Raw genomic sequence first — 57,174 nt, 5'->3', positions numbered from 1 at the left:
ATCGCCTTGTGGGTCTGCGCGACGATATTGCCGTCTACGATCTCGCCATTTTCCATGGCAACCTGCCCGGACACATGTAGCCAGCCGTCTGCCTCCACAGCGCGCGCGAACGGCAGCAATTTTCCGCCTGCCCCGATCTCTTCGGCGCCATAACGTTTGATAGACATCAGGAACCTTGTGCAAATTATTTTCGCGTTACGTTGACAAATCACCACAGAAAGTCAATTTTGGCCAGAGAAAAACGCCATCCATGAAAAGAATTTCAATAAGGGGCGAAACACATGCGGAATCCCTTCCAGAATCCTTTCCCCGTCAGCGACGCCGCCCGGCATCAGATCTGGGAGATGCTGGTGACACGCGACATCGACGCTTTCCTGGCCGCCGACTGGTCGCTGGTGGCCGCCGATTTTGTCGAAGAGGGTTTCATCGGCATCGATGGAAAACGGGCGGCAAGCCCTGACGATTGGCGGCTGGCGTTTCCGTCGCTTGCTGCCTATCGCGACGAGTGGCTGCGCCAGGCCCGGGATTTTGCCGAGCAGTCCTTCGCAGAAGACGCGCGCGCGGCGATTTTCACGACCACGACGCTTGAGGATATCGAGACCAACGGCGACCGGGCGCTCGCCCGCAAGAAGTTCGATGGCGAGATCAGGAAGACCGACGGCAGCGTCGATGTCCTGAAGTGGCAAACGGTCTATTATTGCCGGCTGCATGAAGGCCGGTGGAAGATCTCTGGCTTCACCGGTTATCTGCCGAATCCGATGGGTCATTGAGAAGGCGACGGCATTGCGCATTTTTACCGCGGCTTTGGCCACCGAAACGAACACCTTCTCTCCGATCTGCATCGACAGGCGCGCCTTCGAAGCGTCGCTTTATGCGCCTCCCGGCAAGCATCCGGAAACGCCGACGCTCTGCACCGCGCCGATCACCGTCGGCCGCCGCGTGGCGGCGGAGAAGGGCTGGCAGCTGATCGAGGGGACGGCCGCCTGGGCGGACCCCGCCGGCCTCGTCAACCGGCAAACCTACGAGGAGTTGCGCGATGAGATCCTCGGGCAACTGCGGTCGGCCCTCCCTGTCGATGCCGTCGTCCTCGGGCTGCACGGAGCGATGGTCGCCGACGGTTACGAGGACACCGAAGGCGATCTCCTGACGCGCGTGCGCGAGATCGTCGGGCCGGACGTGCTTGTCTGCGTCGAGCTCGACCCGCACAGCCATCTCACCGCAAAGCGCGTCGCGGCCGCCGATTTTTTTGTCTTCTTCAAGGAATTTCCGCATACGGATTTCGTCGATCGCGCCGAGGACCTCTGGCGCATTGCCGTCGACACGCTCGAAGGGCGCGTCCGTCCGGTCATGTCAGTGTTCGATTGCCGGATGATCGACGTCTTCCCGACGTCGCGCGAACCGATGCGCAGCTTCGTCGACAAGCTGATGCGGATCGAGCGCGAGGATCCGGACGTCCTGTCGCTGTCGGTCGTGCACGGCTTCATGGCCGGCGACGTCCCGGAAATGGGCACCAAGATGGTTGTCGTCACCGACTGCCGCCCGAAGAAGGGCCAGGCGCTCGCCCGCGAACTCGGCCTCGAACTCTTCGAAAGGCGCGGCACCTTCCGCATGCCGGAAATCGACGAAAAGCAGGCGGTCGCCGCGGCGATCGCCGCGCCCGCCGGGCCGGTGGTGATCGCCGACATGTGGGACAATCCCGGCGGCGGCACGGCGGGCGATGCGACCGTCGTGCTCGAGGAACTGCTCGCGAACAGCGTGACGCATGCAGCGATCGGCACCATCTGGGATCCGATGGCCGTGCAGATCTGCATGGCGGCGGGCGAAGGCGCCGAAATCCCCTTGCGCTTCGGCGCGAAATCGGCCCCCGGCACGGGCCATCCGATCGATGGCGTCGTCAGGGTGGTGCGGCTGGTGCGCAATGCCGAAATGCGCTTCGGCGAGAGCATCGCGCCCTTCGGCGATGCGGCGCATATCCAGTATCGCGGCATCGACATCATCTTGAATTCGACACGCGCCCAAAGCTTCGACCCGAGCCTGTTCTTGGTCATGGGTATCGATCCGAGCGCGAAGAAGATCCTGATCGTCAAATCGACCAACCACTTTTACGCCTCGTTCTCGAAGATCGCCTCGCAAATCCTCTACTGCTCGGCCGGAACGCCCTACCCCAATGATCCGGCAAAGACGCCCTATCGGCGCGCGCGGCGTGACATCTGGCCGATCACAAGCGATCCCCACGCCCCGCAACGCGGGGCGGCTTGATGGCGAAACCGCATCCGGGCGTCGTCTCTGCACGCCGCTCGACATGATGGCGCAAGGGCTCGACCAGACCGCCAGGGCGTCGGTAAGCTATTTAAACGCTGCAGGAGATTGCCCGCCTTTCGGAAGCGGTAGCGGACATCACGCGGCGAGCATGAGGCCGCCCTGCGCCCTCGGCAGTCTGCCAATCAAGTCGTAAAAACAGAACTATCGGAGTATCGCATGGATCTGGGTATCAAAGGCAAGAGGGCGCTGGTCTGCGCCGGTTCCAAGGGGCTGGGTCGCGGCGTCGCCGAAAAGCTCGCCGAGGCGGGCGTCATCCTGACGCTCAACGCGCGCGAGCCGAAACAGCTTCGCGAAACGGCTAGCGCCATCAGTAAGGATTATGGCGTGGAGGTCGGGATCGTCGCCGCCGACGTCACGACGGAGGACGGCCGCGAAGCGCTCCTGCGGGCGGAGCCGCGTCCGGATATCCTGATCACCAATGCCGGGGGACCGCCGCCGGGCGACTGGTCGAGCGTGACCGAAGACAATTGGCTGGAGGCGATCAGGTCGAATATGCTGGCGCCGATCCTGCTCATGAAGGCCGTCATTCCCGGCATGATCGAGCGGAAATGGGGCCGCATCGTCAACATCACCTCGGCCTCGGTCAAATCGCCGATCCCGGAACTCTGTCTCTCCAATGGGGCGCGAACCGGGCTCACCGGCTTCGTTGCCGGAACGGCCCGTCAGGTCGCCCGCCACGGCGTTATCATCAACAACCTGCTGCCCGGATCGCATGCCACGGAGCGATTGGAAACGCTGCTCGCAAAATCCGCCAAGGCACGCGGGATTTCGCTCGATAAGGCTCGCGCCGAGGAATATGCGCAGAACCCGACCGGGCGCGTCGGCACGCCGAGCGAGTTCGGCGCCGCCGCGGCATTCCTGTGCAGCCAGTATGCCGGCTACATCGTCGGCCAGAACCTTCTGCTCGACGGCGGCGCGCTGAATTCGACGCTGTGAATGCGCAGGCTCTCATGGCTCAATCGACGATCCGCCGGACCATGATGATGTCGTCGACTTCCCGCCCGTTGCGGATACAGCCGCCGGGAATACGGCCGACCCCCTCGAACCGCTCGCGGCGGTAGAAGGTAATTGCCGCCGCGTTTTCGGCGCTGACCGACAGCTCCAATTGCCGGATGCCTTGATGCCGCGCGTGGTCGGTCACCGCCGCCAGCAGCAGCCCTGCGGCACCGCTGCCGCGCAAGCTCCGATGCACGTAGACCATGACCACGGTGGCGCGATGCGCCATCCTGCTGGCGCTCTGCCGCAGCAGGCCCATGATGCCCACCGGCTCGTCGCTGCGGAAGGCGACGAAGACGGGATTGTCGGTCAGCCGCCGGCGCCATTCGCCCTCCGGAAGCTTTTCCCAATCCGCCACGCTGCTGGCAAAGGAATCGGGCTCGGTGCGCAACGCCTCGAGCCGGATGCGCCGGAAGGTCTCGACATCGTCCGGACCGAGCAGTCGTATCGATACGGTCACGCTCAGGCCGCCGGATCAAAGAGGGCCAGATCGATGTCGGTCATCTCGACCCGACGCTCGAAGGCCACGCCGTTTTCGTCGAAAAGGTGGCCGTCAGCGGCGCGGATGCCGGTCGTCACCTGTTCTTCCGCGCGGATGACGGCGGTACCCGGCAGCATGGCGCAATAGTTCTCTCCCTCACCGCCGAGCGAAGCGTAGGCAACCGTGTGTGCTCCGAGGCGCTCGATGACCGATGGGTTGATCACCAGCGTCAGGTCGGCGGAGCCCGTCTGGATGTGCTCCGGTCGCACGCCAAGCGTCAGCGAACGGCCAACCATACCGCTGCGGGGCGTAACCGGTAGGACAGCGGTCTGTCCTCTGTAGTCGATTTCGACGCCGTCCTCGCGCAGGCCGGTGCATGTGACCGGCAGAAAATTCATCTTCGGATGGCCGATGAAGCCGGCGACGAAGATGTTGGCCGGTTTGTGATAGAGTTCGAGCGGCGCGCCCGTCTGGGCGATCTCACCGGCATTCAGCACGACGATCCGGTCCGCCATCGTCATCGCCTCGACCTGGTCGTGGGTGACGTAGATCATCGTTGCCCTCAGTTGCCGGTGAAGTTTCGCAAGCTCGATGCGCATGTCTGCGCGCAGCGCCGCGTCGAGGTTCGAGAGCGGTTCGTCGAAGAGGAAGATTTTTGGCTCGCGCACGATCGCCCGGCCGATCGCCACGCGCTGGCGCTGCCCGCCCGAAAGCATGCCCGGTTTCTGCTGCAGCCGCTGGTCGAGATGGAGGATGCGCGCCGCATGCTCGACCTTCGCCTTGAGCTTCTCCTCCGCCATCTTTTCCACGCGCAGCGGAAAGGCGATGTTCTCGAACACGGTCATGTGCGGATAGAGCGCGTAGGACTGGAAGACCATGGCAATGCCGCGCTTGACCGGCGGCAGGTCGTTGACCCGCTTGCCGTCGATGACGATGTCGCCGGCCGTCGTCTCGTCAAGACCGGCGATCATTCTAAGCAGCGTGGACTTGCCGCAGCCGGAGGGGCCGACGAAGACCACGAATTCGCCGTTCTTCACCTCGAGTTCGATGCTCTTCAGCACCTCATAGGTGCCGTAGAATTTTTGAACCTTGTTGAGTTTGAGTTGTCCCAAGTCACTCTCTCCGGCCGCCGGCGAAGGCGGCTTATCCGCGAATTGGAGGGACCGCGGGAGCTGAGCCCCGCGGTCCTCTCGGGCTTACTTGTACTGTTCGAGATCGGCAGCGGCCTTTTTCAAGGCATCGGCCGGTTCTGCCTTGCCGGTGACGACCGACTGGACCATTTCGATCATGGTGTTCTGGAAGCCTTTGTAGTCCTTGAAGAGCGGCTCCGGTCCACCATAGGCGATCCCGTCGATCAAAGGCTTCCAGGATGCATCGGCCTTGACGAATTCATCCACCTTCGGCGACGGGCGCAGCGGCGTCAGCCCCGCGCCGCCCTGCAGTTCGTACTCTCCCTGCGGACCCGGAGAGGTGATGAACTTGGCGAATTCGATCGCCTTTTCCTCGACGCCGGTATCCTTGAAGATCGCCAGGCTGTCGGTGATCAAGAGCGTGCCTTCGCCCTTGGCCGAGGGGCCGAGCGGCAGCGGCGCAATGCCCCAGTTGATCTTCGTCCCCTTCAGCAGGGCGGCGGCGCCCGAGCCCGACTGGATCATGCCGACTTTCCCATCAAGGAAGATGGTCCGGATTTCGTTCTGCTCGTAAGCCGTGCCCCCTTCGACGGAATAGGGTGTGATGTCTTTGTAAGCCTGCAGGGCCGCCAGCACTTCGGGGCTGTCGATGACGATCTTGTCGCCGTCGATCACCTTGCCGTTGTTGGTGTAAACCCAATGCATGAACTGGTGCATAGTGTTGTCGAAGGTTTTGGCCGGCAGACCATAGCCGGCAATGCCGGTTTTTTCCTTGATCTGCTTTGCGAAGGCGATTTCGTCAGCCCAGGTCTTCGGCGGGGTTTCCGGGTCGAGGCCGGCCTGCTTGAACAGGTCCTTGTTCCAGTAAAGAGCCTTTGTCGAAAAGGCGATCGGAACGCCCCACTGGGTTCCCTCGAAGGTCACCGTGTCGACGATGTTCGGATAGTAGCTCTTCTTCTCTTCCTCGGTCATCGGAACCGGAACAATCAGTTCGTTCTCGGCGAATTCCTTGAGCGTGCGGGATCCGACATAGGCCATGCCGACCGGCGTGCCGGCCGCCGCAAGTGTCGTCGCCTTGTCCTGGCACTGCGCCCAGCCGACGACTTCCGGCGTCACCTTCCAGCCGGGGTTCTTGCCTTCCCATTCCTTGATGTATTTCTCGTGGATCGGGTCGATCTTGTCGCCGCAATAGATCCAGCTGATCTCCTGGTCGGCGGCCTGTGCGGCAACGCTGCCGAGCGCGGTCGATCCGAGCAGGGCAAGCGCAAGAAACGCGGTTTTGTAAGCGATGGTCACTGTAAGACTCCCGTTCTCTGGTGGTTGCTTATTGTTTCACCGCGCCGGCGGTCAGGCCGCTGACGAGATAGCGTTGAAGGAAGAAAATGACGATCACCGCCGGTGCAATGCCGACGAAGCTGGCGGCCATCAACTCGTTCCAGACGACCTCCTGGCGGCCGAAATAAGCGAAGAGCCCGACCGGCAGCGGCATGTATTCGGTCTTGGAGTTGAAGGTCAGCGCGAAGATGAACTGCTGGGCATAGGAGCCGATGAACGTGGTGATCGCGACCACGGTGATGCCGGGCATGGCAATCGGCAGGATCACGCGGCGAAGCGTATAGAAATGGCTCGCGCCATCGACGAAGGCCGCTTCGTCCAATTCGCGCGGGATGCGCAGCATATAGGTGCGCAAGAGCCAAATCGCCGAGGGAATGAGGAAGGCGACCCCGGGCACGATCATCGCGAAATAGGTGTTGAGCACGCCCATGCTGCGCATCAGCCGAAAGAGCGGGATCAGCAGCACGGCGCCCGAAAACATGTTGACCGCCAGGAAGGCGCCGAGCAAGGCGCCGTTGCCCCGGAACCTGAAGCGCGCGAAGGCGTAGGCAGCCGGCACGACAAGCGCCAGCACGACAGCCGTGACGATGAAGGAAACAAGGAACGAATTGAAGATGTAGCGGGCAAATCCCGGCACGCTCACCCACATGGTCCGATAGGCTTCGAAGGAGCCGTTCTCCGGCCAGAAGCGATAGGGCGAGGAAAATAGCAGGCTGAGCGGCTTCAACGACACTAGGAAGCCTTCGACGAAGGGCGCGAGAATGAAGCTCAGGAAGACGAAGATCCCCGCATAGATACCGGCGAGCTCGTACCAGCGATAGCGGTTGATCATGGCCGGCTGGCTCATCGGCTTTCTCCGGAGGCAAGGCGGTGGGTGACGCGGAAATAGGTGATGCAGAAGATCGACAGGAAGATGCAGATCAGCACCGCGCGCGCCGCCCCCTCCCCGTATTTCTTTGAGCCGATCGCCGTCCGATAGGTGTCGATGATCATCGTCGTCGTGTCGCCATTCGGCCCGCCCTGGGTGAGGATCCAGATGATGTCAAACGAGTTGAAGGTGGCGATCAGCGACAGCATCGACATGGTGATCATCGACGGCACGAGCAGCGGCAGGGTGATGCGGCGGAAACGGTAAAAGCGCCCTGCCCCGTCCGTCCAGGCGGCCTCGTAGAGGTCCTGCGGGATCGCCTGCATCGAAGCGAGCATATAGAGGGTCACCAGCGGCACGCCGATCCAGACATCGGTGATGATCGTTGCCCAGAAGGCCGTCGAGCCGTGCGCCAGGAAGGCGACCGGGCCGCTGACCAGCCCCAGGTTCTGCAGCAGGCCGGAGATCATCCCGAACTGGCCGTTATACATCCAGCCCCACATGAAGATGCCGATCGCCATCGGTACGATCCAGGGCGGCATGGTCAGCACCCGGAACAGCGCCCTCCCCGGCACGGCGGCATTCAGCATGACCGCGCCGAAGGTGCCGATGATCATTTTGATCGCCACCGAAAAGGCGGTCCATACGAAGGTGCGGATGATCACTTCCGCGAAGGTAGCGTTGAAAATCTTGTCGTAATTGGCCGTGCCGACCCATTTGGTGGTCTTCTTGAGCGAGGCATCCGTAAACGACAGAATGAATGTATCGACCAGCGGATAGGCGACGATCACCGTCACGTAGAGAACGGCCGGAAGAAGCAGGAACCAGGCGAAGATGACGGTGCTGCGGCGAACACTCATGCCCCTCCCCCCGCTAGGCCGCACGGGCGTGCAGGGCTTCGTCGAAGCGGTCCCAGAGCGGCCGGAGATCGATGACCTGCCGCTTCATGCGCGCCTCGTCCATGGAGAGCGCCAGAATGCCCGCCTCCAGCGCATCGAGGGGCGAGACCGGCAGCGGGCCGCCGTGCTTGACGTGGGCGACGATCTCGGCCGCCATCTGCTCATCCGCACCATAGTGCTGCGAGAGCGCCGTCTCCGTGGCATATTTCTTCTCGACGACCTTCCTGCCGGAGAGCGCCTCGTGGACGTCGAGATAGCCGCGGATGAAGTCGCCCTCCGCCATGCCGCGCGATCCCATCACGCAGAAGCGGCGAAACTGGTCCGGCACGTTGAGGTTGGTGTGGAAGTTCATCGCCACGCCGTTGGCGTATTCGATGATCGCCACCTGATAGTCGATGATGTCGCCGTCGCTGTCGAAGACCTTGTCGGAGCCGAGCCAGCCGCTCGGCTTGCGGTGGAATAGCTGCAGATCGTTGACGCCGTCGCGCGCGGGATCATTGGCAGGGGTGAAGCTCTTGCGGCCGCCGAAACTCGCCACCCGTTCCGGCCGGGCGCCGACGACGCCGTTATAGAGGTCAAGGTCGTGGCAGCATTTCTCGAGCATGAAGCTGCCGGCATAGCGTCCGTAACGCCGCCAGTCGCGCATGAAGAATGCGCCGTGATAGGGTTCGATATGCTCGGCCGCCTCGATAGACACGATCTCGCCGAGGGTTCCGGCTGCCTGCGCGGCACGAAGATCCCGGTACATCGGCGCATAGCGCAGCACGAGGCCCACCATCAGCCGGTCGTGGCCATGTCTTGCGAGAAGCGCGGCAAGGTCGACGCTCTGTTCGATCGTGCTGACGATCGGCTTTTCGCAAAAGACCTTGAGGCCGGCTTCAAGGCCGATGCGGATATGCTCGAGATGCATGTGGTTCGGCGAGCCGATCATCAAGAGGTCGAGTTTCTCGCCCCCAATCAGTTCCTCGGGCGTCGCATAGGCCGTTCCCGCCGAAATGCCCTTTTCCGCAAGCGTGGCAATACCGGCGGGGGCCGGGTCGACATAGCCGGCGATCTCGAAGCTGTCGTCGATCGCCTTGAAGACATAGCCCAGATATCCGAGACGGAATCCGAGTCCGATTATCCCGACTTTCATGCTGATGCCGTTCCCGTTTCGTAATTTATTTTCGTAGACTGGGATAGAATTTTCAGCACGTCAACAAAAATTCGAACATTCCGAGAAAATGTGAAATTCATTTTCATCAACGCCACTAGGCGGTTCCCGGGCGGAGGAGCTCTCCGGATCGACAATCCGGAGCTATGCGTGGGTGCGTCCCGCGAGCGTGCGCTCCAGGGCCTGAAGCATGTCGTGAATGAGCACGGCGAGCGCCGCAACGATGAGGCCGCCTTGCAGGACAAAGGCGAGATTGTTCGACTGCAGGCCGGCAATGATGACTTCGCCGAGGGTCTTGGCGGCAACGGTCGAGCCGATCGTTGCGGTCGCGAGGCTGATCACAACCGAAAGCCGGATGCCGGTGAGGATCACCGGCAGCGCCAGGGGAAGCTCGATCTGGAGAAGCCTTTGGCGTTCGGTCATGCCTGCACCGCGCGCCGCCTCGATCACCGCGAGCGGCAGCGTCGTCAGCCCCGTCAGGGCATTCTCGAAGATCGGCAGCAAGCCATAGAGAAAAAGCGCGATCAGCGTCGGCTTCTCGCCGAAGCCGAAGATCGGCACCGAGAGCGCCAGCACCGCCACCGGCGGGAAGGTCTGGCCAATATTCACGAGGCTGCGCGACAGCGGCAGGAATTCGGCACCCACCTCCCGCGTCACGAGGATCGCCAGCGACACGGCAACCACCGTCGCGGCCAAAGTCGCGACGAGCACGGTTCGAAGATGGAGGAGCGTCAGCCAGAAGAGGCTGCCCCGATTGTAGACCGCCGGTGCATTCTCCTGCACTAGCGGCTCGAACAGCGGCTCGAACAAGCCGGGCTGCAGCAGGAAGGCCAGCAGGACGAGGAATACCGCCAGCCGCAGGAGCGTCGGGAGCGATGGCATTACCGTGGCCTCGCGGCACGTTTGACGAGGCCGTCGAGGCTAATCTTGCCGAGGATGGAGCCGTTCGCCGCCGCAACCGGCAAAGCGGAACGCCCGGACCACAAGAGTTCGGAAAGCGCCTCGCGTTGGCTCAAGCCCTCCGGGATCGGCGTGCCCTCCGCAGCGCCGGGTTCGACGGCGTCGCCTGCCGTCTCGATGGCCAACAGGCGGAATGGCCTTTCCGTGGCGCCGATCAGTTCCTCGACGAAGGGGGTTGCGGGGCGCACCAGCATCTCGGCCGGCGCTCCATGCTGCACCACTTCGCCCTTGTCCATGACGGCGATCCGGTCGGCGAGATGGAAAGCCTCCTCCATGTCGTGGGTGACGAGGATGATCGTCGTGCCGAAATGCTTCTGGATGGCGAGCAGGTCGTCCTGCGCTTTGGCACGGATGATCGGGTCGAGCGCACCGAAGGGCTCATCCATCAGGAGCAGGTTCGGCTCCGCCGCAAGCGCCCGCGCGACTCCGACGCGCTGCTGCTGGCCGCCGGAGAGCTCGTGCGGATAGCGCGGTCCGAAAAACTCCGGATCGAGCTGGAAGAGCGTCAGCAGCTCTTCGACCTTGGCCCTGATGCGCGCCCTTTCCCAGCCGAGCAGCGTCGGCACGGTGGCGATGTTCTCGGCGACCGTGCGGTGCGGGAAGAGGCCGTGGCCCTGGATCGCATAGCCGATCCGGCGGCGCAGTTCGAATTCCGGCACCAGGCGATTGTCCTCGCCGTCGATCCGGATCATGCCGGAGGTCGGCTCGACCAGGCGGTTGACCATTCTGATCAGCGTGGTCTTGCCCGAGCCCGATGTCCCGACGATGACGGTGATCGTATGCGGCATGACGGTGAGCGAAACATCGCTCACCACCTCGGTTTCATCGTATCGCTTTGTTACGCGGTCAAATTCGATCATGCGGCCTTGCCCCGGCTGTGTTTCGGACCCGTCACTTCGATCAGCGCGTCGAGGACGATCGCTGCCATAAAAGCGAGCAAGACGGTCGGCACGGCACCAAGCAGCACTAGATCCATGGCCGTCTGGCCGATGCCCTGGAAGACGAAGACGCCGAAGCCGCCGCCGCCGATCAGCGCGGCGATGGTGGCAAGCCCGATATTCTGGACGAGCACAATACGGATGCCGGCAAGAATGACCGGAAACGCCAAGGGAAACTCGACGCGGACGAGCCGCTGCCCTTCAGTCATGCCGAGCCCGCGTGCGGCGTCGTTGGCGGCGCGCGGCACGCCGGCGAGGCCGACGACCGTATTGGCGACGACAGGCAGCAGCGAATAGAGAAAGAGCGCGACGAAGGCCGGAGCGACGCCGATGCCACGGACGCCGATCGCTTGAGCGCCTGGAACATGCGTCGCAACCCAGCCGAGCGGGGCGATCAGGATGCCGAAAAGAGCGATCGACGGAATAGTCTGGATGGCATTCAGGACATTCAAGACGGCCGCCCGCAGCCGATCGACGCGGTGACAGAGAATGCCGAGCGGCAGTCCGAAGGCGGTTGCCACGGCGAGCGATCCGAGCGCCAGCGTCAGGTGACGGCCCGCCTCTGCCCAGAACGTCTCGGCCCGGCTCGCATATTCCTTGAGAATCGACAGGCCGTCCCATTGGCCGGTGGCGAGCATTGCGCCGATGAGCGCCAAGGCCCCCGCGAGGAATAGAAGCCGGAGGCCGGGTCCGGGGTTCAACCTCGTCAACGCATCGGCGACCAGAAGCGCAAAGGCAAGGACGAGTACCCAGAAGCCCGAGGCCGGCGAGACGCGGGCATAGGCATTGTCCGCCGGCGCCAGGCTGCCGGCGGCACGGCCGACGAGAAAGCAGAGCGCGACGAGCGCCACAAAGGCGGCCGCCATGCGCACGAGGACGGAGGTTCTCAGAACCGCAACGATGGCACCAAACATCACAACGGCAAGAAGCCCGTAGCCGAGGGATGGCGGCAAAGCTTCCAGGATCGCCTTTCCCTCCCCCTGGACGATGCGATTTGCCCGGAATGTCGCGAAGGGCGCAAGGAACGCACCGTAAAGCGCCAGAGCCGCAATGATCACGCCGAGCTTATCGAAAGGGAGGGGTCTGCGCTCTGTTTCCCGGATGACACCGATCGCCATGAAATGATCCGCTCGACGCACTTTTCGCGAGGCCTTGTCCGATCCAGCGTCGGACAAGGCCTTTCTCGTCAGCCTACTTCAGGAAGCCGTTCTTCTTCAGAAAATCCTCCGCAACCGCCTTCGCCGGTTCGCCGCCCACCTGCACGCGGCCGTTCAGTTCCTGCAGCGTGACGAGGTCGAGCTTTTCGAAGACGGGCTTCAGGAGAGTCTCGATATTCGGATTCTCCTTCAGAACGGCTTCCCGGATGATCGGCGTCGGCTGATAGACCGGCTGCACGTTCTTGTCGTCCTCAAGGACGACGAGGCCGGAGGGCGCAATGCCGCCATCGGTGCCATAGACCATCGCCGCATTGGCACCGTTCGTCTGGTTTGCCGCCGCGGCGATGGTCGCAGCCGTATCGCCGCCCGACAGCGTGATGAGCTGCTCCGGCTTCAGCGTGAAGGCGTAGGCGGTCTGAAAAGCCGGCAGGGCAGCCGCGGAGTTCACGAACTCGGAGGAGGCCGCCAGGATGACCTCCCCGCCGTCGCTGACATATTTGCCGAAGTCGGAAAGCGTCTTGAGGCTGTTCTTCTCGATCACCTCCTTGCGCAGAGCGATCGCCCAAGTGTTGTTGGCCGGCGACGGCGTCAGCCAGACGATCTTGTTGGCATCGTAGTCAAGCTTCTTTGCCAGTTCGTAGCCTTTGGCCGCATCCTTCCAGGCGGGATCGTCTGCCTTCTCGAAGAAGAAGGCGGCGTTGCCGGTGTATTCGGGATAGATGTCGATTTCGCCGGCCGTAATCGCCTTGCGGACGACAGGCGTAGCGCCGAGTTGGACCCGGTCGGTGGTCTTGATGTCGTTGGCATTCAACACGGCGAGAATGATGTTTCCGAGAACGCCGCCCTCCGTGTCTATCTTGGAGGAAACCACGACGTCGGCGTTTGCCGCGGCGGTACTCAGAGCAAGGGCTAGAGCGGTGCCGATAACTGTGTTCATCAGGGTCAGGCGCATGATTGTCTCCCTCATTGATCGCAGCCGCCACGGCTCTCCGCTGCGTCCGGTTAGAGCATCCATATATGTCAGGGTTCCACAAAGAACAGGGCAACGGGCCTATAGTTACTTGCGGTTGAGCTTCGAGGCGACTGAGGTCCGAGCACGTACTATCAGGTTGCAATCGGTGGCGAAGTCGGTCACTCTCTCACAGGGCCTCCCTTAACAGCAGTTCTCCGTAGCCGGCGAGGGCTGATCGCCACTTTCGTCATTTCAGAATGCCAGCATGAGCCGAGGTGGCCTGAGCCAACGCATATCCGCACCAGCTGCCCGCAGATCCTTAAAAACGCAGTCGGAGATGTGATGACCGTCTATGTCCTAGCGCTTCTCATCGGCTTCGTTGCCGGTTTAAGGGCGATGACCGCGCCGGCGGCCGTCAGCATCGCCGCCGCGATTGGCTGGTTGCCGATTGCCAACAGCTGGGCGGCCTTCATGGGCTACCGCTTCACGCCTTATATTTTCGGCCTGCTGGCGCTCGTCGAATATGTCACCGACCAGCTGCCGAGCACGCCGAGCCGCACCGTGCCGCAGCAATTCGGCGCCCGCATCGTCAGCGGCGGCTTTTGCGGGGCAGTCATCGGCACGGCCGGCGGCGGTTTGGTCGGAGGCGCCATTGCCGGCGTTATCGGCGCAATCATCGGCACTCTTGGCGGCTATCAAGCGCGCAAGCGGCTCGTCGCGATGATCGGCGGCAAGGATCTGCCGATTGCCCTTCTCGAAGACCTCGTCGCTATTCTGCTGGCCTTATGGGTGGTTTCGTCATGAGCAGGCATTTCGATGCGATCATCATCGGCGCCGGCCAGGCCGGGCCGTCGCTCGCCGGCCGATTGACGGAAGCCGGCAAAACCGTGGCGCTCATTGAGCGCAAGCTCTTCGGCGGCACCTGTGTCAACACCGGCTGCATGCCAACCAAGGCGATGGTCGCGAGCGCCTATGCGATCCACACGGCGCGCCGCGGTGCCGAATACGGCATGACGACCGGCCCTGTCTCGGTCGATTTCACCCGGGTCATGGCGCGCAAGGAAAAAGTCCGTCTGGATTCCCGATCGGGTATCGAATCCTGGCTCAAGGGCATGAAGAACTGCGCTGTGCTGGAAGGCCATGCGCGCTTCGAAAGCCCAACCGAGATCCGCATCGGCGAGGAGCGGTTTTCCGGCGAGCAGATATTCCTCAATGTCGGCGGACGTGCCGCTATCCCGGATTTCTCGGGCGTCGACGAGGTCCCCTATCTCACCAACAGCTCGATTATGGAGCTGACCCACCTGCCCCGGCATCTGATCATCATCGGCGGCAGCTATATCGGTCTCGAATTCGCGCAGATCTTCCGTCGCTTCGGCTCCGAAGTCACCGTTATCGAAAAAGGCGCTCGCCTGATCGCGCGCGAAGACGAGGATGTCTCGGATGCGATCCGCGACATCCTCGAACAGGAGGGAATCCACATCCGTCTCAACGCCGAATGCATCCGCTTCGCCAGGCACGCCGACGGCGTTGCCGCCGGGGTCGACTGCACATCGGGCCCCCCGGAAGTCATCGGCTCCGACGTGCTGCTTGCCACCGGCCGCCGACCCAATACGGACGATCTCGACCTCGACAAGGCGGGGGTCAAGACCGACGCACGCGGATACATCGAGGTCGACGACATGCTGCGCACCAACGTGCCGCATATTTTCGCGATGGGCGACTGCAACGGCCGCGGCGCCTTCACCCATACGTCCTACAACGATTTCGAGATCGTCGCTGCGAACCTCATCGACAAGGACCCGCGCCGGGTCAGCGATCGCATCCAGACCTACGCGCTCTACATCGATCCGCCGCTCGGCCGCGCCGGCATGACCGAGACCGAGGCGCGCCGGAGCGGCCGCAAGCTGCTGATCGGCACTCGGCCGATGACCCGCGTCGGCCGTGCCGTCGAGAAGGGCGAGACGCTGGGATTCATGAAAGTCATTGTCGACGCCGACACGCAGGAGATCCTCGGCGCCTCGATCCTCGGCACGGGCGGCGACGAGGCCATCCAGAGCATCCTCGACGTGATGTATGCGAAGCGGCCCTATACGACGATCAGCCGCGCCATGCATATTCACCCCACGGTATCGGAACTGATTCCCACGGTGTTTGGCGACCTCTCGCCTGCCAAATAATACACGGACTTCACAGCACTTCAGTCAGCTCAAGGGTCTGGTAGCCGGCCAGAAGGGTGATCAGAATTCCGACGAGCCGCAGGAGTGTCTTCTCCTTCAGCGCCTTGACCATCCAACCGGCCAGCGGTGCCGCCAAGACGCCTCCGGCGATCAACCCGCCAATCGATGCCAGATAGTCGCGGAAATCGCCTGCTTCCTCCCAGTGGCCGGTGACAATCATGGCGAGAAAGCTCAGCGACACCGAAAGCGCAATCAGGAATTCGCTCGCATTGACGGTGCCGATGACGAAGCGCGGTTGTCCGCCGGCGCCGAGCAGCCCGGTGGTGGCAACGGGACCCCAGCCGCCGCCACCTGCCGCATCGAGGAATCCGGCAGTCGCGCCGAGCGGCGCGACAATTCGCATTTTCACCGGGTTCGTCGGAATACGATGAAACGACCGATATAACAGCCAGCTTCCTATAATGGCGAGATAGGCTGTGACGAATGGCTTAACCTGGTCGCCATCGAACGAGGTGAGGACGAAGGCGCCGATAATCCCGCCCCCGACACCGAAGGGCACGAGCCGCCGGAACAGTTTCCAGTCGATATTGCGGTGATAAAGATGGGCCGAACCGGAGGCGGCAGTGGTGAAGAGTTCCGCAGCATGGGCCGATGCCGAGGCTTGCGCCGGCGGCACGCCGAAGGCGAGGAGCACCGTCGAGGAGATCACGCCATAGGCCATTCCAAGAGCACCATCGACCGCCTGAGCCAGAAACCCGACCGCCGCGAACAGTAGGAAGTCTTCCATAGGAGGCTCCGCAACAGGATTCGTTTAACATAGCGAAGCCTCGCGTGTGCACCGACACGGAGGCTTATCGCTCGACCGAACTGCGTTCATGGTGCCCTTGGGCCCGCAAATAAACGGACCATCGCCCTGCTTGTTCCGCGGGCGCGGCTCAATCCGGACGTGTTCTTCAATGCTGCTGGCAGGGATCGCGGCGTGCCGAGCGCGCCGCACCAGTGGCGGGGTGGCGGTGCAGAGGAAGTCGACTGTTGCAAATGCCAGCCAATTCGCCTGACCGACAATAGCCCAAGCACCGGCTGTCAGAGCCGCCATTTGCGGGCGCTCGTTCGCGCCCGCGGCGTACTCGCCATCGCTATTTTACCGGGATCATCAGGTGGGCATAGGGAGTGCCCGCCCACATGACATAAGGCTTGGACGTATCCGGCTTGGCGTCCGTCGAATAGCCTTGCATCATGTCCGTCGCGTTGACGATCATGACATGCGGGCCGGTCTGCACCCAGTTGTTGCCTTCTTCGGGTTTCGTCGCATAAGGATCGGTATTGCTCGCATCGGTGCCGCCGGCCAGCATGTACATGAAGCCCACCTTGCCCTTGGGCGGCTCCTTCTTGCCGATCCATGCCATCGCCCATTCCATCGCATTGGCATCGCCGCACATCGGGTCGGGGCCAGGCGTGACCGGGTTGTCCGGCATGCACCAGAAGCCGTTGGTGCCCTCCCTCAGGGTGCGCATGGTGCCCTTCTCATCCATGGCGTGGACGGCAGCGCCGCTTGCGACGGCCGCGGGTGCTGCGGATTCAGCGCTCTTGATCAGCGCAGCGTCGTCGGCGGCTGCGCCCTGCCCTGCGACCAAACTGCTCGCCGCCACAATGGCAGCAGCCGTCAGAAGCCGTTTCATGGCCGTTCTCCCGGATCGCGTTCATGGTTGTCATGCTATCGGCGTGCGGCTGTGTTCAGCCGCATTAGCCAACGCTAAAATGATAGCAGATCGCGCCCATACGGACAATTCAGAGGGCTGGCCTACCCGCGACGATCGTGACCCGAGCGGCACGCCTTCATCCACCTTTTCCGCGGCTGAACCACCGCAGCGACATGCAGGAAAGCCCGGCGTCGATCTTTCCGATTTCGGTCGTCTTCAAGGCAACGACCTTGTAGCCGGCTTTGTCGAGCATCTCGATCGTGCGCGGGAAATCGGCGCCGACCATCACCACCTCGTTGACGCGAAGTGCATTGGCGGCCGCCTCCTCGCCTTCGGGAATGAGCATCTGCCGGAAATTCTGAAAGACGCCCGAGCGCGCCAGGCGATTGGTGGAGAGCACCGTTTCTTCGTCGAGCAGAGAGCAATCGGTCTTGAAGTGGAGGACTCCCTCCGGTGTTTCGACGATCTTGCTTTTGCGGCCAAGCTCGTCCAAGCACGCCTGCAACGCCTCGGCCCCAGCCCGGTCCGTGCGGGCGGAAAGACCGATCATCACGCTTTCCTGCGTCGTAAGCACGTCGCCGCCATCCGCGTAGCCCGTCGGCAGATCGAGGACCGTATCGAACAGGTCGCGGAGCGTCGGCGCGATCTCTTCGGTTTCCCGGACACGCGTGGCGGCACCCGGGCGCAGAACGACCGCGCCCTCCGTGAAGACCAGCGCCGGGTCTTCGACGAAGATCGAATCCGGGAAGGCCTCGAGCGCCGGCAGGACCGTCGCCTCGACACCGGCCGCGCGCATCGCCGCCAAGTAGGCGTCGTGTTCGGCCTTGACGCCCGCATAGCTCGGGCTGCCGCGATACTGCGCACGCAAGCCGTCGACAACGGAGCGCGCCGGCTCCCGGGCAATGATCGAATTGAAATGATAGACCGAACGCGATGTCATCGAGAAGCTGTTCCCTCTATGTTATCCGGAAACGCGGCTAGCGAATTCCGGATTGCCGCGCAGCGTATTGCTGACCGTGCAGATTTCCTCTTCCGCCGCTTCGGCGATTGCATGCCGCACCGCATCGTCGAAATCGCCTCTGATAACGAATTCGGTACTGAAGCGCGCCACGCGCGACGGTTCGTCCTGCGCCTTCTCGCCGGTCACCTTGGCCGATATTTCCACCACTCTGTCGAGCACGCCGAAACGGCTTGCGGCAATCCGCGCGCTGAGCACCAGGCAGCTGGCAAGCGAGGCGTAGAGAAGGTCGAGAGGGCCGAAGCCGGCCTGCGATGGGCTGGTGACGATGTCGAGCGTACCGCCGGTGACGGAGGTCACATGCGGGAAACCCGTTCGCCCAACGGTCGCGGTAGCGCCGGTCTGCCTCGTCTTCACTCTGAGTTCGGCCATTGGGCTTCCTCATCCATCTGCTGCGAAGACAATATCCCAGCTATTTCGGGATTCGGCCATGGAGAGACAGGAGTGATTTCCGGATCATGCCCTTGGCTGCGCGGCTGGCGCCGGGGCACACCACCTTCACCGCCCGACGGCTTCTCCCGTATTCTTCAGGAAGAAATGAACCTTCGCCATGTCGATGGGCACTTCGATCAAGTCGTCCGGTGCGATGCGCGCCGCGGCGTGCACTTGGGCGGTGAACGAGGCTGACCCTACCCTTCCAATCACCAGCGTGTGGGGACCGAGCGGCTCGATATCGCGCACATGCAGCTTGATCTTCGGGAGATCCGCGGCGGTTGCAATCGTGTGCTCGGGCCGGATGCCGAGCACGACCGCCTCGTCGATATGGGAACCAAGCTTCGCCGCCAGATTTTCCGGAAGTGGAAAGGCGACTTCGCCGGGCGCCCGGAACGAGAGCCCCGCTTCGCCGCGTTCGACAATGCCGTCGATGAAATTCATGCTCGGCGCACCGATGAAGGCGGCAACAAAGAGATTGGCCGGCGCTTCATAAAGCGTGATCGGGTCGGCAGCCTGTTCGATGCGCCCCTGGTTCATCACCACGACGCGGTCTGCCATGGTCATTGCCTCGACCTGGTCGTGTGTCACATAGACGGCTGTCGTTTGCAGCCGCCGGTGGAGAAGCTTGATCTCGGTGCGCATTTCGATCCGGAGTTTCGCGTCGAGGTTCGACAGCGGCTCGTCGAAGAGGAAAACGTCCGGCTGGCGCACGATAGCCCGGCCGATTGCGACGCGCTGCCTTTGGCCGCCGGAGAGCGCGCTTGGCTTGCGGTTGAGATAGGCGCCGAGGTTCAGAATACGGGCGGCCTCCGCCACGGATTTTTCGATGTCGCTCTTCGACGTGCCGCGAACCTTCATGCCGTAGCCGATGTTCTCGGCGACCGTCATGTGCGGATAGAGGGCGTAGTTCTGGAACACCATCGAGCAGTTGCGCAAACCGGGCCTGATGTCTGTGACATCGCGTTTACCGATCCGGATCGTGCCGGAAGACGCGGTCTCCAACCCCGCGATCATTCGAAGCGTCGTCGTCTTGCCGCAGCCGGAAGGGCCGACGAGAACGACGAACTCACGGTCGGCGATCGAAAGATCGAGCGGCGGGATGACCGTAACGCTGCCGAAGGATTTGGTGACTTGTTCCAGGCGGACCTGCGACATTCGAATGCCTTTCTCGAGACCCCATGCCCAAAGCCGGGGAACGCACTGCGAAAGAGGGGCGCCGACTGCCCGACGCCCCCGTATCAAGGCCCGCTCCGGACAACACCGGAGCGGGCATTGATCCTTATTTTTGCGGCAGGCCCATCGACGAGCGATAGGCAGCAAGCTGCTTGTCGCGGCCGAACTCGTCCGTCAGCTTGTTCCATTGCTCGGCCACCGTATCGAGTGCCTGCTGCGGCGTTACTTCGCCGGCAAGGGCCTTTGAGAGTTCGATCTCGAGCACCTCCGTATAGGAGAAGTAACCGGGGAGACGCATGTCGAGCGCGATATTCTTAGCGGTGACCGCTTCCTTCTGGGCGCCGAGATATTCCTTCGCCTCACGATCCGAGAAAATCTTTGACCAGAGTTCGAGATTGGTGGTGTGCGAGAGGCGATACGGGTTGACCCCCGTGCCGCCGGTAATCGCAGCCTGCGCCGAGACTTCGGGGCTCGTCAGATACTGGATATAGTTCCAGGCGGCCTCCTGCTTCGTGGACGAGCTCGGGACGGCTGCCTGCCAGCCGCCGAAGGCCATGAAGGAGGTCTGCACGACTTGATCGAACTTGTCCCACTTCTTCGTCTTATAATTATAGATCTCGTCCACGCCGGGTAGCGGCGCCGAGCCCACCTTGCCGGCCACCTTCGACTGCTTCGGGTCGGCGGCGATAACACCCGTGTCACCCCAGCCGATCGATTCAGCGACCTGTCCGCCGGCAAAGGCAGCGTTCACTTCACCGAAGGAGAAGTTGAGCGCGTTCGGCGGCGCAAGCTTGGAGGCGCGGATATACTCCTCGAGGCCGCGGACCCAGCCGGGATTGTTGACCTGCGCGTCCATTGTGTCCGGATCGAAGAACATGCCGCCCGGATTGTCGGGATGGCTCGTATAGCCAGCCACATGGCTGAAGAGGAACCAGAACTGCTGGCCGCCGCGGCGGAAGGCTTCCGCGGTGCCCCAGAGATTGTTCGCCGGCTGATTGAAGAACTCGGCAATGTCGAGATACTCCTTCCAGGTCTTGGCCGGCGCCAGGTCGTAGCCGTATTTCTCCTTGAACGCCTTCTGGTTGTCGGGATTTTCGAAGAGATCGATGCGATAGGTATAGGTGTGGGCGTCGCCGTCCATGGTCTGCGACAGGACCTTGCCGTTCCAGACCATCAACTGTTCGCGATAGACCGGCGCGATATCTTCCCAGGCGGCACCCTGCCGCATGTCGGCCGGCATTTCGGCGAGGAAGTCGGTGAAATCCGGCGCCCATGCCGGCGCAAAGGCGATGACGTCGAAGGCATCCTCGCCGGAGGTCAGCGAGGTCACGATCTTCGGATAAAGTTCGGACCAGGGAAACTCGACGACCTTCACCTTGCCACAGGTTTTCTCTTCCCAGCCCTTGGCGGCAATCTGAAGGGCCGAAGCGATGTAGGGACCGGTCTGGGTCGTGGCGGTCAGTTCCACCCCGCTGAAGTCCGGGTCGCAGGCGAAAGCCGTTCCGTTGGCCGCCGCGGCAAGTAGGCCGGCGGCGGAAGATGCGAGCAGAAGTTTCCTCATTTTTTCCTCCCTCTGAGTGAAGCTTGCGAAGCTAGAGAACGCGTGCGGTCACTTGATCGCTCCCACAAGCAGGCCCGACCGCATGAGCCTGCTCAAGATCCCTGCCATAATCATCATCGGGATGATCGCCACGAGTGCTGCAGCGGAGATAGACCACCATTCGTCGCCCCGCTGGCTGTTTTGTCCAGCGACCAGGATCGGCAGCGTCTGCCATTTCGAACTCGTCAGGAAGAGCGCGAAGAGGAACTCGTTCCAGACGAAGGCAAGCGTGATCATGAAGGTCGCGATGAGACCCGGTTTCGACATCGGCAAGACAATGCCGAAGAAAATGCGCCACGACGGCACGTTGTCGACCATGGCCGCCTCTTCCACCTCGACCGGAAGGGCTTCGAAGAAATCCCGCATCAGCCAGATGACGATCGGCAGCGAGAAAGCGATATAGGCGAAGGTCAGCCCGACATAGCTGTCGACGAGCTTGAAGCCGAGCTTTCCGACTTCCGTATACATGAGATAGAGCGCAAAGGCGGCGACGATCGGCGGAAACATGCGCTGGCTGACGAACCAGAAAACGATGTCATTGTTGCCAAGCTCCGGCCCCGGCAGGCGAAAGCGGCTGGAGATCACCGCGAGCGCGAGCGCGGCGAAGAAGGAATAGATGAGCGAAATCCCTTGGCCATAGCCGAGCACGTTCCGCCCGAGCAGGAAGCCACCGAAGGCGACCACCACGAAGATCAGGGCGGACAGCAGCCGAAATCGAAAGGTGAAGCGAACGAGAGCGTAAGCCGCCATGGCGCCGATGAAGGTTGCAAGCACCGCAGCCGAGAGGCTGACGATCAGCGAGGCGATGAAGGTGTTGTAAAAGGCGCCGCGCTCGCCGGAGAGCAGTTCGTTCCAGGCCGTCAGCACCGGCTCGAAATCGACGAACGGCAGATAGGTCGGCCCGCCAACGACGGCAATCGGAGTCTTGAACGACGTGATCGCCACCCAATAGAGCGGGAACAAGGTGAAAGCGAGCCAAAGCAGGCAGCCGCCGAGCGCCACCCAACGCCGCTTTCCCTGAAGCGTGCGTACGCTCATTTGTGCTTCTCCAGATAGGGCTTCAGCACAGCCAGATAGACGAGGCCGATCACAGTGATGAAGATCAGAAAGAGGAATGACAGAGCCGACGTGTAGCCGAGATTGAACTTCTTGAATCCCTCCTGATAGGCGAAGAGCGTCAGTGTCTCGGTAGAAACGCCCGGTCCGCCGCCGGTCATCACGAACACCGTGTCCATGATCTTGTAGCTCTCGATGAGACGAATGAAGACGACGGCTGTCGAGATCGGCAGCAGCATCGGAAAGGTGATGTCGCGGAACTGCTGCCAGGGCGTAGCGTTCTCGAGCGCCGCGGCCTCATAGACGTCGTCCGGCAAGGTTTGCAGCCCGGCCAGCAGCATCAGGATGACGAAAGGCGTCCATTGCCAGACCTCGACCACGATGATCGAACCGAGCGCCCAGCTCGTGCGGGTCAGAAAGGGAAGATTCGGAAAGCCGAAGAGCGTCATCAACTCATTCAGCGGCCCCATCGTCGGGTTGAGGATCTGGCGCGCGACGAGCGCCACGGCGACCGGGGCAACGAGCATCGGCAACAGGAAGCCGACGCGGAATATCCCTTCGCCTGGCACGCGGGAATTCAGCGCCAGCGCCACGGAAAGGCCAATCAAATATTGCAGCCCGACGGAAAGGAAGGCGATCAGCGTCGTCGTGCCGGCAACATGCCAGAAGCGCGGGTTGGAAAGCAGGTCGGCATAATTGCCGAAGCCGACGAAACGGGCGGGCATCGGTGGTACCAACCGCATGCTCATGAAACTCGTCGTCAGCGAATAGACGAGCGGAAAGATCGAGATCAACAGAACGATGATCAGTGCCGGCCAGATGAAGAAATGCTTGATCGGGTCGTTGCGCGTCATGCCGCCGCTCCCTCCGCCAGCAACGCCTCGATTTCCGCGAGCATCGGCATCGCCGGGGCCGTTCCACGGCGCGTCACCGCAATGCCGGCCGTCGCGCAGCCAAACCGCACCGCCTCGACCGGCGAGACCCCGCGTGCCAGGGCGGCACAAAAGCCGCCGACGAATGCGTCCCCTGCACCGGTGGTGTCGATCACCGGACCGCTGGCGACCGCCGGCACGAGCACCGACTGACCGTCGGTATGGTAGAGCACGCCACGCTCGCCGAGCGTGATCAGCGCCGTTTTCGCCCCCTTCTTCAGCAGGACATCACCGGCGCGGCGGGCATCGTCAGGGGTCGGCAGCGCAAAGCCGACAAGTGCCGCCGCTTCCGTTTCGTTGGGGACGATGTAGTCGCAGAGCGGATAGATGCTTTCCGGAAAGGGCTCGGCGGGCGCCGGGTTGAACACAGTCGTGACGCCCGCCGCATGAGCGATTTTGAGCGCTCTTTCTGCGGCTGCCGCCGGCTGTTCCAACTGGGTGACGAAGACCCGCGAATTCTCGATCGTTTCGCGCGCGGCCTCCACATCTTCGATGTCGATCGAGCCGGCTGCGCCGGGATAGACGATGATAGCGTTCTCGCCGTTCTCGTCATTGACATAGATGAAGGCGGCCCCGGTCGGCAAATCGTCCATCTGCACGATCTTCGGCGTCACGCCCTCTTGCAAATAGGTCTTCAGCGCCATCTCGCCGAAGGTGTCGCGCCCGAGCCTGGAAATGAACGACACCTGACTGCCGGCCCGCGCCGCCGCCACCGCCTGGTTCGAGCCCTTGCCGCCCGGACCGACGGAAAAACCGCTGCCGGTGATCGTTTCGCCAAGCCGCGGCATGCGCGACGCCAGGTAAGCCGTGTCCGCCACGAATATTCCGAGGATCGAAACACCCGTCTTCATGCTGAGCCTCCTCCATCAAAAAGCTGCCGGCCGGGTGGTTCAGGCTGTTTCCGGCGGGATTACCCCCTTGGTGAAGAGGAAGCAGCCGTAGAACCGCGTCTCGCCGGTGGTGATGACGCAGTAGGTCTTCTTTGCTTCCTCGTAGAAGGCGAAGCGCTCGATGCCGTACATCGGCGCCGGCTTACCCTCGGCGCGATCGATCTCCGCCTGAACTTCGCGCTGGACCGCCGGAATTTCATCCGGCGCCCCCATGATTTCCATGCGCCCGGCCGAGGGCTGGAGCGGCGTGTCGAGCGGCAGCACCGAAAGTACTGCCTTTACGGCGCGCGCCGCGGAGACGTTGTCGATATGGAGCAGTTTGCCGAGCCGCGTCTGCCGGGCGATCGCGTCGGAAGGGAAGTTGGTGTCGGAGATGACCAGCGTGTCACCATGCCCCATGGATCGGAGCGCGTGCAGCACGTCCGCATTGAGCGCCGGGTCGATGTTCTTGAGCATGTCGGTCCTCCTCCAAACCATAAGTTAGACGCCGCGCCGCGGCATGGCGCCGCTGGCGGTCTGATCACTATGCAAATGCCTTGTACACACCGCCGGTCGGCTTCCTCCGCCCGATGGCATGCGCGGACCCTCTACTCGCCGTAGGGGATCCAGATGTTCTTGACGTCGACGGCGCGGCGCAGGAAGGCCGGCCCTTCGGCAGCCGAACGGTCCAGCCAGTCGATCGCCTTGCCGTAGTCGACGAAGGTGCGCTTGAGATTGCCGATCGAGAGCTTCTCGACGAGCGTCGATAGCTCCGGCGAACCGAAGGCCCAGAGCGCATCGACGTCGTTGTGGGCGGCCAGCGTCTTGGCCAACTCCGTCGCCGAACCGGTGACGATGTTGACGACGCCGGCCGGAACGTCGGACGTCTCCAGCACCGAATAGAAATCCGTCGCGGCGAGCGGATGCGGCTCGCTCGGAACGGCGACGACGCGATTGCCGACGGCGATCAGCGGCGCGACGAGACTGATCAAGCCGAGCAGCGGCGCCTCCGGCGGGCAGATCACCCCGACGACGCCCTGCGGCTCGGGCATGGCGAGTGCCACGCCACGCAGAGGCGGCTGGTGAACGACGCCCTCATACTTGTCGGCCCAGGCGCCATAGCTGAAGAGGCGGGCGATCGAGGCCTCCACCTCTCCTCGCGCATTGGCCGCCGAGACGCCCGTCATGGCGGCGATGCGGTCAGCGAATTCCGCCGCCCGGCCGCTGAGGTTCTCGGCGATGTAATAGAGGATCTGGGCGCGGTTGTGTGTCGTTGCCGTAGACCAGCTTGAGGCCGCCTGGGCCGCGACGACGGCGTTGCGGATATCCTTGCGGTTGCCCTCCCCGACCTCGCCGATGACCTTGCCCTTGGGCGTCAGGATCGCGCGAGAATAGTTGCCATCCGGCCGCGCCTGCTTGCCGCCGATGAAGAGCTTGGCGGTGCGGTCGAGGGCCGGCATGGCGAAATCGCCGGCGGCGGACTTTAGGACAGGTGGCGCGATCTCCGTGCGGAGCTTCCACCCCACCCACGCCTTGGGCTTCAGATATTCGTAGCACCCTTCCTTGCCGCCCTCGCGGCCGAAGCCGGATTCGCGCTTTCCGCCAAAGCCGCTCGAAGCATCGAAGAGATTGGTGGCATTGACCCAGACGACGCCGGCGGCAAGCTTGGCGGCCACATGCAGGGCGAGGCCGATCGTCTCGCTCCAGACGCTGGCGGCAAGGCCGTAGCGCGAATGATTGGCAAGCTGGATCGCCTCTTCCGGCGTGCGGAAGGTCATCGAAACGGCGACCGGGCCGAAGATTTCCTCCGTGGCGACGACGGAGGTCGGCTGGACCGCCGTCAGCAGCGTCGGCGGATAAAAGCTGCCGCCCTTGGGGAGTTCTATCTGCGGCTGGTAAAGGGCGGCCCCTTCGGTGACGCCCTGGCTGACGAGGCTCTCGATTCGCTGCAACTGAACCGGAGCGACGATCGCGGCCATATCGATCGCCTTGTCAAGCGGATGGCCGACCCGGAGCGTCCCCATGCGTCGCTTCAGCCGTTCGTGAAACAGCGGCGCCACGCCCTCCTGGACGAGCACCCGCGAGCCGGCGCAGCAGACCTGGCCCTGATTGAACCAGATCGCGTCAACGACGCCTTCCACCGCCGCGTCGATATCGGCGTCGTCGAAGACGATGAAGGGCGACTTGCCGCCGAGCTCCAGCGTCAGCGATTTGCCAGTGCCGGCGGTCCTTTCGCGGATCAGGCGGCCGACCTCGGTCGAACCGGTGAAGGCGATCTTGTCGATGTCGTCGTGCTCGACGATCAGCGCACCCGTCTCGCCCTCGCCGGTGACGACATTCAGGACGCCCGGCGGCAGGCCGGCGGCCGAGGCAAGCTCGACGAAGAGCAGCGCCGTCAGCGGCGTGAACTCGGCGGGCTTCAGAATGACTGTGTTGCCGAGCGCCAGCGCCGGCGCCACCTTCCAGGCGAGCATCAGGAAGGGGAAGTTCCAGGGAATGACCTGGCCGACGACGCCGACCGGCATCTGATCGCCAAATTCCGTTTCCTGGAGCTGCGCCCAGCCGGCGTGGTGATAGAAGTGGCGGGCGGCAAGCGGAATGTCGATGTCGCGCGTTTCGCGGATCGGCTTGCCGTTGTCGAGCGCTTCGACCACGGCAATCAGCCGGGCGTGGCGCTGAATCATCCGCGCCAGCGCATAGAGGTGCCGGGCCCGGGCGTGGCCGGAGAGTTTCGCCCAGGGGCCTTGCGCCTTGCGGGCCGCGGCCACGGCGGCGTCGACGTCTTCGCGGCCGCCGAGCGCGAGCTTTGCCAGCAGCGCACCGGTCGCCGGCTCGAAGCTATCGAACGTCTTTCCTGACGCGGAGGCGACGAAGCCGCCGTTGATGAAATGGCCGAACGCACCTTTGTGGCGGGCAAGCCAGGCCCGGGCTTCGCTATCGCCTTCGGGTGCGGGACCGTATGACATTTCGTCGAAAAACCTGGCGACGCTCATCGGATTATCCAATCGGGTGTCTGTTGAGGGCCGAGTAGGCGCCGCTGACATGGTGTTCAAGCTGGCGCTCAATGTCCGCCAGCAGGCTCGATGCCCCGACGCGGAAGAGGTCCGGCTCCAGCCATTCGCGGCCGAGCTCCTCCTTCATGAGGAACTGGTAGTTCAGCACGTCCTTCGCCGCAGAAATTCCGCCGGCCGGCTTGTAACCGACCTTGATGCCGGTGCGCTCCTGATAGGCGCGGATCATCCTCAGCATGACGAGGGTCACGAGCAAGGTCGCGTTCACGCCCTCCTTGCCGGTCGATGTCTTGATGAAATCGGCCCCGGCCATCATGCAGACGAGCGAGGCGCGGGCGACATTGCGCAAGGTCTTGAGGTCGCCGGTTGCCAGGATCGCCTTGACATGAGCATCGCCGCAGGCGTCGCGAAAATCACGCATCTCGTCATAGAGCGCCTGCCAGTTGCCGGTAAGCACATGCTCGCGGGTGATGACGATGTCGATTTCCTTGGCGCCGTAAGCGACGGACGCTTCGATTTCCTTCAGCTTGACGTCATGCGGTACGAGACCGGCCGGAAAGCCGGTGGAAACCGCTGCCACCGGAATTCCGGAGCCCTGAAGCGCCTCTACCGCCGTCGACACGAAACGGTGATAGACACAGACGGCGCCGGCCGCGATTCCGCGATAGCCCATGCCGAGCGCATCGAGAAGATCCTGACGCACCGGCTGGCGTGCCTTGGCGCAGAGACGCTTGACGCGTTCCGTCGTATCGTCGCCGTTGAGCGTCGTCAGATCGATGCAGGTGACCGCCTTCAAGAGCCAGGCCGCCTGTGCATCCTTTTTCACGGTCCGACGACCCGGCAGCGTCGCGACGCGCCGCTCGGCGGCCGAAAGATTGACACGCTGGTCGAGTACCCAGGAAAGGTCGAGATCGACACCATCGTTACGCGGCCAGTTATGACCGGCGCCAGCGGGCTCGGCCGAAACGGCAGGCACCCCCTTCACAGCAAGGTCTTCCAAACGACTACTCCTCGATTTCTCCCTGCCGCACCAGGCCGCTTTAGATCAGGCCCCGACTTGTTATTTTTCTATCTATTTTTGTGATCATTCCATCACATCCACCGGGTGTCAAGCGACCACGAAGCGGCGAGAGTATCATATTTGTCCCGTCGGCGCCTCAAGCGCCGGCAGCGCCGCCTCTCCGTCTTCCGTGATCACCGCGCCGAAGGCGGTGAGCGGTGCAAAGAATGCAGGCTTCAGCCGACCGATTTTGCTCTTGTCCACCACCAGGTATTTTTCGCGTGCCAACGAGATCACCTTCTGCTTGACCGGCACCTCGTGAAAGTGAACGCAAGTCGCGCCGCGGTCGGGGTCCACGCCGGCAGCCGACAGGAAGGCGACGTTGATGCCGAGATGATCGAGCGTCTCGAGACCCGAATGACTCAAGAAGGATGCAGATGAAGGATGGTAGACACCGCCAAGCATAACGATACGGACATTTGGCCTGCGGGTCAGCCGGTCGGCCACGTTCAAAGAATAACACACTGCTGTTATTGGGTAATTTCCTGAAATCAGATCGACGAGATACTCGAGCGTCGTGCCGCAATCGATGAAAATCGTCTCGTCGGGGCGGATGTGCCGGGAGGCATGAACACAGGCCGCCCGCTTCGCCGCCGCATGACTGTCGGCCTCGCGGGCGAGGTCATAGGGGGTGTCCGCCTCGATATCGGCGGCCGGCACGATATGGCCGCCCAGATACCCGAACAGTTCCGGGTTGTCGGCAACGTCGCGCCGAACCGTCATTTCCGATACGCCCAGCAAAGCGGCAGCATCTTTCAGATGCAACACACGCCTTGCCGCGAGCGCATTCGTCAAAGCGACAATTCGTGTTGTCTTGCGATTGGCCATGATCATTCCCGAGTCCGGGCCAGAAGGAGGACTTCACCACGTGTGACGATCTGCGGCCCAACAATTTCTGTTAGAAATATCACAAATGTGAATGTCGCCGCAAGAGCATGCCCGAACCGACAGCATCTCGGCGACGGTCAAGCAGGCCGAAGCGCTGGTGGCGGAGGGGCACGTGACCAGCAAGCGCAGCTCCTATGCCTCGTCCCTTTCGAAGGCCCGTACCGGGGCGATGGAGGTCATTGGAGCGGCTCGAAACTGACCCTGTCGACGAATCCTTCTGGTTGCAAAGCTCTTTGTTGACAACGCTCTTCGAAGGTTGAAAGAGTGGTGCTCACTCGAAGCGGGCAGCGTGGGGAGGACTTTGTCGATGCGCGCGTTTCTCGGACTTACCACCCTTCTCTTCGCGCTTCTTTCCCTTGGCACCCCGGCCGCAGCCGCCGAAGCTGACCGCAAGGTCGAGGTGACCAGCGATGCCGATTATTTCGGCTTCGATCTGCGCACGGAGCAGAATGTTTCGCTCGACGAGTGTCAGGCAAGCTGCATCGCCGACCGCGCCTGCAGGGCCTTCACCTATAATCCAAAGGTGAAGTGGTGTTTTCTCAAGTCCGACTTCAACCAGCTGAACACGTTCAAGGGCGCCATCGCCGGCAAGGTCGTCGAGACCGCCGCGGGCGAACCGGATCTCGGCGCCCCCCCTCGCCTGTCCTTCGTCTCGGACGACCTCCTGCAGCAGGCGCGCGACGTCAAGGCCGGGCTCGCTCTGGCAGACGATCAACTGGGCTTCGGCGTCAACGGGTTGATCGAAACGGCACGCAACGAGTTGACAGCCGGCAACTTTGTTGGGGCGCTCAAGGCCTTCCGTGGCGCGCTGGCGATCACCCCAGAGGATGGGAATTTATGGCTGGAGACCGCTCGGACCGCCAACCGGTTTAGCGGCGGTACGGATCTGGCAAGCGAGGCGGCCCTTTCCGCGCTCAACGGCTATCAACTGACGAGGACGACGCAGAGCCGCGCCGATGCACTCGCCATCCTCGCCCAAGCGCTGGACAACCTGCAGAACTACCGAGCCGCGCTCCAGGCCTACAAGGCCAGCCTCGAACTCGTACAGGCCAAGACCGTCGAGACGGCCTATCTCGACCTCAAGGCGCGCCAGGGCTTCCGCGTCACGGGCCACACGATCGATGCGGATGGTGCAAGCCCGCGCGCCTGCGTCCAATTCTCCGAACAGTTACTGAAGAACGGCCCCGACTACGCCTCCTTCGTGACGCTCGATGGCGCCGCCCCGAAGGCGGTCGAGGCCAAGGGCAGCGAAATCTGCGTCGAGGGGCTCAAGCACGGCCAGCGCTACAAGCTGGCCTTGAGGCCGGGCCTGCCCTCGTCGGTCGACGAAGTCATCGAAACGCCGGTCAGCCTCGACATCTATGTCAAGGACCGTGCACCGATGGTGCGCTTCACCGGCGACAGCTTCGTGCTGCCGTCGACCGCGCGGCGCGGCATCCCGATCGTCTCGGTCAATACGGAAAGCGCCAACCTCAAGCTCTATCGCATCGGCGACCGCAGCATCTCGTCTTTGCTGACAAGCTCCCAGTTCCTCACCCAGCTCGATGGCTATAGTGCTGAGCGCATCGAGACCGAGAGCGGCGAGCTCGTCTGGCAAGGCAGCATCGACATAAAGACCGACCTTAACAAGGAAGTGGTGACGAGCTTCCCGGTCGACGAGGCGCTGCCGAAGCGTAAACCCGGCGTCTATGTTTTGACCGCCGCTTCCGCGACGGCGCTCAGCCAGGATTGGGACGCGCGCGCCACGCAATGGTTCGTCGTCTCCGATATCGGCATCTCGACCTATGCCGGAACCGATGGGCTCACCGTCTTTGCCCGCTCGCTCGCCAGCGCCAAGCCACTGGCCGACGTCGAGCTGCAGCTGGTCGCCAAGAACAATGAAGTGCTCGGCACTGCAACCACCGATGGCGAAGGCCGCGCCGTCTTTGCTGCCGGCCTGATTCGCGGCACGGCGAGTATGACGCCGGCCGTCATTACGGCGCGGCAAGGCGACGACGATTATGTCTTCCTCGACATGACACGTGCCGGCTTCGATCTCTCCGACCGGGGCGTCACCGGCCGCGCCGCACCCGGCGCTATCGACATCTATACCTGGACCGAACGCGGCATCTACCGCGTCGGCGAGACGGTGCATGCCGCGGCCCTCGCCCGCGACGTCAACGGCCAGGCAATCGAAAACCTGCCGCTCACCTTCGTGTTCCTGCGCCCGGATGGAGTCGAGGACCGCCGTATGGTCAGCAATGGCGGCAAGCTCGGCGGCCATACGCTCGATCTGCCCGTCCCGGAAAATGCGATGCGCGGCACCTGGACGATGCAGATCTTCACCGACCCCAAGGGCTCCGCGATCGGCGAGAAGCAGTTCCTCGTCGATGACTTCGTGCCCGACCGTACCGAATTCGACCTGACGAGCGAGTCGAAGACCATCGAAGTCGGCACGCCGATCGAGGTAGCGGTCGACGGCCGCTTTCTCTATGGGGCGCCGGCTGCAGGCCTGACACTCGAAGGCGAGGTTGCGGTCAAGCCGACGCGTGAGAGCGAAGCCTTCAAGGGATATTTGTTCGGCCTCGCCGACGAAGAGGCAAGCGAAGATACCCGCGTGCCGCTCGAAGGGCTCGAACCGCTCGACGAGGACGGCAAGGCCGTCTTTGCCGTCGATCTCGGCGAGGTGCCGGCGACGACCCAATTGCTCGATGCCACGGTCACCGTGCGCATGCGCGAGGCCGGCGGCCGCGCCGTCGAGCGCGCATTGACGCTGCCCGTCCAGCCGGACGGGCCGATGATCGGCATCAAGCCGGAATTTTCCGGCGACCTTGCCGAGAATTCGGTTGGCAAATTCCATGTCATCGCCATCGACGCCAATGGCGCGAAGGTGGCCATGCCCGACCTCTTCTGGAAGCTGATCAGCGTCGAGCGGAACTACCAATGGTATCGCGACGGAAGCGCCTGGAAGTACGAGCCGGTCATCTCCACGAAGCAGGTGGCGAACGGGACCGTCGACTTGACCGAGGACGGAGCGTCCGTCGCCGTTCCGGTCGGCTGGGGCCGCTATCGTTTGGAAATCGAGACCGCTGCGGCCGATGGCCCGACCTCCAGCGTCGAGTTCGATGCCGGCTGGTATGTCGAGGCCACCTCGACGGAAACGCCGGACGGACTCGAGATCGCACTCGACAAGGAAAATTACGCGGTCGGAGAGACCGCGAAGCTCAAGGTCTCACCGCGCTTTGCCGGCGAATTGCTGGTGACCGTAGGCACGGAAAACCTGATCGCGACGAAGACCGCAACGATCGCCGAGACCGGCGGCGAAGTGGAACTGCCCGTAACCGCCGAATGGGGCGCCGGCGCCTATGTGACGGCGACGCTCTATCGGCCCGGCGATGCTCAGGAGAGCCGCATGCCGATGCGGGCGATCGGCATCAAGTGGCTTGCCGTCGACCCGGCCGATCGCAAGCTTGCAGTCAGTCTCGACGCTCCCGAGAAGACCCAGCCGCGCCAACCCCTCGAGATCAACCTCCAGGTTCGCGGCGCCGGCGCCAACGAGGACGCTTACGTCACGGTTGCCGCCGTCGATGTCGGCATCCTGAACCTGACGCGCTACGAAGCTCCCGACCCGGATGGCTGGTATTTCGGCCAGAGACGGCTCGGCCTTGAAATCCGCGACCTCTACGGTCGCCTCATCGACGGTTCGCTCGGCGCCACCGGCCGATTGCGCACCGGCGGCGACGGCGGCCAGATGCCGCTGCAGGGCAGCCCGCCGACCGAAAAGCTGGTTGCCTTCTTCTCCGGGCCGGTGAAGCTCGACGCCGAAGGCACGGCGCATGTGCGCTTCGACATCCCGCAGTTCAACGGCACGGCCCGCGTCATGGCGGTCGCCTGGACGAAGTCCGGCGTCGGCCATGCGGTGAAGGACGTCGTCATCCGCGACCCGATCGTCGTCACTGCCAGCCTGCCGAAGTTCCTGGCGCCCGGAGACCGGGCCGGCCTCAGGCTTGACATCGCCAACACGGATGGTCCGGCCGGCGATTATCAGTTGCAGGTAACGACCAATGGTCCGGCCAGCGTCGAGCAGATCGGGCCATCTCAGACGGTGCAGCTCGGTTCCAGCGGCAAATCCACCGTGACGCTGCCGCTCACCGGTCAGTATCCGGGCAACGGCCTTGTCACTGTCACCCTCGCGAACGCCGAAGGCCTGTCGCTGGAGCAGGCGGTGAATATCCCGGTTCGGCCGGCCGCACTGCCGATCACGCAGCGCCAGGTCGTCAACATCGCCGCCGGCAGCAGCCTGACGGTCGACGATCAATTGCTTGCCGACAGTCTGCTGCAGGGCGCTTCGGTGAGCCTCAACGTGACCCGTTCGGCCGCCTTCGACATCCCGGCGCTGCTGATGTCGCTCGACCGCTACCCCTACGGCTGCGCCGAACAGACGACGAGCCGCGCCTTGCCGCTGCTTTATCTCAGCGAGCTCTCGAAACAATCCGGGCTTGCCGAGGACGGCGAGGTTGCAAAGCGGGTGCAGGAGGCGATCTACCGCGTACTTTCCTACCAGTCCTCCTCCGGCAGCTTCGGCCTCTGGAGCCCCGGTTCCGGCGATCTCTGGCTGGACGCCTATGTCACCGACTTCCTGACCCGCGCCCGCGAGCAGAAGTTCGATGTGCCGGAACAGGCAATGGTACAGGCGCTCGAAAATCTGCAGAACGCGCTGAGTTACGAGACCAATGTCAAGGACCGCGGCAACGAGATCGCCTATGCGCTCTACGTGCTCGCCCGCAACCGCAAGGCCGCGATCAGCGACCTGCGCTACTATGCAGATACGCTGCTTGGCGATTTCCCGACGCCGCTTGCCAAGGCGCATATCGCCGCGGCACTCGCGCTCTACGGCGATGGCGGGCGCTCGCAGGATATCTTCGCGGCGGCCGTCAACATGTCGACCGGCCTCGTCAATGTCAGCCTCGCCCGATCCGACTATGGCTCGTCGCTGCGCGACGACGCGGCGGTGCTGGCGCTCGCGGCCGAAAGCCGGCCCGTGCCGCCGATCATCCCGGAGCTCTCGAAAATCGTCGCCAGGGAGTGGGAACAGGCCCGCTACACCAGTACCCAGGAACAGGCCTGGATGCTGCTCGCCGCGCGCGCCGTACAGGGTGGCGACGCGGATATGCGGCTCGAGGTCAATGGCGCCCAGCGCACCGGCAGCTATGCCGCGCGGATCACCGGCGACGCCCTGATCGAGCATCCGGTCGTGATCCGCAACAACGGCACCGACGCCGTCTCCGCCGTGGTCACGACCGTAGCGGCGCCCGCCCAGCCGCTCTCGGCCGGCGGCGACGGCTTCGCCATCGAGCGGACCTATTACACGCTAGACGGTGCCGAGGCCAATGTCAGTGAGGCGCGGCAGAACGAGCGCTATGTGGTCGTGCTGAAGGTCACCGAATCCAACGACTGGCCGTCCCGCGTGCTGATCACCGATCTCCTGCCGGCCGGGTTCGAGATCGACAATCCGAGCCTCGTTGACAGTGCCCAGCTCTCGAATTTCGAATGGATCGGCGAGGTTCAGGCCGCCCACACCGAATTCCGCAGCGACCGCTTCGTCGCGGCCTTCGACCGTTCGACCGGCGACAACCGTGAAATCACCCTCGCCTATGTGGTGCGCGCGGTGACGCCGGGGACGTACGACCATCCGGCCGCAAGCGTCGAGGACATGTACCGGCCGCAGTTCTCGGCCCGCACAGCGACGGGCCGCATGGAGGTGCTGGCGGCACAGTAGGACGCGCGATGTTCTTCCGGCAGTTGCTTGAACGAATGGGAGTAAACCGCGATGGCGTCGGCGCGGGATCACCCCCCTCTGCCCTGCCGGGCATCTCCCCCACAAGGGGGGAGATCAGGGATGCGGCGGCCCACTCTACACTACGGGACGAGCTCGAGGCCTATCCACCGGCTCTAGACCGAGCCACCAAATCCGGCAAGTTGTTGAGACCGAGGCCCAACCACTCGGCGATCTCCCTCCTTGTGGGGGAGATGTCCGGCAGGGCAGAGGGGGGTAGCGCCGGTCCTATCAATTCCGACAATCCCCGAAGACCGCGGCGTTGCCATGCCATCATCACGCTGTCGATCGGCCTCGTCCTGACCGCGCTTGTGGCCCTCGGCCTCGAATGGGTTGACCGGGCGTTCCCGCCGCCGCTCCAGCACGCCCAGGTCTTCTCACGCGAAGTCGTCGACAAGGATGGGCAGCTGCTGCGCGCCTTCGCCACGCCGGACGGCCGCTGGCGACTGAAGACGACGGTGGCGGATGTCGACCCGCGTTTCCTCGAGATGCTGGTGGCCTATGAGGATCAGCGGTTTTACGAGCACCACGGCGTCGATCCGCTGGCGCTCGGCCGCGCGGCGCTGCAATTCGTCACCAATGGCCGGATCGTGTCCGGCGCCTCGACGCTTTCTATGCAGGTGGCGCGGCTGATCGAGCCGCGCGAGCGTCGGACATGGACGGCGAAGCTGTTGCAGGTTGCGCGCGCCATCCAGATCGAGCGGCGCCTCAGCAAAGATCAGATCCTCAACCTTTATCTCACCCATGCCCCCTACGGCGGCAATCTCGAAGGCGTGCGTGCCGCAAGCCTCGCCTGGTTCGGCGAGGAGCCGCGCCGCCTCTCGGTTGGCGAGGCGGCCCTGCTCGTCGCGCTGCCGCAGTTGCCCGAGAAGCGTCGCCCGGACCTCAACCTCGCGGCCGCCGATGCCGCGCGAGAGCGGGTGCTCGGCCGCGCCGCCGTCGCCAAGGTCATCGGCAAAGGCGAGGCGGAGCGGGCGGCGATGACCGCCATACCGACCCGCCGCCTGCAACTGCCGGCCCATGCGGCGCATCTGGCGGAAGCCGCGCTGCGCAAGGCCCCGAAGGCGCTTCGCCACGAGACGACGCTCCGTCGCGAGATCCAGCGCGGACTGGAAGCGGTGGCGCGGGAGGGCGCCGAGCGGTTGGGCCCGAAAGTGTCGGTGGCAATGGTCATGGCCGATGTGAAAACCGGTTGGATCATCGGCGAAGTCGGTTCCGCCGATTATTTTGACGCAAGCCGCTCCGGCTGGATCGACATGACCAGGGTCATCCGGTCGCCCGGATCGACGCTGAAGCCTTTCATCTATGGGCTTGCCTTCGAGGAGGGCCTCGTCGGCCAGGAGACGATCATCGAGGACCGGCCGGCGGATTTCTTCGGCTATCGGCCGCGCAACTTCGATATGAGCTACCAGGGCGATGTCAGCGTACGTGAAGCGCTTCAGCTTTCGCTCAACGTGCCGGCGATCCGGCTGCTGGATGCGGTCGGGCCGTCGCGGCTGATGGTGCGCTTCCGCCGTGCCGACGTGCGGCCGAAGCTGCCGCCGAACGAAGCACCGGGATTGGCCATCGGCCTCGGCGGTGTCGGCATCACGCTTCGCGATCTCGTCCAGCTCTACGCGGGCCTTGCCAACCGCGGCTGGCCGGTCCGGCTCGGCGACGGCATTGAAGGCCAGCCGGGGCTGATCGATGGCGAGCCGCTGCTTTCGACGGTGGCGACCTGGCAGGTCGCCGATATCCTCTCCGGCGTGCTGCCTCCGGCCGGAAGCCGTCAGCGCGGCATCGCTTACAAGACGGGCACAAGCTATGGCTATCGCGATGCATGGTCGGTCGGATTTGACGGCCGTTACGTGCTCGGAGTCTGGGTCGGCCGACCGGACAATGGAGCTGTGCCCGGATTGACCGGCTATGGCGCTGCCGCGCCGATCCTCTTTGACGCGTTCGCCAAGACCGGGATTGCCATTACGCCGCTGCCGGATGCACCGGCCGGCGCCGTCCGCCTCGACCAGGCCGACCTGCCGATCGGTCAAAGGCGCTTCTCGTTGACGGCGAACGGTTTGCCATCGACATCGATACGCGAGGCCGCACCGCAGATCGTCTTCCCGCCGGAGGGAGCCCGCGTCGATCTCGGCGCCAACGCTGGATCGACGATGATGCCCTTGACGCTGAAATTGCAGGGCGGCCGGGCACCGTTCCGCTGGCTGGCGAATGGTCAACCGCTGCCGGACGTGACGCGCCGCCGCGTCAGCCAATGGCTGCCCGATGGCGGCGGCTATTCGACGCTGACCGTCATCGATGCCTTGGGCCGCGCTTCTACCGTGCGGGTTTTCGTTGAATAATTGATACCCAGGCGCAGAGCGGCGGAAGCCATGGTCGGAAGGCCGCAGCGCTTCCGACCAATCGTACTATTATCAGGCTGACATTGCAGTCTTTGCTTCGGCGCCTCGCGGTTCGTGGCACGGCGTCACCATCACCAGTGGCATACCCGCCTCCAGGCAGGCCGCAATGAAGGCCTCCCGAGCCACCGCCGCCGGGGTCATCCTGTTCAGAGCCCGGAGGCAGGTGCGCAGCGCGCGCTCGTAGCGCTCTCCTCTGCGCAGCGGCCACTCGTTCTCGAGAAAATCGACGGCCTCGTAAACGGACGTAAAGGTCCGCTCCAATCCGTTCGAAAGGCGCACTGTCAGGGGGATCGTCCAGGGAATCTCATTGAGAAGCATTTTTTCCTCCTTTCTGATGCCATCAATGGATCGCACGCACAGAGATATTTGGCGTCGAAAAGCTGGATTCAAGATCCCCCAAGCCCGAGCCGCGCACTCCGTCTCGGCGCCGCCGCAAGGTGCCCGAGAAGCGGTCAAATGGGCGTGAGATGCCTCTTGAATCTACGGTTTGAGTGACTAAATCGATTGTGTGGGCCGCCTTTCAGGGGCCTTGCAGTCGAGGAGCTCCGGCCTCTTCGGCGCTCCTCATCGACCATGTTGCTCAAGGAGGATATGGCTATGAGAACAACCTTCGATTTTTCGCCGCTGTCACGCTCCAGCGTGGGCTTCGACCACTTGTTCGAGCTGCTCGGTTCGGCAGACCGCATGGCGCCGGCCGACAACTGGCCGCCATACGACATCATGCGACTTGGCGAGAGCCAGTATCGCATAGCAATGTCGGTTGCGGGCTTCAGCCCGGACGAACTCACCATCACGCACGAGCAGCGGCTGCTCGTCGTCAGCGGTGAGAAAGCCGACGAGGACAATGCGGAATATCTCTATCGCGGCATTGCCGCCCGCAACTTCGAGCGCCGCTTCCAGCTTGCCGATTACGTGATGGTCACCGGCGCAAACCTCGCCAACGGTTTGCTGACAATCGATCTCGTCCGCGAGCTTCCCGAGCAGATGAAACCGCGGCGCATCGATATCCAGCAGACCGACGCGCTGCCCGCCGGCGAGGCGAACAAGCAGATCGAGGGCGACAAGCACGCCGCCTAGCAGCGGACGGCGAGGAAATCCCGCCGAGGCGCCGGCGATGTCGGCACTTCGGCCTCACAGAGTTAGAGGGGCGGGACTGGAATCCCCACATCCCGCTCCATCGCTAAAAGATTTCAAATATTTATCACGGCTTTTTAACTTCCGAACTCCAGGTCGGAGTCTGCCAACCGTCGCCGCCTATACCAGCGCTGCCGCTCTTTCAATCAGAGTCTTGGCTTGCTCTCTCCTGCCGCGCTTCATCGGCCGCCCTGCCACGTAGACTTCGGCGACGCAGCGATCGTCGCCCATCGTCTGCAGGACGAAGAGCTCTTCCGCGAGCGACGACGCCACCTGCATCCTGAGCTCCATCGCCGGCTTGGCACGGCTGTCGAGGATGACGATGTCGGCGTCCGCCCCGGCATGCAGCGAACCGATCCGGTGCTCGAGGTCGAGTGCTCGGGCATTGCCGAGCGTCATCATGTAAAAGGAGTTGAGCGGCGAGAGACGCTGGCCCTGCAAGTGCAGCACCTTGTAGGCCTCGTCCATCGTTTCCAGCATCGAGAAGCTGGTTCCGGCGCCGACATCGGTTGCGACCGAATGGCGAGCGCCGAGCCTGTCGAAGCGGTCCCGATCGAACAGGCCGCTGCCGAGGAAGAGGTTCGAGGTCGGGCAGAACACACCGACCGCACCCGTTTCGGCGAGCACCGATATTTCCCGGTCGCTCATATAGATGCAGTGACCGAGGAGCGTCTTCCGGCCCAAAAGGTCATAACTGGTGTAGATATCCGTATAGTCCTGTGCTCCCGGATAGAGCGAGGTCGCAAAAGCGATCTCGTCCCTGTTCTCGGAAAGATGCGTCTGCACGTAGCAATCCGGATGCTCGGCGACGAGCGCCCGGCTCATCTCCATCTGCTCGGGTGTCGAGGTGATGGCGAAGCGCGGGCTGATCGCGTAATGCGCCCGGCCCCGGCCGTGCCACTTCCCGATCAGGTGCTTGGTTTCGTCATAGCCTTTCTGAGGCGTGTCGCGCAGCGCCTCGGGAGCATTGCGATCCATCATCACCTTGCCGCCGATCATCAGCATGTTGCGCTCCTCGGCTGCCGTGAAGAAGGCTTCGACGCTTTCCGGATGCACCGAGCAATAGGCGACGGCCGTCGTCGTGCCGTTGGAGAGAAGCTCGTCCATGAAGCGGCCGGCGATGAAGGCGGCGTGTTGCGATTCCTGGAATTTCTGCTCCTCGACGAAGATATAGGTGTTCAGCCATTCGAGAAGTTGCGCCCCATAGGAGGCGATCGCCTGGGTCTGCGGGAAATGCAGGTGCGTATCGATCAGACCCGGCAGGACGAGATTGGGGCGGTGATCGGCGATGCTGATGCCGCTGCCGGCTCTCTTCGCCAGGTCCGCATAAGTGCCGACATCGGCGACCTTGCCATTCCGGACGAGAACGGCGCCGTCCTCGTGATAGCGATAGGCGCCGGCATCGTCGATGCCCGCCGGCTCCCTGACGAAAGTCAGCACGCGGCCGCGGATCAGCACGTCACTCATTGAATCGTTCCTTCCTTAATGGCCGTCTCGTACCAGGTGGCGAGCAACTGCCGTTCCTCCTCGGTGACGCCTGTGACGTTGGCGGGCGGCATGGCGTGCGAACGCCCCGCCTGCAAATAGATTTCGCGGGCATGCTCGACGATATCGCCGTCGCTCTCGAGGACGACGCCCTTGGGTGGCACGACGATGCCCTCCCAGCCGGGCTCGCGCGCATGGCACATGGAGCAGCGGCCGAGCACCGTGTCACGCACCTTCGAGAAATCCGCCGCCGCGACGACGGCCTGCTCGGTAGTCGACGCCCTCGCCTCGCTTCCCTCGGTCAGGACCTTGGGCACCGTCGAAAGCCACATGATGACGATGAAGAGGAGCACCGTGACGAGCCAGGTCCAGGTCGGGCTGCCCTTGCGGGCGTGCTGGGTGTTGAACCAGTGGCGGATGGTGACGCCCATCAGAAAGACGAGCGAGGCGATGATCCAGTTGTACTCGGTGCCGAAGGCGAGCGGATAGTGGTTCGACAGCATTAGGAACAGAACAGGCAGCGTCAGGTAGTTGTTGTGCGTCGAACGCTGCTTCGCCTGCTTGCCAAGAGCGGGCTCCGGCGTGCGGCCGGCGATCAGGTCGGCGACCACCTTCTTCTGGTTCGGAATGATGATGAAGAACACGTTCGCCGACATGATCGTCGCCGTGAAGGCGCCGAGGTGCAGGTAGGCGGCGCGGCCGGTGAAGAGCTGGGTATAGCCCCAGGCGACGGCGACGAGGATGAAATAGAGCAGCACCATCAGCCGCGTGTTGTCGTTGCCGAGCGGCGAGCGACAGATCGTGTCATAGGCGAGCCAGCCGAAGGCGAGCGATGCCAGCGAGATGGCGATCGCCGTCGGCTTCGAGACGTCGAGCACGCTCGGATCGATGAGATAGAGATCGGCGCCGGCGTAATAGACAAGCGCCAGCATGCCGAAGCCGGAAAGCCAGGTGACGTAGGATTCCCATTTGAACCAGATCAGGTGCTCCGGCATGTTTTCCGGTGCGACGAGATATTTCTGGATGTGGTAGAAGCCGCCGCCATGGACCTGCCACTCCTCGCCATAGGCCCCGGCCGGAAGGTCTGGACGCTGCCTGAGCCCAAGGTCGAGCGCGACGAAGTAGAACGACGAGCCGATCCAGGCGATGCCGGTGATGACGTGCAGCCACCGCACCGCGAATGCCAGCCAGTCCCAGGCAATGGCATATTCGTACATAAGCGCCTCCCATTTCTCTAAAGCGTGTCGCGTTCAAACGAGTTGACGTGACGCGCTTTAGATCTTTGTCTTCAAGCATGCCGTTGCCCAAACCGCTTACGCACTTTTTGGGCGACATGCATTGGGCCGCATTATGTGTCATTGCTTGAGGGGGCGAGAAATGCCGCGAGATCACCAACTCTTTCAAAAAAAACTATAAAATGGACGCGTCATTGGCGCGGTAATCTGGGCCTGAGGAGCGGAGGCGGGAGCATGTCCTATCTCGATAATGTGCGCGTCTTCGTGCGCGTCGTGGAACTTGGAACGCTGTCGGCAGCCGGCCGCGACCAGCGCGTCACCCCGGCCGTTGCCAGCAACAGAATCAAGGAGTTGGAGCGGCATATGGGCGTGCGCCTGTTCAACCGCACCACCCGGAAGCTGACGCCGACGGAGCATGGCCGGGTCTTCTATGACGGTGCCGTGAAGATCCTCGAGGCGGTAAACGAGGCCGAAAGCGCCATTGCCGATCTGTCGCGCAATCCAAAGGGGGCCGTGCGGATTACCGCACCGCTCGGCATAGGTCGGCGATTGATCGCATCGGGCGTTCCCGAATTCCACGACCGCTATCCGGATATCGAGGTGCGGCTGCGCCTCTCCGACCGCAATGTCGATATCCTGAGCGAAGGCATCGATGTCGCCTTCCGACTCGGAATTCTCGAAGATTCTAACCTGCGCATGCGCGGCATCATGAATTGCGATCGGGTGCTCTGTGGCGCGCCAGGCTATTTCGAGAAGCGCGGCGTCCCACCGACGCCGGACGACCTCATCACCGGACACCACGACTGTCTGCTGCTGCGCTATCCCGGGTCGAAGGAATATTATTGGACGCTGCAGACGCCGGAGGGCGTACGCAAGTTCGAGGTCGGCGGTCCTTACGATTCCGATGACGGCGACGTGCTGACCCAATGGGCGCTCGACGGCCGCGGCATCATCAACAAGCCGCTTTTCGAGGTGAAGCAATATATCAACGAGGGCACGCTGGTCCCGATCCTCGAGGAGACGCCGCCACTCAGCGCGCAGCTCGCGGCGATTTATCCGCACAAGCGATTTCAGGATCCCAAGGTGCGGCTGATCATCGACTTCATGGCCGAGCGCTGCCAGCGGCTGATCGGCAAGATGCTGGCCGAACCCGTGGCGGCGCGGGTGCAGGAGACTGTGACGTAGAGTGGGGTCGGGTCGGAACGGGAACCTTTGGAGATCGTCCGGAAGGGCAGCTAGGGGCGAAGGAGTCCTTGTTCAGCAACTTGGTGGTGAAGCTGACGCTAGTCTCAGACACGAACTCGCGCTTAGGATGGAGAACGTTCGTCCCCAAGCTGATCGCCGAATGACGTTTCGGGGCCGCAGTGATTACCCCGCCACATTGTATATCTCGGCAAGGTCGCCTAGATCCCAGTTCCCGCCAGACAACACCGCACAGACTTTTTCATCGGTCTTGACGTTTATGCTGCCCGCCAACAGTGCTCCGACGCCTATCGAGGCGGCTGGTTCAGCGATCAATTTCGCATCCTTGGCAAGAGCGCGCATTCCGGCGATGATGTGCTCGTCGTCAACAAGAACAATCTCGTCCACATATTTTTCGATGATCGGATACGGGTTTTGACCCGGAACACTTAACCTCAAGCCATCCGCAATGGTGTTCTTCAAGGGAAGCGACGTGCGCTCCTTGTTTATCCGGCTGTGAAAATACTTCGGTGTCAAGGCAGGCTCTGCGCCAATAACGCGCACCGACGGCTTCGTTTCCTTGATGGCGGTCGCAATTCCCGAGATCAGGCCTCCGCCGCCCACGGGAACGATGACCGTATCTACATCGTCGAGATCCTCGAGTATTTCACAGCCGATCGTTCCCTGACCGGCCATCACGATGGGGTCCTCAAAAGCGTGAACAGCCGCGTATTTGTTTTCTTCGGCGATTTCATACACCCTTTTCCATCTGGCGGCGGTGTCGCCGTCGAAAAGAATAACTTCTGCCCCGAGGGCTTTTGTATTTTCGATCTTGATTTTGGGCGTGGTGACCGGAAGCACCAATATCGCTTTTACGCCGAGCATCCTGGCGGCATAAGCAAGACCCTGGGCATGATTGCCCGACGACGTCGCAATAATGCCGTTTGCGATCTCTTTTCTCGAGAGCGAGAGAGCCTTGTTCAGGGCGCCGCGGATCTTGAAGGCGCCCGTAATCTGCAGCGTTTCGGGTTTGAGGTATAGCTGACAACCAGCCGCTTTCTCGATTTTGTCAGCACGCAAGAGCGGCGTGTGCCTGACGTGCGGTTTCAGCCGTTCCCGGGCTTCACGGATGTCCTGGATGGTGGGGTAATTGCGCATAGTCATCACTCGAAAAATTGAAAGAACGTGCCGACGTTATTGGCTACGGCGTTCTGATAGATTTTGCTGGCTGTCGTATTGTCTTGTATGGCCATCCCCGTGGAATCGAAAATCGTGATTTCATCATCACTTTCTCGTCCCGGCTTCCATCCCAACAATACCTCGCCGATTTCGCCGTGGATGTCGTTTCTGGTGATGATGTTTCTATCCAACGGGTGCCAGGTCTCGCCCTTTTCGGTGCACTGAGAAATTGAGTCGACGACCAGTTTTGCGTTCCTGAAGAGCTCCGGATCCAGCTCTTGTTTGCCGCGTTGATCCGTGCCGATTGCAACGATGTGCGTGCCGGGCTTCACCCAATCCGCTTCCACAAGCGACCCTTTCCCGCGGGTCGTCGTGATCAGGATATCGGCCTGCTCAACGGCTTCTTTCTTGGAGTTGGCCATGATTACAGGAATGCCATACTCGCTTTCGATATCCGTCTTGTATTTGAAGAGCGTATCCCGGTTATTGTCCCATGCATGGAGCTCTTCGATCTTCATGATCTCGTTGATCGCCCGGATTTGCATCCGCGCCTGGTTTCCTGTCCCGACCGATGTAATTTTCCTGGCGTCTTTCCTTGCCAGTGCCTTCACGGAGACGGCTCCAGACGCACCGGTTCTGAGACCAAGGATCAGGCTTCCATCCATGACGCAAATCAACGCACCGCTCCTGGCATCAAACAGGAAAATGGTCGCCATGCCGTTGGGCACGCCATGTGCTGTCGGGTTGTCAAGGAACCCTCCCGAAGAGGCTTTCATGGAGATCACTTCATTGGCTTTGTAATACCCAAGCTTGAAGTCAATTTCCCCACGAGGCGACGGGAGATCTATTCCGATATAGTCGGGCTGTTCGACCTGATCGCTGTTAAATGCCTTGTATGCCTCTTCTACCGCGTCGATGACTTCCGTCATGCCGATCAGCCGTCTTACTTCATCCTTCTTAAGCAGCAGCGTTTTCATGCATGACCTCTGTCTTGGACTCATGTGATGCATCGGCGCAGCACGCCCTGTACCGCAATGACCATAGTGGGAGAGCGGGGAGACTGGTGGCCGTATTCGCCGTGACCTGAAGCAGATTATTTTGTATTGCACAGGAGCTTGGGCAGAGTGTTGCGACTGGCGTTGTTCCGAGCCTGGGCGTCAGCTTGTAGGCTCCGCCACAGTCGGCTTGAGATGCGGCGCGAGCGGCAAAGGCTAGTGCAACCACGTCGCGCACGGCCGTGCGTCGGGAGGAATTGCTGTCTTCTGCGGTTTACCGTGAACCCCTGAAGACACGGGCCCGGTATGACCACCCGAGATCATTCGCTCAGCACGCAGCTTGCGGCGATTTATCCGCACAAGCGGCTCCAGGATCCAAAGGTTCGCCTGATCATCGACTTCATGGCCGAGCGCTGTCAGCGGCTGATCGGCAAGATGCTGGCCGAGCCGGCGGCGGCGCGAATCCAGGAGACTGTGGGGTAGAAGGCTTTGGAGATCGTAGGGAACACAAACCGCTATGTGAACTCTGTCACTCCATCAATCAGGCTTCTCGTGCACCGGAAGAAGACTGTTCGTCGCCTTGCGGCGCATCGTCTGTCGAATGGCGCTGCGAAGGCAGCGGTGTCTCGCCTCGCCAGTTCGATTTGATTGCCCGCGCAATTTCCTCGATGAAGGCACGGGTTTTTGCGGGCACCATTCGCCCGGGAGGAAGCACGATAAAGACGCCGTAATCGCTGGGCCCAGCCCATCCGGCAAGGATTTCGGCAAGCTTTCCTGCGCGGATCTCGGGACCGACGAGCCAATCGGGAGCGAGGATTATGCCTGCACCCTGCAGGGCAGCTTCGAGGAGCGCTTCCGAGTTGTCCGCGACCAGCGCACCTTTCGGTCTTATGGACTTTCGGACCCCTCCCCTGGTGAGCGGCCAGTCGGGCCAGGACGCGTGGCTGAGGAACCCGAGGCAGGAGTGTTCTTGCAACTCATCCGGATCGCTCGGGTAGCCTCTTCGTTCGAGATATGTTGGGGATGCTGCGAGTACATTGCGATAGGTCCCCACCTTTCTTGTCTTCAGCGTGCTGTCGAGCATGAGCCCGAGGCGAACGGTCGCGTCGAACCCTTCGGCAACGACATCTACAAATCGATCGGTAAAACGGGCGTCGATACGGATGTCTGGATAGCGCGACAGGAACTTTGGGAGCAGCGGACTGATCCACCTGCGGCCGAAGGTCTGCGGCAGAGATATCCTCAGAAGACCTTGGGGGGTGGCTGCCAGATCGCCAACTTGACGATTGGCATCGCGAAGTTCATCTAGGATGGTGCGCACTCTGCTGAAATAGATCTCGCCCACTTCCGTGAGGACAACCCGGCGCGTGGTTCGGGAAAAAAGCGGTGTCGCCAGCCGCTGCTCCAACTGCTTGACGCGCTTCGAAATAACTGAAGCGTCGCGCTCCAGCGCCTGCGCAGCCTTGGCAAAACTTCCCAATTGGGCAACGGCGACGAATGCTTCCAGCTCCTCGATCTGGGAACTAGAGCGATCTGATTGCTGCATTAATTGCATTTGTCAAATTCCGACTCCACTGATTATGGCCATCAATGCACAAACTATAGGAAAGGAGCAACTTTTCCAGGAGTTACAACAGATGAAAACCTTTCTTAGTATCGGTACCGGCCCCGGAATCGGCATGGGTACTGCAGAGCGCTTTGCCACCGAGGGTTTCCGGCTTGTCCTGAGTGCTCGCGACGAACAAAAGACCGAAGCACTCGCCGAAGGACTTCGCGCGAAGGGTCACGACGTGCATAGGCGGAGCGTAGACGCCTCCGACGCAAACGGAGTGGCAGCACTGGTGGCGAGCGTGCACGACGAGTTTGGTGGTATCGACGTCATCCACTACAACGCGGCGAACATCCGCAGGGCGACACTGGGAGACCAGCCCCTAGAGTCCTTTATGTCGGACCTAGCCGTTAACATTGCTGGTGCCATGGCAGCCACCCGGGAAGCGGCGAGGAACATGAAGCCGAAGAAGTCCGGAACGATACTCCTGACGGGCGGTGGATTCGCTCTCTCACCTCATCCCGAGTACATCTCGATAAGCGTCGGAAAGGCGGGCATTCGGGCCCTCGCGCAGGGTCTCTTCGATGAATATAAGCAACACGGCGTCCATATCGCTACCGTCACAGTCGCCGGATTCGTGTCGCCCGACACACCCCAGATTAGCGCGATTGCAGATCAGTTCTGGCAGTTGCACTCGCAGCCCATCGACGCTTGGAGCGTAGAGGCGATCTACCAGCCCTGACGGTACTTCGACACCCGTCCGCCCTCGATAATGGGCTGATTCGATGGCCCCCGACACGATCAATCGGGGTCTTCTTTCTGTCCAGCGCAGAAGCAGCGCCGCGGTTCTCACGTGCCGATCGCACTAATCCAGAGCGACGACGGCTTCGACCTCGAAGAGCATGGGGTCGATTGCAAGCTTGGGAACGGGAATGAGGGTCTGCGCTGGCAGTGCCTTGCCGAACATGTCCTCGACGTTCTTGGTCAACACTTCAAGCTTGGACATATCGTGATCGACCACGAAGACCGTGAGCTTGGCGACCTGATCCGGCCTTGCGCCCAGCGCGTCGAGGGCGGCGCGCAAATTGGCATAGGCCTGCTTAACCTGGACGGCGAAGTCGGGCGACAGGGCTCCAGTGCTGTCTTGGCCGCCCTGTCCTGAGATGTAGGCCACCCGCGCTTCGCGCGGCACAATTACCGCCGTGCTGTAACCGTTCGGCGTCGGATCGTAGAGGTTTGGCGGATTGATGATGGTCAGCTTGAGATCCTTCTCAGTCGCCGTCGTCGCAGCGGGAACTCCCGTGGTCATGATGATTAGTCCTCCGATAAGCAGGTGCTTGATTGCGCGTGACATGGTGTTCTCTTGGCTCTGAGGACCGCGAGCAACCCATCCTCGCGGCCTGCAGGGTTGAACTTCTACATATTGCCATGCGAGTGACTCGTACGGCGTACGAGTCACTCGCATCGTACACCGTACGAGTCAACCGTTCAGGATCGACAATCGTCGCATTGTCAGCTTAAATCGACGCGCTGATCGGCAAGGAAGACGGATGGCAGCCAAACGTAGCGGCGCTCAGAGCAAACGCTCTCAACGGAAAAATGTGAAACTCCCGTCCGTGCAGGAACCGCCTCTCTCCCTGGAGCGGATCGTTGCGACTGCGGTAGAACTGCTGGATGCCCAGGGAATCGACGGATTGACAATGCGTCGGCTGGCCGATCGCCTCGGCGCGGGCGCGATGAGCTTATACTGGCACGTCGACAACAAAGAGACGGTCTTCGATCTGGCGCTCGACTCGGTCCTCGAATATCGCGGACCGCAGCAAACAGGCGAGTCTCAAGACTGGCGCGCGGATGTCGTTCATATGCTCGAAGGCTGGCGCGCGAGCATGCTGCGCCATCCTTGGTCGGCATCGCTGTTGCCGCGCCGGGCGCTCGGCCCGAACATCCTTAGTCGCCTCGAACTGTTGAGCAGGACCCTGTCCGGAGCCGGTGTCGCGGATGCCGATTTGAACGCGGCGATATGGTCGCTCTGGAACTACGTGATCGGCGCTACCATCACCCGGGCGAACTTCGACCGCTCGGACGACGACATGACCGCCGCGCAGCAGCGCCTTGCAGGTCTCAGCGAACACTACCCGACAATCGAGCGCTCTCGCCTTCTGCTGGACAACGATTGGGACGGCACTTTCAGGAAGGGCCTGGACTTCCTGCTTGATGGCCTCGCCCTAGGCACTGGACGAGACGCTGCCGGTCGAAACCCGTAGTCTGGCACCAGCAATCGGAGATTCACCGCCAGGGTGATGCGGAGTCGGCCTTTCGCTTCACCGGTTTTCGCACGTTGGGCGCCGCCGCACGCTTTGGCTGCTGCGTGAGGACCGCAGTCATGATTTCTGCCGCGGCGAGTGCCGCGATCACCGCGGGCCGCTTGTCTTTCACCGCCGTCCCGCCGATCGGGCAGATGAGCCGGTCGAAAAGTTCCGGGCGTTCGACATCGCGCCAGAGCCAGTTCCTGAAGGTGGCGCGCTTCGTCTTCGAGCCGATCATGCCGACATAGCAGGCATCCTCGCGGCCAAGCGCTTCGGCGGCGATCAGGAAATCCAGGGCGTGATCGTGGGTGAGAATGACGAAAGCGCTGCCGGGCGGGGCGTCGCGGACGACCGCCTCCGGCATTGCCGTCAGGCAGGTTTCGATGCCCGGCACGCAGACTGCCGAGAGTTCGTGCGCGCGGGTGTCGACGAGTACGGTTCTGACCGGCACCAGCGATAGCGCCATGGCGAGCGCGTCGCCGACATGGCCGGCCCCGAAAACATAGACATGCGGCCGGCTTGCGATTTCCGTGTCGCTTCGCTCGATCAATGCTGCCCTGGTTTCCGGATCGACGGCCTTGAACGCCAGCGCCACGCGCCCGCCGCAGCATTGGCCGATCTCCGGGCCGAGCGGGATCGTCAACCGGTCATCGGCGGCGGCTCCCTTGAGCAGTTGGCGGGCATGGTCGATCGCCATATATTCCAGCTGACCGCCGCCGATCGTGGCGAAGGTGCGTTCCTCGGAGATGAGCATCCAGGCATCCGTATCGCGCGGCGTCGAGCCGGCCGCTCCCGACACCTCGACGAGAATGCAGGCCGCCTCCCCGTTCAGAAACTGTCGAATGTCCGCTCTGTCCGTCATGCCGGTCACCCATCCGCCTTGCCGCGCGTCGCGGTGCGCAGTCGCTCGATCGCCATCAGCACCCGTTCCGGTGTCGCCGGAGCATCGATGCGCGGCGGAATACGATACTCCGCAACGCTTGCCGCTGCCATGGATATCGCCTCCAGGACGGAAATGCCCAGCATGAAGGGCGGTTCCCCGACCGCCTTCGAACGGCGGATTGTTTCCTCGCGATTGACCGACCATTCCGCCAGCCGCACGTTGAAGACGCGCGGGCGGTCGGAGGCGAGCGGGATCTTGTAGGTGGAAGGCGCGTGGGTGCGCAGGCGCCCCTTCGCGTCCCACCATAATTCCTCCGTCGTCAGCCAACCCATGCCCTGCACGAAGGCGCCCTCCACCTGGCCGAGATCGAGCGCCGGATTGAGCGACTTACCGACGTCATGAAGGATGTCGGTGCGCTCGACCTGGTACTCGCCAGTCAGCGTGTCGACGCTGACCTCCGAGCAGGAGGCGCCATAGGCGTAGTAGTAGAACGGACGTCCCCTGCCCTGGGAACGGTCCCAGTGGATCTTCGGCGTTTTGTAGAAGCCGGCCGCCGAAAGCTGCACGCGGGACGCATAGGCGGACCGGATGAAGTCGGCAAAGGCGATGCGCTCGCCGCCGATCCTGACCACGTTCGGTTCGAAGGCGACATCCGCTTCGCTGACGCCGTAGCGTTCCGCCGCGAAGCTGACGAGCCGCACCTTGATCTGCTGCGCGGCATTGGCGGCCGCCATACCGTTCAGGTCGGAGCCCGATGACGCTGCCGTCGCCGAGGTATTCGGCACCTTGCCGGTGGAGGTCGCCGTCACCTTGATGCGGTCAAGATCGACCTGGAACTCGTCCGCCACCACCTGCGCGACCTTGGTGTAGAGCCCCTGCCCCATCTCGGTGCCGCCGTGGTTCAACTGGATCGATCCATCGGTATAGATATGGATCAGGGCGCCGGCCTGATTGTATTCGGTCTTGGTGAAAGAGATGCCAAACTTGACCGGCGTCAGCGCGATGCCGCGCTTGATCACATGGTTCTCGCGGTTGAAGGCGAGCACTGCCTCACGACGGGCGGAATAATCCGAGGAAGCGCAGAGTTCCTCGATGATGCCGCCGATGATGTTGTCTTCGACGGTCTGGTGGTAGGGCGTCAGGTTGCGCCCCTCGCCGCCGTAGAAATTCAGCTTGCGGATTTCGAGCGGATCCTTGCCGAGCGTGTAGGCGATGTCCTCGATCATCCGCTCGCCGCCGACCATCCCCTGCGGTCCGCCAAAGCCGCGGAAGGCGGTGTTGGAAACCGTGTTCGTCTTGAGCGGGCGCGAGCGCAGCCGCACGTTGGGATAGAAATAGCAATTGTCGGCATGAAAAAGCGCACGATCCGTCACCGGACCGGAGAGATCGGCCGAGAAGCCGCAACGGGCGGCGAAGACTGCATCCACCGCCTCGATCCTTCCGTCGTCATCGAAGCCGATCTTGTAGTCGACATGGAAGTCGTGGCGCTTGCCGGTCGCCGTCATGTCGTCGTCGCGGTCCGGACGCACCTTGATGGGGCGGCGGTATTTCCTCGCGGCGAGGGCCGCAACCGCCGCGAAGAGATTTGCTTGCGTCTCCTTGCCGCCGAAGGCACCGCCCATGCGGCGGACGTTGACTGTGATCGCGTTCGACGGAAGGCCAAGCACCTGGGCAACCATGTGCTGCGTCTCGCTCGGATGCTGGGTCGAGGCGATGACGGTCACCTCGTCGTCCTCGCCGGGGATGGCGAAGGAGATGTGTCCTTCGAGATAGAAATGATCCTGGCCGCCGATCCGCATCTCGCCCTGGACGATGTTCTTCGCCTTGGCGAAACCCGCATCGATATCGCCGCGCTCGAGCTTTAGGGGGTCGATCACCAGCGGATAGTTGGCGGCTGCGGCCTCGGCGACGTCGGTCACATGCGGCAGGTCGCGGTATTCGATCTTCACCTTTGCCGCGGCGCGGCGGGCGGCATCGCGTGAGGTGGCAATCACCGCGAAAATCGGCTGGCCGTGGAACTCGACCTTTCCGGTCGCGAAGACCGGATCGTCGTGCTTGTGGACCGGGCTGATGTCGTTCTCGCCCGGAATATCCTCGGCCGTCAGGATTCCGACGACCCCGGGGCTGCTCTTGACCGCCGCGAAATCGATCGACAGGATTTCCGCATGGGCGCGCTGGGAGAGCCCCAGATAACCGTGCAGCGTGCCAGCCGGTTCTGCAATGTCGTCGATATATTCGGCCGTGCCCGACACATGCTTGTTACCGGATTCGTGCCGCTCCTTTTCGTGGACGGCGCCGCGGATGCGGTCGATGGGCTGCATCACATTCATCGGTCCACTCCCTTAGACAACCACCGCGACTGCGCGGTCGATACGGACGTTCCGGGTTTCCTGCGTTTCCAGATGGAAGCGCCGCAGGAGGTTCTTGGCGACGAGCATGCGATAGTCCGCCGAGGCGCGCCAATCGGTCAGAGGCGTATAGTCCTCTTCGAAGATGCCGACGGCCGCTTCGATCGTCGCACTGGTCCAGCGCTGTCGCTTGAGCGCGGCCTCGACGTTCGTCGCGCGCTTCGGGGTCGCGGCCATGCCGCCAAAGGCAATCGTCGCGCCTGCGACCTTGCCCTCACCATCGAGCGTCACGCGGAACGCGCCGCAGACGGAGGAAATATCCTCGTCGAGCCGCTTTGAGACCTTGTAGACGGCAAAGCGGTCGGCCTCGCCCAGGAACGGAATCCGGACCGATTCGACGAATTCGCCGGGCTCACGATCCTGCCTGCCATAGGCGATGAAGAAGGCTTCGAGCGGCAGCGTCCGTCGTCTCCCGCCCTTGCGCAACGTCACCGACGCGCCAAGCGCGATCAGCGCCGGCGGCGTATCGCCGATCGGCGAGCCGTTGGCGATATTGCCGCCCACGGTACCCATGTTGCGGACCTGCGCGCCGCCGATGCGGTCCCAGAGTTCTCGCAAGTGCGGGAAGTGGCGGACGATCACCGGGTAGGCGTCCGTGTAGCTCACCCCAGCGGCCAGCGTGATCGCATCGGCGCCGACCGAAATCCGGCGCAGTTCGTCGAGATGCGACAGATGGATTACCGGTGCAATGTCGCGCATGAACTTCGTCACCCATAACCCGACGTCGGTCGAACCGGCCACAATCGTCGCCTGCGGATTGGCTTCAAGAACGGCAGCGAAATCATCCAGCGAAGCCGGCATCACCACGCGTTCGTCCTCATTTCCGAGTTGGACTCGACGGCCGTCCCTGAGGGCCATCAGCTCGCGCGCGATCTTCTCGCGCTCGGCAACCAGCGGGTCCTTTCCGACCTCGCCGATCGACGAAATCGCTTGCGCGGCGCGGATGATCGCCGCGTAGCCAGTGCAGCGACAGAGATTGCCCTGCAGCGCCTTCTCGATCTCCTGAACGCTCGGGCCGGGGTTTTCCATCCACAGGCCGTAGAGCGACATGACGAAACCTGGCGTGCAGAAACCGCATTGCGATGCATGCGTGTCGACCATCGCCTGCTGCACCGGATGGAGCGGCCCGTTCGGCACGGCGAGCGCCTCGACGGTGACGACATGACAGCCGTCGAGCGAGGCGACGAAACGGATGCAGGCATTGACGGACTCGTATTTCAGCCTGCCGTCATAGAGGCGGCCGACGAGCACCGTGCAGGCGCCGCAGTCCCCTTCAGCGCAGCCTTCCTTGGTGCCGCGCAAATTGCGGTCGATGCGCAGGAAATCGAGCAGCGTCTGCACCGGCGACACATCGGCAAGCTCGACGAGGCGGTGGTTCAGCAGGAAACGGATCGTATTGCGGATTTCGATCGTCATGGCCGGTCAGCTCCCGCGATAGGTGGAATAGCCATAGGGCGAGAGCAGAAGCGGCACGTGATAGTGCGCGGCGGGATCGGCAATGCCGAAGCGGATCGGGATGAGGTCGAGGAAGGGATTGCTATCGCGCTCGGCGCCCAGATATTCGCCGGTGTGGAAGCGCAACTCGTAGATGCCGGTGGTCATCGTCTCGCCGCTGAGCAGCGGCTCATCGCAGCGGCCGTCGTCGTTCGTCCGGGCGGAGACGAGATGCTCCCGCCATTCGCCATCGAGACGGTAAAGGTCGATGCGCAGCTTCGCGGCAGGCTTGCCGTTCGCCGTATCCAGCACATGGGTCGTCAGACGCCCGACGTTACCGCCCCGATTATGCATGCGTGTCGCTCCTCCAGATCACTCTCGACGAATGAAGTATCCGAAGCGGCAGCCTCTTTGTGTAGCGGGCGCAGGCTTCGAGACTTTCAAATTTTTCGAGGGGAATGAGCACACGGATTTCTGGCTACGACTGGCCATCCAGAGACAGTATCAGGAGGAAAGTTGCATGAGATATCCCCGTGATCTCCAGGGCTACGGCGCGAGTCCGAAGGTCAGTTGGCCGAATGAAGCGCGGATCGCCGTACAATTCGTCGTTAACTATGAAGAGGGCGGCGAAAACTGCGTGTTGCACGGTGATGCTGCATCGGAGGCGTTTCTGTCGGAAATCGTCGGCGCCCAGGCCTGGTCCGGCAAACGCCACTGGAACATGGAGTCGCTCTACGAATATGGCGCACGCGCCGGCTTCTGGCGGCTGCACCGGCTCTTCACGGAGAAGCAGGTGCCGGTCACCGTCTACGGCGTGGCAACAGCCCTGAAGCGGTCGCCGGCGCAGGTCGCGGCGATGCAGGATGCCGGCTGGGAGATCGCCTCCCACGGCCTGAAATGGATCGAGCACAAGGATTTCAGTGTCGAACAGGAACGCGCCGCAATCGCCGAGGCGATCCGGCTCCACACGATCGTCACCGGCGAGCGGCCGCGCGGCTGGTATACAGGCCGCTGTTCGGAAAACACCCTCGACCTCATCACCGAAGCCGGCGGCTTCGACTATGTTTCCGACTCCTATGCCGACGACCTGCCCTATTGGCACGAACATCAGGATCGGCACCAACTCGTCATCCCCTATACGCTCGACACCAACGACATGCGGTTCGCCACAGCACAGGGCTTCAACAGCGGCGACCAGTTCTTCAGCTATCTGAAGGACAGCTTCGACGTTCTCTATGCAGAAGGGAAAGCGGGATCGCCGAAGATGTTGAGCATCGGTCTTCATTGCCGCCTCGCCGGCCGGCCGGGCCGGGCCGCCGCGCTCGCCCGCTTCATCGATTATGTGAAGAGCCACGGCAAGGTCTGGCTGGCGCGCCGCATCGACATCGCCCGCTATTGGACTGAAGCCTATCCGTTCCAACCGAACGGCGATCGCCCATCCAGGCTTTCGGAAGAGGCTTTCGTCGCCCGCTTTGGCGGTATCTTCGAACATTCGGAGTGGTTCGCCAAACGCGCCTTCGCAGACGAGCTTTCTCCCGCAAACGACACCGCAACCGGCCTGCACGCGGCATTGACCGCGGTGTTTCGCGAGGCGAGCGATGCCGAGCGGCTCGCAGTGCTCACCGCCCACCCGGATCTCGCCGGCAAGCTTGCCCAGGCGAAGCGGCTGACCGAGAGCTCGACCGAAGAGCAGGCCTCGGCCGGTCTCGATGCGCTGACGGATCGGGAGCGCGAGCGGTTCACGGAACTCAATGCGGCCTATGTCGAAAAATTCGGCTTCCCCTTCATCATTGCGGTCAGAGGCCGCAGCAAGGACGACATCCTCGCCGCCTTCGAAGGCCGCATCGGCAACGACCGCGAGACGGAGTTCGAGACCGCCTGCCGGCAGGTGGAAAGGATCGCATTGCTGCGGCTTCGAGAGATGCTGCCGGGTTAACCCGGCATCTTCAGCCGATTGCTTGCTGAACAAAAATCGGCCGGACCCGCAGTATGACAGGTCCGGCCAAATTGTTCTATCCGCCAGAGGGGCGTTGGTTCGCCCCTCTCGGAATCCCGTCAACCGCCGAAGAAGGCGAAGCGCACCACGAACAGGGCTGCAACGATCTGCGTCGCGGGATGGATGACGCTCCACTTTCCGGTGCAGACCTTGAGGACCACGTAGCTGACGAAGCCGAAGGCGAGGCCGTTGGCGATCGAGTAGGTGAAGGGCATGGCGATCGCGGTCAACGCTGCCGGTGCCGCCTCGGTCAGGTCGTCCCACTCGATTTCGGTGAGCTCGCGCATCATCAGGCCCGCCACGTAGAGCAGCGCCGGCGCGGTCGCATAGGACGGAACGGCGGCCGCCAGCGGCGAGATGAAGAGCGCGGCGAGGAACAGCACAGAAATCGTCAGCGCGGTGAGGCCCGTGCGGCCTCCCGCCTGCACGCCGGAGGCGCTCTCGACATAGGCGGTGGTGCTGCTGGTGCCGATCAGCGAGCCGGCGATGATCGCTGAGCTGTCGGCAAGCAGGGCGCGCCCGAGGCGGCTTGGCTTGCCCTCTTCGACCAGTTTCGCCCGCTTGGCGACGCCGATCAGCGTACCGGTCGCGTCGAAGACCTCGACGAGCACGAAGACGAGGATGACATGAACGAGGCCGCCATGCAGCGCGCCCATGATGTCGAGCTGCAGGAAGGTCGGAGCGATGCTCGGCGGCGCGGAAACCACGCCCTTGAACTCGGAAACGCCGAGGAACATCGACAGGATCGTGACCACGAGGATGCCGATCAGGATCGAGCCCCGGACCTTCAGCGAGTCGAGCACGGCGATGACGAAAAAGCCGAGGATGGCGAGCAGCGGCCCGGTCTGCTTCAGGTCACCGAGACCGACCAGCGTTGCGGGATTGTCGACGACGATGCCGGCGTTCTTGAGCGCAATGATGCCGAGGAACAGGCCGATACCGGTCGCAATGGCGCTGCGCAACGAATGCGGGATGCCGGCGATCAGCCAGCTTCTGACGCCGGTGACCGTCAGGAACAGGAAGATGAGGCCGGAAATGAACACCGCGCCGAGGGCCTGCTGCCAGGTGAAGCCGAGAGCGGCCACGACCGTGAAGGCGAAGAAGGCGTTGAGGCCCATGCCCGGCGCCATACCGATCGGCCAGTTGGCGACGAGCGCCATGACTGCGGAACCAAGCGCCGCCGCCAGACAGGTCGCGACGAAGATGGCGTCACGGTCCATGCCGGTGGTCGACAGGATATCAGGGTTGACGAAGATGATGTACGACATCGTCAGGAATGTCGTGAGACCGGCGACCACTTCCGTGCGGATCGTCGTGTCGTGCTCTTTCAGTTTGAACAGTCGCTCAAGCATATTTCCTCCCTTGGCAGCCGTCATCTCGACGCAGCCGAACAACAGAGGCCAGGTCGCTGCTCCTCCAGCTTCCGGCCGTTGCATTGTTGACCCCTCTCCGGAATTCTTCGTCGGGCGGTCATGGCGACCATTCGGCCGCGCCGGATGGGACACCCATGCAGCACGCTAATTGTGCGGCGTCGCGCGCATGATCGCTAGCCGCCCATTTCGACGGCGAAGGCGAAAGACTTTCAAAATTTTGAGGGCATTGCGCCGGATTTTCCTGGGAAAATCGTTCTCGCGCCGGCAATGCAGCCAGGAGGTCGAATTGCCGCCGGCGGTCGTCAGGCTAATGCAAGCCGCCGACTCCCAGTAGCCGCTCGACGGCCATGTGATCCTTCGTCAGCGCTGCCGGCGTACCGCTCCAGGCGAGCCTTCCCCGCTCGAGAATGATGACATGGTCGGCGAAATCGAGCGCGCTCTGGATCCGCTGTTCGACCAGCAGGATCGTCATATCGCCGGTCTTCGCGAGTTCGGCGAAGGCCTTCATCAGTTCCTCGCAGATGACCGGCGCTAAGCCCTCCAGCGGTTCGTCGAGGAGCAGAACGGAGGGACGGCCGAGGATCGAGCGGGCGGTGGACAGCATCTGCTGCTCGCCGCCGGAGAGCTGGGAACCGAGATTCTTCCGGCGCTCGTAAAGGCGCGGAAACATCTCGTAGGCTTCCTTGAGCGCGCC

50 protein-coding genes and 1 pseudogene (2 of these 51 only partly in view) are annotated in these 57,174 nt (G+C 62.7%); 14 read left to right on the top strand and 37 right to left on the bottom strand.

What is annotated here, in order from left to right; all coding sequences use genetic code 11:
• Window positions 1-167: the beginning of a RidA family protein gene (locus tag ATC00_RS21625; RefSeq protein ID WP_064254348.1), read on the bottom strand. 238 nt of this gene lie to the left of the window's left edge; only the first 167 of its 405 coding nucleotides appear in the window; it begins with the start codon at window positions 165-167; its stop codon lies off the left edge, out of view.
• Window positions 168-281: 114 nt separating this feature from the next.
• Between ATC00_RS21625 and ATC00_RS21620 the strand changes: the two genes are divergently transcribed.
• The 3 genes from ATC00_RS21620 (at window position 282) to ATC00_RS21610 (ending at window position 3,258) form a co-directional block, all read left to right on the top strand.
• On the top strand, window positions 282-770 hold the full coding sequence (locus ATC00_RS21620) for a hypothetical protein (RefSeq protein ID WP_064254347.1): 489 nt from the start codon (window positions 282-284) through the stop codon (window positions 768-770).
• A gap of 13 nt (window positions 771-783) precedes the next feature.
• Window positions 784-2,259, top strand: coding sequence for a M81 family metallopeptidase (locus ATC00_RS21615; RefSeq protein WP_064254346.1), 1,476 nt, complete (start codon window positions 784-786; stop codon window positions 2,257-2,259).
• Between the two features lie 219 nt (window positions 2,260-2,478).
• Window positions 2,479-3,258 carry an SDR family oxidoreductase gene (locus ATC00_RS21610; RefSeq protein ID WP_064254345.1) on the top strand — a complete coding sequence of 260 codons (780 nt, stop codon included), beginning with the start codon at window positions 2,479-2,481 and terminating at the stop codon, window positions 3,256-3,258.
• 19 nt (window positions 3,259-3,277) lie between these two features.
• On the opposite strand, the gene ATC00_RS21605 is transcribed toward ATC00_RS21610, so the two are convergent.
• From ATC00_RS21605 to osmF, 10 genes are all read right to left on the bottom strand, one after another.
• Window positions 3,278-3,778, bottom strand: coding sequence for a GNAT family N-acetyltransferase (locus ATC00_RS21605; RefSeq protein ID WP_064254344.1), 501 nt, complete (start codon window positions 3,776-3,778; stop codon window positions 3,278-3,280).
• A gap of 2 nt (window positions 3,779-3,780) precedes the next feature.
• The gene (locus ATC00_RS21600) at window positions 3,781-4,911 is read right to left on the bottom strand and encodes an ABC transporter ATP-binding protein (RefSeq protein WP_064254343.1); all 1,131 of its coding nucleotides are present in this window, start codon (window positions 4,909-4,911) and stop codon (window positions 3,781-3,783) included.
• 84 nt (window positions 4,912-4,995) lie between these two features.
• Window positions 4,996-6,225, bottom strand: a complete 1,230-nt coding sequence (locus ATC00_RS21595) for an ABC transporter substrate-binding protein (protein ID WP_064254342.1) — start codon at window positions 6,223-6,225, stop codon at window positions 4,996-4,998.
• Window positions 6,226-6,253: 28 nt separating this feature from the next.
• Entirely contained in the window at window positions 6,254-7,111 is an 858-nt protein-coding gene (locus ATC00_RS21590) for a carbohydrate ABC transporter permease (RefSeq protein WP_064254341.1), read from the bottom strand.
• Window positions 7,108-7,992 carry a carbohydrate ABC transporter permease gene (locus tag ATC00_RS21585; protein ID WP_064254340.1) on the bottom strand — a complete coding sequence of 295 codons (885 nt, stop codon included), beginning with the start codon at window positions 7,990-7,992 and terminating at the stop codon, window positions 7,108-7,110. The genes ATC00_RS21590 and ATC00_RS21585 overlap by 4 nt, the downstream gene beginning before the upstream one ends.
• Window positions 7,993-8,005: 13 nt before the next feature.
• The gene (locus tag ATC00_RS21580; protein ID WP_064254339.1) at window positions 8,006-9,166 is read right to left on the bottom strand and encodes a Gfo/Idh/MocA family protein; all 1,161 of its coding nucleotides are present in this window, start codon (window positions 9,164-9,166) and stop codon (window positions 8,006-8,008) included.
• A gap of 162 nt (window positions 9,167-9,328) precedes the next feature.
• Window positions 9,329-10,066 (bottom strand): ABC transporter permease, encoded by a 738-nt coding sequence (locus ATC00_RS21575; protein WP_064254338.1) that lies wholly within the window; start codon window positions 10,064-10,066, stop codon window positions 9,329-9,331.
• On the bottom strand, window positions 10,066-11,004 hold the full coding sequence (locus ATC00_RS21570; protein ID WP_064254337.1) for an ABC transporter ATP-binding protein: 939 nt from the start codon (window positions 11,002-11,004) through the stop codon (window positions 10,066-10,068). The genes ATC00_RS21575 and ATC00_RS21570 overlap by 1 nt, the downstream gene beginning before the upstream one ends.
• A complete protein-coding gene (locus ATC00_RS21565; protein ID WP_064254380.1) occupies window positions 11,001-12,200 on the bottom strand; it encodes an ABC transporter permease in 1,200 nt (399 codons plus the stop codon). Before ATC00_RS21565 ends, ATC00_RS21570 begins: the two co-directional genes overlap by 4 nt.
• Before the next feature lie 73 nt (window positions 12,201-12,273).
• Window positions 12,274-13,191 carry a glycine betaine ABC transporter substrate-binding protein OsmF gene (gene osmF / locus ATC00_RS21560; RefSeq protein WP_064254336.1) on the bottom strand — a complete coding sequence of 306 codons (918 nt, stop codon included), beginning with the start codon at window positions 13,189-13,191 and terminating at the stop codon, window positions 12,274-12,276.
• 342 nt (window positions 13,192-13,533) lie between these two features.
• On the opposite strand from osmF, the gene ATC00_RS21555 reads away from it, so the two are divergent.
• Window positions 13,534-13,995 (top strand): hypothetical protein, encoded by a 462-nt coding sequence (locus ATC00_RS21555; RefSeq protein WP_064254335.1) that lies wholly within the window; start codon window positions 13,534-13,536, stop codon window positions 13,993-13,995.
• Complete coding sequence (locus ATC00_RS21550) at window positions 13,992-15,368, top strand: FAD-containing oxidoreductase (protein WP_064254379.1); 1,377 nt, start codon at window positions 13,992-13,994, stop codon at window positions 15,366-15,368. Before ATC00_RS21555 ends, ATC00_RS21550 begins: the two co-directional genes overlap by 4 nt.
• Window positions 15,369-15,378: 10 nt before the next feature.
• Here the strand turns inward: ATC00_RS21550 and ATC00_RS21545 are convergent, their stop codons facing one another.
• The 13 genes from ATC00_RS21545 to ATC00_RS21485 all read right to left on the bottom strand — a co-directional run bounded on the left by ATC00_RS21545 (window position 15,379) and on the right by ATC00_RS21485 (window position 29,050).
• Complete coding sequence (locus tag ATC00_RS21545; protein WP_064254334.1) at window positions 15,379-16,155, bottom strand: sulfite exporter TauE/SafE family protein; 777 nt, start codon at window positions 16,153-16,155, stop codon at window positions 15,379-15,381.
• A 349-nt stretch (window positions 16,156-16,504) separates the two neighbouring features.
• Window positions 16,505-17,047 (bottom strand): hypothetical protein, encoded by a 543-nt coding sequence (locus ATC00_RS21540; protein WP_064254333.1) that lies wholly within the window; start codon window positions 17,045-17,047, stop codon window positions 16,505-16,507.
• 157 nt (window positions 17,048-17,204) lie between these two features.
• Entirely contained in the window at window positions 17,205-18,008 is an 804-nt protein-coding gene (locus ATC00_RS21535; protein ID WP_064254332.1) for a dimethylarginine dimethylaminohydrolase family protein, read from the bottom strand.
• A 21-nt stretch (window positions 18,009-18,029) separates the two neighbouring features.
• Entirely contained in the window at window positions 18,030-18,458 is a 429-nt protein-coding gene (locus tag ATC00_RS21530; protein ID WP_064254331.1) for an OsmC family protein, read from the bottom strand.
• Between the two features lie 126 nt (window positions 18,459-18,584).
• Complete coding sequence (locus ATC00_RS21525; RefSeq protein WP_064254330.1) at window positions 18,585-19,676, bottom strand: ABC transporter ATP-binding protein; 1,092 nt, start codon at window positions 19,674-19,676, stop codon at window positions 18,585-18,587.
• A 124-nt stretch (window positions 19,677-19,800) separates the two neighbouring features.
• On the bottom strand, window positions 19,801-21,255 hold the full coding sequence (locus ATC00_RS21520; RefSeq protein ID WP_037384768.1) for an extracellular solute-binding protein: 1,455 nt from the start codon (window positions 21,253-21,255) through the stop codon (window positions 19,801-19,803).
• Window positions 21,256-21,303: 48 nt separating this feature from the next.
• On the bottom strand, window positions 21,304-22,332 hold the full coding sequence (locus tag ATC00_RS21515; protein ID WP_064254329.1) for a carbohydrate ABC transporter permease: 1,029 nt from the start codon (window positions 22,330-22,332) through the stop codon (window positions 21,304-21,306).
• A complete protein-coding gene (locus tag ATC00_RS21510) occupies window positions 22,329-23,204 on the bottom strand; it encodes a carbohydrate ABC transporter permease (RefSeq protein WP_064254328.1) in 876 nt (291 codons plus the stop codon). Before ATC00_RS21510 ends, ATC00_RS21515 begins: the two co-directional genes overlap by 4 nt.
• Window positions 23,201-24,133: a ribokinase gene (gene rbsK, locus ATC00_RS21505; RefSeq protein ID WP_064254327.1), complete on the bottom strand. Its 933-nt coding sequence runs from the start codon at window positions 24,131-24,133 to the stop codon at window positions 23,201-23,203. Before rbsK ends, ATC00_RS21510 begins: the two co-directional genes overlap by 4 nt.
• Before the next feature lie 39 nt (window positions 24,134-24,172).
• Window positions 24,173-24,628 (bottom strand): RbsD/FucU family protein, encoded by a 456-nt coding sequence (locus ATC00_RS21500; RefSeq protein ID WP_064254326.1) that lies wholly within the window; start codon window positions 24,626-24,628, stop codon window positions 24,173-24,175.
• A 131-nt stretch (window positions 24,629-24,759) separates the two neighbouring features.
• Window positions 24,760-27,144 carry an aldehyde dehydrogenase family protein gene (locus ATC00_RS21495; protein ID WP_064254325.1) on the bottom strand — a complete coding sequence of 795 codons (2,385 nt, stop codon included), beginning with the start codon at window positions 27,142-27,144 and terminating at the stop codon, window positions 24,760-24,762.
• A 4-nt stretch (window positions 27,145-27,148) separates the two neighbouring features.
• A complete protein-coding gene (gene deoC / locus ATC00_RS21490; protein WP_064254324.1) occupies window positions 27,149-28,162 on the bottom strand; it encodes a deoxyribose-phosphate aldolase in 1,014 nt (337 codons plus the stop codon).
• Window positions 28,163-28,297: 135 nt separating this feature from the next.
• Window positions 28,298-29,050, bottom strand: a complete 753-nt coding sequence (locus ATC00_RS21485; RefSeq protein ID WP_064254378.1) for a DeoR family transcriptional regulator — start codon at window positions 29,048-29,050, stop codon at window positions 28,298-28,300.
• A gap of 91 nt (window positions 29,051-29,141) precedes the next feature.
• On the opposite strand from ATC00_RS21485, the gene ATC00_RS31405 reads away from it, so the two are divergent.
• The 3 genes from ATC00_RS31405 (at window position 29,142) to pbpC (ending at window position 37,261) form a co-directional block, all read left to right on the top strand.
• Complete coding sequence (locus tag ATC00_RS31405) at window positions 29,142-29,309, top strand: hypothetical protein (protein ID WP_174556970.1); 168 nt, start codon at window positions 29,142-29,144, stop codon at window positions 29,307-29,309.
• 108 nt (window positions 29,310-29,417) lie between these two features.
• Window positions 29,418-34,868: an alpha-2-macroglobulin family protein gene (locus ATC00_RS21480; protein ID WP_064254323.1), complete on the top strand. Its 5,451-nt coding sequence runs from the start codon at window positions 29,418-29,420 to the stop codon at window positions 34,866-34,868.
• A 251-nt stretch (window positions 34,869-35,119) separates the two neighbouring features.
• Window positions 35,120-37,261 carry a penicillin-binding protein 1C gene (gene pbpC, locus ATC00_RS21475; RefSeq protein ID WP_064254322.1) on the top strand — a complete coding sequence of 714 codons (2,142 nt, stop codon included), beginning with the start codon at window positions 35,120-35,122 and terminating at the stop codon, window positions 37,259-37,261.
• A 72-nt stretch (window positions 37,262-37,333) separates the two neighbouring features.
• Here pbpC and ATC00_RS21470 read toward each other — a convergent pair whose 3' ends face one another.
• Entirely contained in the window at window positions 37,334-37,639 is a 306-nt protein-coding gene (locus ATC00_RS21470) for a DUF982 domain-containing protein (RefSeq protein WP_064254321.1), read from the bottom strand.
• Window positions 37,640-37,918: 279 nt separating this feature from the next.
• Here ATC00_RS21470 and ATC00_RS21465 point away from each other — a divergent pair, with 279 nt between their 5' ends.
• Window positions 37,919-38,398 (top strand): Hsp20 family protein, encoded by a 480-nt coding sequence (locus ATC00_RS21465; protein ID WP_064254377.1) that lies wholly within the window; start codon window positions 37,919-37,921, stop codon window positions 38,396-38,398.
• 177 nt (window positions 38,399-38,575) lie between these two features.
• On the opposite strand, the gene guaD is transcribed toward ATC00_RS21465, so the two are convergent.
• Window positions 38,576-39,922 (bottom strand): guanine deaminase, encoded by a 1,347-nt coding sequence (guaD, locus tag ATC00_RS21460; protein WP_064254320.1) that lies wholly within the window; start codon window positions 39,920-39,922, stop codon window positions 38,576-38,578.
• Complete coding sequence (locus ATC00_RS21455) at window positions 39,919-41,157, bottom strand: urate hydroxylase PuuD (RefSeq protein WP_064254319.1); 1,239 nt, start codon at window positions 41,155-41,157, stop codon at window positions 39,919-39,921. The genes guaD and ATC00_RS21455 overlap by 4 nt, the downstream gene beginning before the upstream one ends.
• Before the next feature lie 252 nt (window positions 41,158-41,409).
• On the opposite strand from ATC00_RS21455, the gene ATC00_RS21450 reads away from it, so the two are divergent.
• The gene (locus tag ATC00_RS21450) at window positions 41,410-42,360 is read left to right on the top strand and encodes a LysR family transcriptional regulator (protein ID WP_064254318.1); all 951 of its coding nucleotides are present in this window, start codon (window positions 41,410-41,412) and stop codon (window positions 42,358-42,360) included.
• Between the two features lie 183 nt (window positions 42,361-42,543).
• Here the strand turns inward: ATC00_RS21450 and ATC00_RS21445 are convergent, their stop codons facing one another.
• Both ATC00_RS21445 and ATC00_RS21440 read right to left on the bottom strand, forming a co-directional pair.
• Complete coding sequence (locus ATC00_RS21445; RefSeq protein ID WP_173827782.1) at window positions 42,544-43,521, bottom strand: threonine/serine dehydratase; 978 nt, start codon at window positions 43,519-43,521, stop codon at window positions 42,544-42,546.
• Window positions 43,521-44,513, bottom strand: coding sequence for an ornithine cyclodeaminase family protein (locus ATC00_RS21440; RefSeq protein ID WP_064254316.1), 993 nt, complete (start codon window positions 44,511-44,513; stop codon window positions 43,521-43,523). The genes ATC00_RS21445 and ATC00_RS21440 overlap by 1 nt, the downstream gene beginning before the upstream one ends.
• A 354-nt stretch (window positions 44,514-44,867) precedes the next feature.
• Between ATC00_RS21440 and ATC00_RS32270 the strand changes: the two are divergent.
• Window positions 44,868-45,014 (top strand): annotated as a pseudogene (locus ATC00_RS32270) (LysR family transcriptional regulator); the annotation flags it as partial.
• 58 nt (window positions 45,015-45,072) lie between these two features.
• Here the strand turns inward: ATC00_RS32270 and ATC00_RS21435 are convergent.
• The gene (locus tag ATC00_RS21435; RefSeq protein WP_082912481.1) at window positions 45,073-46,086 is read right to left on the bottom strand and encodes a LysR family transcriptional regulator; all 1,014 of its coding nucleotides are present in this window, start codon (window positions 46,084-46,086) and stop codon (window positions 45,073-45,075) included.
• 82 nt (window positions 46,087-46,168) lie between these two features.
• Between ATC00_RS21435 and ATC00_RS21430 the strand changes: the two genes are divergently transcribed.
• Window positions 46,169-46,822 (top strand): SDR family NAD(P)-dependent oxidoreductase, encoded by a 654-nt coding sequence (locus ATC00_RS21430; RefSeq protein WP_064254314.1) that lies wholly within the window; start codon window positions 46,169-46,171, stop codon window positions 46,820-46,822.
• Window positions 46,823-46,945: 123 nt separating this feature from the next.
• On the opposite strand, the gene ATC00_RS21425 is transcribed toward ATC00_RS21430, so the two are convergent.
• Window positions 46,946-47,434: a RidA family protein gene (locus tag ATC00_RS21425; protein ID WP_064254313.1), complete on the bottom strand. Its 489-nt coding sequence runs from the start codon at window positions 47,432-47,434 to the stop codon at window positions 46,946-46,948.
• 196 nt (window positions 47,435-47,630) lie between these two features.
• Between ATC00_RS21425 and ATC00_RS21420 the strand changes: the two genes are divergently transcribed.
• A complete protein-coding gene (locus ATC00_RS21420; RefSeq protein WP_064254312.1) occupies window positions 47,631-48,344 on the top strand; it encodes a TetR/AcrR family transcriptional regulator in 714 nt (237 codons plus the stop codon).
• A 22-nt stretch (window positions 48,345-48,366) separates the two neighbouring features.
• On the opposite strand, the gene xdhC is transcribed toward ATC00_RS21420, so the two are convergent.
• From xdhC to uraH, 4 genes are read right to left on the bottom strand one after another with little or no spacing between them, the layout of a single operon-like run.
• Window positions 48,367-49,248, bottom strand: a complete 882-nt coding sequence (gene xdhC, locus ATC00_RS21415; RefSeq protein ID WP_064254376.1) for a xanthine dehydrogenase accessory protein XdhC — start codon at window positions 49,246-49,248, stop codon at window positions 48,367-48,369.
• A gap of 5 nt (window positions 49,249-49,253) precedes the next feature.
• Entirely contained in the window at window positions 49,254-51,599 is a 2,346-nt protein-coding gene (gene xdhB, locus ATC00_RS21410) for a xanthine dehydrogenase molybdopterin binding subunit (protein WP_064254311.1), read from the bottom strand.
• A gap of 12 nt (window positions 51,600-51,611) precedes the next feature.
• Window positions 51,612-53,093 carry a xanthine dehydrogenase small subunit gene (gene xdhA, locus ATC00_RS21405; protein ID WP_064254310.1) on the bottom strand — a complete coding sequence of 494 codons (1,482 nt, stop codon included), beginning with the start codon at window positions 53,091-53,093 and terminating at the stop codon, window positions 51,612-51,614.
• A gap of 6 nt (window positions 53,094-53,099) precedes the next feature.
• On the bottom strand, window positions 53,100-53,465 hold the full coding sequence (gene uraH, locus ATC00_RS21400; RefSeq protein WP_064254309.1) for a hydroxyisourate hydrolase: 366 nt from the start codon (window positions 53,463-53,465) through the stop codon (window positions 53,100-53,102).
• Window positions 53,466-53,631: 166 nt separating this feature from the next.
• Between uraH and puuE the strand changes: the two genes are divergently transcribed.
• Window positions 53,632-55,047: an allantoinase PuuE gene (gene puuE, locus ATC00_RS21395; protein ID WP_064254308.1), complete on the top strand. Its 1,416-nt coding sequence runs from the start codon at window positions 53,632-53,634 to the stop codon at window positions 55,045-55,047.
• A gap of 119 nt (window positions 55,048-55,166) precedes the next feature.
• Here the strand turns inward: puuE and ATC00_RS21390 are convergent, their stop codons facing one another.
• Window positions 55,167-56,459 (bottom strand): NCS2 family permease, encoded by a 1,293-nt coding sequence (locus ATC00_RS21390; RefSeq protein WP_064254375.1) that lies wholly within the window; start codon window positions 56,457-56,459, stop codon window positions 55,167-55,169.
• Between the two features lie 328 nt (window positions 56,460-56,787).
• A protein-coding gene (locus ATC00_RS21385; protein ID WP_064254307.1) for a branched-chain amino acid ABC transporter ATP-binding protein crosses the window boundary here: on the bottom strand, window positions 56,788-57,174 show its 3' portion. Its footprint extends 330 nt past the window's final position; 387 of the gene's 717 nt are visible here — the last part of the coding sequence; its start codon lies off the right edge, out of view; it ends in the stop codon at window positions 56,788-56,790.

This window comes from Sinorhizobium americanum (assembly GCF_001651855.1).
Classification (GTDB): domain Bacteria; phylum Pseudomonadota; class Alphaproteobacteria; order Rhizobiales; family Rhizobiaceae; genus Sinorhizobium; species Sinorhizobium americanum.
This window is presented reverse-complemented; position numbering and strand designations above follow the sequence as displayed.

Coding starts and splice junctions, on each gene's coding strand:
- ATC00_RS21570 (WP_064254337.1), bottom strand. CDS start 11,004: ATGATCGAATTTGACCGCGTAACAAAGCGATACGATGAAACCGAGGTG.
- ATC00_RS21480 (WP_064254323.1), top strand. CDS start 29,418: ATGCGCGCGTTTCTCGGACTTACCACCCTTCTCTTCGCGCTTCTTTCC.
- osmF (WP_064254336.1), bottom strand. CDS start 13,191: ATGCGCCTGACCCTGATGAACACAGTTATCGGCACCGCTCTAGCCCTT.
- ATC00_RS21540 (WP_064254333.1), bottom strand. CDS start 17,047: ATGAAACGGCTTCTGACGGCTGCTGCCATTGTGGCGGCGAGCAGTTTG.
- ATC00_RS21515 (WP_064254329.1), bottom strand. CDS start 22,332: ATGAGCGTACGCACGCTTCAGGGAAAGCGGCGTTGGGTGGCGCTCGGC.
- ATC00_RS21510 (WP_064254328.1), bottom strand. CDS start 23,204: ATGACGCGCAACGACCCGATCAAGCATTTCTTCATCTGGCCGGCACTG.
- xdhC (WP_064254376.1), bottom strand. CDS start 49,248: ATGACGGACAGAGCGGACATTCGACAGTTTCTGAACGGGGAGGCGGCC.
- ATC00_RS21435 (WP_082912481.1), bottom strand. CDS start 46,086: ATGCAATTAATGCAGCAATCAGATCGCTCTAGTTCCCAGATCGAGGAG.
- ATC00_RS21575 (WP_064254338.1), bottom strand. CDS start 10,066: ATGCCATCGCTCCCGACGCTCCTGCGGCTGGCGGTATTCCTCGTCCTG.
- ATC00_RS21520 (WP_037384768.1), bottom strand. CDS start 21,255: ATGAGGAAACTTCTGCTCGCATCTTCCGCCGCCGGCCTACTTGCCGCG.
- xdhB (WP_064254311.1), bottom strand. CDS start 51,599: ATGAATGTGATGCAGCCCATCGACCGCATCCGCGGCGCCGTCCACGAA.
- ATC00_RS21585 (WP_064254340.1), bottom strand. CDS start 7,992: ATGAGTGTTCGCCGCAGCACCGTCATCTTCGCCTGGTTCCTGCTTCTT.
- ATC00_RS21535 (WP_064254332.1), bottom strand. CDS start 18,008: ATGACATCGCGTTCGGTCTATCATTTCAATTCGATCATTGCCCGGGAG.
- ATC00_RS21430 (WP_064254314.1), top strand. CDS start 46,169: ATGAAAACCTTTCTTAGTATCGGTACCGGCCCCGGAATCGGCATGGGT.
- ATC00_RS21465 (WP_064254377.1), top strand. CDS start 37,919: ATGAGAACAACCTTCGATTTTTCGCCGCTGTCACGCTCCAGCGTGGGC.
- ATC00_RS21500 (WP_064254326.1), bottom strand. CDS start 24,628: ATGCTCAAGAACATCGACCCGGCGCTCAATGCGGACGTGCTGCACGCG.
- ATC00_RS21530 (WP_064254331.1), bottom strand. CDS start 18,458: ATGGCCGAACTCAGAGTGAAGACGAGGCAGACCGGCGCTACCGCGACC.
- ATC00_RS21455 (WP_064254319.1), bottom strand. CDS start 41,157: ATGTACGAATATGCCATTGCCTGGGACTGGCTGGCATTCGCGGTGCGG.
- ATC00_RS21590 (WP_064254341.1), bottom strand. CDS start 7,111: ATGAGCCAGCCGGCCATGATCAACCGCTATCGCTGGTACGAGCTCGCC.
- ATC00_RS21550 (WP_064254379.1), top strand. CDS start 13,992: ATGAGCAGGCATTTCGATGCGATCATCATCGGCGCCGGCCAGGCCGGG.
- ATC00_RS21620 (WP_064254347.1), top strand. CDS start 282: ATGCGGAATCCCTTCCAGAATCCTTTCCCCGTCAGCGACGCCGCCCGG.
- rbsK (WP_064254327.1), bottom strand. CDS start 24,133: ATGAAGACGGGTGTTTCGATCCTCGGAATATTCGTGGCGGACACGGCT.
- ATC00_RS21495 (WP_064254325.1), bottom strand. CDS start 27,144: ATGAGCGTCGCCAGGTTTTTCGACGAAATGTCATACGGTCCCGCACCC.
- puuE (WP_064254308.1), top strand. CDS start 53,632: ATGAGATATCCCCGTGATCTCCAGGGCTACGGCGCGAGTCCGAAGGTC.
- guaD (WP_064254320.1), bottom strand. CDS start 39,922: ATGAGTGACGTGCTGATCCGCGGCCGCGTGCTGACTTTCGTCAGGGAG.
- ATC00_RS21525 (WP_064254330.1), bottom strand. CDS start 19,676: ATGTCGCAGGTCCGCCTGGAACAAGTCACCAAATCCTTCGGCAGCGTT.
- ATC00_RS21555 (WP_064254335.1), top strand. CDS start 13,534: ATGACCGTCTATGTCCTAGCGCTTCTCATCGGCTTCGTTGCCGGTTTA.
- ATC00_RS21420 (WP_064254312.1), top strand. CDS start 47,631: ATGGCAGCCAAACGTAGCGGCGCTCAGAGCAAACGCTCTCAACGGAAA.
- ATC00_RS21545 (WP_064254334.1), bottom strand. CDS start 16,155: ATGGAAGACTTCCTACTGTTCGCGGCGGTCGGGTTTCTGGCTCAGGCG.
- xdhA (WP_064254310.1), bottom strand. CDS start 53,093: ATGACGATCGAAATCCGCAATACGATCCGTTTCCTGCTGAACCACCGC.
- pbpC (WP_064254322.1), top strand. CDS start 35,120: ATGTCCGGCAGGGCAGAGGGGGGTAGCGCCGGTCCTATCAATTCCGAC.
- ATC00_RS21450 (WP_064254318.1), top strand. CDS start 41,410: ATGTCCTATCTCGATAATGTGCGCGTCTTCGTGCGCGTCGTGGAACTT.
- ATC00_RS21390 (WP_064254375.1), bottom strand. CDS start 56,459: ATGCTTGAGCGACTGTTCAAACTGAAAGAGCACGACACGACGATCCGC.
- ATC00_RS21470 (WP_064254321.1), bottom strand. CDS start 37,639: ATGCTTCTCAATGAGATTCCCTGGACGATCCCCCTGACAGTGCGCCTT.
- ATC00_RS21485 (WP_064254378.1), bottom strand. CDS start 29,050: ATGGCCAATCGCAAGACAACACGAATTGTCGCTTTGACGAATGCGCTC.
- ATC00_RS21445 (WP_173827782.1), bottom strand. CDS start 43,521: ATGACTATGCGCAATTACCCCACCATCCAGGACATCCGTGAAGCCCGG.
- ATC00_RS31405 (WP_174556970.1), top strand. CDS start 29,142: ATGTCGCCGCAAGAGCATGCCCGAACCGACAGCATCTCGGCGACGGTC.
- uraH (WP_064254309.1), bottom strand. CDS start 53,465: ATGCATAATCGGGGCGGTAACGTCGGGCGTCTGACGACCCATGTGCTG.
- ATC00_RS21440 (WP_064254316.1), bottom strand. CDS start 44,513: ATGAAAACGCTGCTGCTTAAGAAGGATGAAGTAAGACGGCTGATCGGC.
- ATC00_RS21425 (WP_064254313.1), bottom strand. CDS start 47,434: ATGTCACGCGCAATCAAGCACCTGCTTATCGGAGGACTAATCATCATG.
- ATC00_RS21610 (WP_064254345.1), top strand. CDS start 2,479: ATGGATCTGGGTATCAAAGGCAAGAGGGCGCTGGTCTGCGCCGGTTCC.
- ATC00_RS21565 (WP_064254380.1), bottom strand. CDS start 12,200: ATGGCGATCGGTGTCATCCGGGAAACAGAGCGCAGACCCCTCCCTTTC.
- ATC00_RS21580 (WP_064254339.1), bottom strand. CDS start 9,166: ATGAAAGTCGGGATAATCGGACTCGGATTCCGTCTCGGATATCTGGGC.